The organism is Glycomyces arizonensis DSM 44726 (genome assembly GCF_000482705.1).
GTDB lineage: Bacteria > Actinomycetota > Actinomycetes > Mycobacteriales > Micromonosporaceae > Glycomyces > Glycomyces arizonensis.
This window is the reverse complement of record NZ_AXWO01000001.1, coordinates 510,661-566,275: the sequence shown is the minus strand read 5'-3', so window position 1 is coordinate 566,275 and position 55,615 is coordinate 510,661. Positions and strand designations below refer to the sequence as shown.

The window sequence follows — 55,615 nt, the reverse complement described above, 5'->3', positions numbered from 1 at the left end:
AGCGGCTTGTTTCCGTTTCGGCGTGTCGATGTCATCGGGCTGCTGACCCTCTACGGAGTTGAGGACGAGCGCACCCGCAACAGTCTTCAGCAAGTCTGCGATGAAGCGTGGCAACGCAACTGGTGGGACGACCACCAGAATGATCTGGGAGCCGACTTCATCAATGTTCCCTGGTTGGAAAGCAGGGCGGAGCGCATCTGCACCTACCAGCACCTCCTGGTGTACGGGCTGTTCCAGACACGCGGTTACGCCGAAGCGGTGATCAACCGGCTCGAACGAAGCAAGGCGTCTGCGGCGCAGATCGAGCGTTGGGTCGACCTGCGCATCGAGAGGCAGCAGATCCTGGCCGCTGATCGGGTACCGTGCATCGATGCCGTGCTGGAGCAATCGGTACTCGATCGCACCACTGGATCAGAGCCCGTCATGCGTGAGCAGCTTCAGCACCTGCTTGAGATCGGAAGGCGAAGCGGCATCACGATCCGAATCATCCCGACCGAGGCGGGACCCCACGCAGGTCTCAACGGCAGCTTCAACCTCTATGAGATGCCGGAACCATACCCGGCCATCGCATATGTCGAGACGACTGCGGGCGCCCTGTACGTCGAGGAACCGAAGGTGAGTAGTTTTGAAAGCGTATGGCAAGACCTCGACCGATCGGCGTTGACTGCGAAGGAGTCCGCCGCTCTGATCGCCAAGCGCTTGAAGGAGATCGAATGAGCACCGAGCAGCGGCTCTCTTCCGACGAGCTGGCTGGAATCCGTTGGCGCATCAGTTCCCGCAGTGACAGCGGAGGCGGCCAGTGCGTCGAGGCCGGTCCGCTCTCCGACGGCTCGGGGCGGGTCGCCGTCCGGCACTCTCACCACCCCGAGGGCTCGCTCATCGTCTACACCCGCGCCGAGTGGGACGCCTTCCTCGCCGGAGCCAAAGACGGCGAGTTCGACTTCTCTTGATCGAAGGGATACCGATGAGCACCGAACAGCAGCTTTCCTCCGAAGAACTGGCTGGGATCCGCTGGAGGACCAGCACCCGCAGCTCCAGCAACGGTGGCCAGTGCGTCGAGGCCGGTCCGCTCTCCGACGGCTCGGGGCGGGTCGCCGTCCGTCACTCCCACCACCCCGAGGGCTCGGTCATCGTCTACCCCCGTGCCGAGTGGGACGCCTTCCTCGCCGGAGCCAAAGACGGCGAGTTCGACTTCTAGCCCTGCGATTTCTCGCCCTCCAGCGCCGCGACCATGGCTCTGACCAGACCCCTCGTCTGCTCGAACGAGGCCCTTGACAGCTCCGGCGAGCCGATCACCGACCGCATGAGCCCCATGCCGATCAGCAGCGCCCCCACCAGCTCGGCGCGCAGTTCGGCGTCATCGCCCCCCAACCGCTCGGCGAAGTCGGCCAGATAGCCCTCGCACACCTCCTCGCGCAGCCGCGCGCGGACCTCGGGCCGTCCCGCCGAGCGGAGCATGACCAGCAGCGGATGCTCACCGCCGTGCTCGGGCCGGTCAGCGAAAACGACCTCGCGCACCAGCGCCTCGGCCAGCGCCTCGGGCGATGCGGCCTGTTCATCGCCCACCTGCCGCCCGAGGCCCTCCGGCACTTCAACGCGGACGGCCGCCTCGAACAGCGCCTGCTTGGAGCCGAAATACCGGAAGATCAGCGTCGCGTCGACCCCGGCGTCGGCGGCGATGTCGCGCACGCCGGTGCCGTCGAATCCATGCTCGGCGAAGCGGCGGCGGGCCGCCTCCAGCAGGGCCGCTCGGGTCGCCGCCTTGTCGCGGCGTTTGGGTTCGCTCATGAAGTCAGCATAAGTCATCACTTGTTGACTTATCGAGCGCCTTCGGCTAACCTTTGTCATCGATCGATGACTTATGTGGAAAGGCACGAACCCTCATGCGCACCTACCTGATCACCGGCGGCACCGACGGCATCGGCAAAGGACTGGGCCTGCACTTCCTGGCCCGCGGCGACCGTCTCATCGCCGTCGGCACCAACCCCGCCAAAGGCAAGGCGCTCCTGGCCGAAGCCGAGCGGCTCGGCGCGGCCGATCGCGCCCACTTCCTACGGGCTGACCTGAGCACCCTCGACGGCATGCGCTCCGTCATCGCCGAAACCGAGGCCACGGTCGAGCGCCTCGACGGGCTCGTCTTCGCCACCCAGCGCTTCCGCCCCCACCGCGAGGAGACCCCCGACGGCTTCGAGTACACCTTCGCCCTGTCCTACCTCAGCCGCTTCGTCATCGGCCACGCCCTGACCGGTCTGCTCGACCGGTCCGAGACCCCGGTCGTCTTCAACCTGGCCGGTCCCGGCGGCCTGCCCGGCCAGATCTACTGGGACGACCCGCAACTCCACCACGGCTACACCGGCAAGAACGCCTCCATGCAGGCCTCGCGCTGCAACGACCTGCTCGGCGTCGACTTTCCGCGGCGCCACTCGGGCACGCGGATCCGCTATGTCCTGTACAACCCGATGTTCGTCAAGACCGGCATGGCCGATCCGCTGCCGCAACCGCAGCGGGCGCTGACCAAGACCCTGGCCTGGCTCCTGGCCCAGCGAGTCGACAAGGCGGTCGTGCCGATGGTCGACCGCATCGACCACCCGCCGACCGAGCCGGTCGCCGCCTTCCGCCGCCGCACGCCTATACCGCTGACCGGCAAGGACTTCGACCTCGAATCGGCCGACCGGCTCCACGGACTCACCCGCGAACTCCTCGACGGCCGGTGACCACGGGTCGAAGCGGCATCGAGCCACCGGTGAATGAGCGGGGGACCGGCGCCCCGTTCATGAGCGGAATTCGACGAGCTCGCGCTTGACCCGCTCGATGCGGGCCTCGTCCCATTCGATCTCCGGGTCCGCTTCGAGGAACGTCAGGATCACCGCGCCCGCCGCCAGCCCCGGGAGCGACCACTCGGCTTCTGCACCACCGAATGCGGCACTGCGCACCCGCTCCTTCTCGATCATCGGGATCGTCGGCTCCATCAGCGCCATCCCGCGCAGTGCCGCACTCGCCATCGCCGCCAGCTGCTCGAAGGTGACGCCGCTTCCGGCTCGGATCCGGTAGCCGAACAGCCCGGTCAACTCCCGGTAGCTCTCCGAGATCCGCTCGACGAACCCCGCCTCCGACTCCTCCAGGATCGCCCCCACGTCCTCGCGCAGCGGCCCCTCCTCCAAGCTCAAAAACGTCGCGTGCAGCGCCAGATAAGTCCGCCACGCACTCGAACGCCGCAGCGTCTCGAAGTCCCGTGCCCCGCGGATGAGCTCGGCGATCAGCCGCTCTCGCCCCTCCGGCGTCTCGACCCAATCGGCATGCTCGGCGACGGCTTGCGCTATGCCGCGCTTCGACTCCAGCTCGCCGATGGTCGCCGCGTCGGCTCCCCGCGCGAGTTCGCGCAGCAGATCGGCGAAGAACAGGTCCTTGTACGGCCACCGCCTGTACACCGCGCTCCGGGCGACTCCGGCGGCGCGGATGACGTCCTCAAGCCGCAGGTGCTCCAAACTGACGGTCAACCCCGTCTCGTTGATCATCTCGACGGCCGTGGCCAGCATTCGTTCCTCGGTCTCGGTGTCCGAAATGCGCCGCCTGCGGCGGCCGAGGCCGGTTTCCTGCGGTTGCTGTGGCACGGCTCATCCTTTCAATATGAAACATCATGTCTCAAGTTTGGTACCTTGGGTCCAATACTGGCACCCCCACGAGGCTACCAGCGCACCACCGCCAGACACCCTTATGAAGGAGACCCACATGGCACGCCGACCGCACCGCCCGCACCGCGCCCTCGCCATCACCGGCGAGTCCCTCCTGCTGCTGCTCGCGCTGATCGTCCTGTCGGTCGCCGTCACCGTGCAGGCCATGACCGACGACCAAGGCCGCCTCCAAATCGACGGCGCCGACTACGCAACCGACGCCTACGCCGTGGTCGGCGACTCCTGGGACGGATCCGACTACACCGACCTCGGGTTCGCCGATGCCGTCTACATCGAGGTCACCTCGGAGAAGGACCAGTTCGTCGGCTTCGCGAACCCCGAGGACGCGGCCGCGTTCCTCGACGGCGTCGAGCACACCGCCATCCACCGCGCCACCGGCACCGAAGGCCCCACCGAAGAGCACATCGACGGCGGCGCACCGCAGACGCCCGGCGCCGAAGCCGACATCTGGGCGTTCACGCTCGAAGGCGACGGCACCCGGACCTATGAATGGGACGCCGAAAGTTCCGGCGAACTCACGCCGATTGCCATGAACGCCGACGGCTCGGCGAACGTCGAAGGCCGCCTCGACATCGCCTACGACGTGCCCGGCCTCGGCGGCATCGTCGCCGGGCTCTACATCGTCGGCGTCCTCCTGGCGGTGCTGGCAGTGTGGCTCATGGTCCGCACGATCAGAAAGCCCCACAAGGCCGCCCAGTCGGCCGCATAGCGAGACCGGGGGCGGGCGCCTGGGCGTACGGACCCGGCGTCCGCGCATGCTCCAGATGCGACACAATCGAACATGTGGACCAACAATCGATACGGGTGCGGTATTCGATGTGGCGGCTCGTCGTGGGAAACGCGGGTGCCTTCGTGTTCCCCGTCTTCGGGACCGTCGGCGGCTTCCTCACCGGCCATGCGGTGATCTGGTACGTCGTGATGGGCGCTGTGAGCCTGTACCTGGGGGTCCATGCCTGGCGGGCGTGGACCGGCCGCGCGCATTACTACATCCTGGTCGCCCCTCGGTATATGACCTACCGAGGCGGTATCGGCAACGGCGAGCAGGAGGTGCGCCTGAATCCGGCCGACCGGCTCGTGGCCTCCGGCGACACGCTGACGGTATGGCGGCGCGACGGCACCCACGAATCCCTTCCCGTACATCCGAGCATCGCGAACCGTGCGGACTGGGAGCAGATGCGGGCGTGGATCGGGGCCAGGTGGCCGACCCCGTAACGAGCCGCTCAGCGCCACCACCAGCGGGCTCGGCATTCTGAAGGAGAGGTTCTCGTCGCTGACGGGGGCCGCTACCACTTCGCAGCGGCGCAATAGGGGAGCCAGTTCGGACACCACTACCTCCGCTTCCATTCTCGACAGCTGGCTGCCCAGACACCTGTGCGCCCCCGCGCCGAAGGCCAGGTGGCGCCTTGAGCCTCGTTGACCTGGTTTCATTCGGTGCGGGCACTCGGCCACGCCCTCGTCCGCTCCCGCCGCCGCCAACCACACCAGGATCGACTCGTCCTTGTTCACCGGCATCCCGCCGATCTCGGTGTCTCTGGCGGCCAATCGTCGCCACGACACCAGCGGCGGCAGCAGCCGCAGTCCCTCCTCGACCACCGCCGCCGCGGGCGCGTCCAGCAGCTTGGGCTCCTCGATCAGCTTGTGGAGCAGCAGCGTCAGGAACTGCGACGTCGTCTCCTGGCCTGCTACGAGGAGGAAGAACAGCGCCGCCGTCGCCGCGTCCTCGCCGTGCTCCTTCAGCACCTGCCGCGTCGCGCCGGTTGATTTCGCCGCCCATCCGCGCAGTACCGCGTGGTAGGGGCCCACAATCTTCGCCAATTCCAGTTGGCGGTCCAGATCCGGCCTGCCCCAGAACAGTTCCAGTGCCGCCCTGGAGAAGCGTTTCACCTCCGCCGCCTCGTCCACGTCCAGTTCGAGCAGCCTTGCCAGCGCTGCCAGCGGGACCTCCGAAGACACCGCCTTGTCCAGGTCCACCGCCTTGCCTTCGCGCAGTCGCAGCGCCACCTTCAGCGCCGCCCTGCGCGTCAGGCCCCTCAGCCACGGCCTCAGCGCCTCCACTCGATGCGGCGCGAACGTCTCCGCGAACGCTGATCTGATAGAGGAGTGCGTCCCGGTGTCGTTGTTCGCCAACGTCGCCGGAAGCCGGAACCGGTGCCTCGCCAGCTCCCGCAGCACCGCCGCGGGCAGCGGCGTGACCGCGTCCAGCGCGTTCGCCGGGGAGAACCGCCCCCCGTCGAGGAGCACCTCCCTCGCCAACCGGTGCGAGGACACTACGACCTGCCCTTCCCCACGGAACACGCCGGCCCCGTCCGGGGAATGTTTCCACAGCTCGAACAGCACGCGCGCAGCCTACCTCCCCCGAACGTATGAACCCCGCTCACGGTAATCTGCTTGCAGTCTCCCGGCGCCTCCGCCGTATGCGAAGGGGCGCCGAGCCGGTCCCATCAGTCGCCCCCAGCAGAAGGAGCAAGCCCCTTGCAGGAGTACTCCTCCCAAGCCGCCTACGACCGTGGCGAGGCCGTCTGCGTCATCGGAGCCGGAGCCGCCGGCCTGATCGCGGTCAAGAACCTCCGCGAGAACGGCTTCGAAGTGGACTGCTACGAACGCGACACCGTGCTCGGCGGCCTGTGGAACCCAGAGAACCAGCACAGCCCCCTCTACCCCCACACCCATCTCGTCACCTCGCGCTCGCAGACCGAGATCCCCGACTTCCCCATGCCCGACGACTGGCCCGACTACCCCTCGGCCGCGCAGATGCTCGACTACCTCAAGCGCTACGCCGCCCACTTCGGCCTCGCCGAGCACATCTGGTACGGCTCCGAGATCTCCCACATCGAACCCGTCGAGGGCTCCCGCTTCGAGATCGTCGTCAAGCCCGCCGCCGGGTCGGCCGCCCGCCGCCTGCGCTACGGCGCCGTCATCATCGCCACCGGCCACCACTGGGTCCCCAACCTGCCCTCGTATCCGGGCCAAGACGGATTCCGCGGCACCATCCTGCACTCCTCGCAGCTCAAGGACGGCTCCCGCCTGCGCGGCAAGACCGTCCTCGTCGTCGGCGGCGGCAACTCCGGCATCGACATCGCCTGCGAAGCCGCCGTCAACGCCGCCGAATGCGTCCACTCTGTGCGCCGCGGCTACTGGTACCTGCCGAAATACCTCGGCGGCGAACCGGCCGACTACGCCCTCGCCCGGCTCCAGCGCCGCCCGCGCTGGCTCCGCGGCTTCCTGACCGACCGCCTCCTCAAGGGCCACCGCGAGCTCTCGGCCCGCATGGGCATGGAGGCCCCCGACCACAAGCACACCGACGAGGAGCCCATCCGCAACGGCCGCTACCTCGAACACGTCGGCGACGGCTCCATCCAGCACCGAGGCGAAGTCACCCGCTTCGACGGCGGCGAGGTGGCCTTCACCGACGGCACCACCGTCCGCCCCGACGTCGTCGTCCTCGCCACCGGCTACAAGCCCAAGATCGGCTGCTGCCCACCCGGGCTCCTCGGCGTCGACGGCGACTCGCCGTACCCCAAGCTCCTGGCCCGCATGTTCTCCCCGCGCGTCGAGACGCTCGCGGTGGCGGGCCTCGTCGAACCTGGCGTCGGCGCGCTGCCCATCTTCCACTGGCAGACCCACGCGATCGCCCACTGGCTCCACATCCGCAAGGGCGACCCCGAGCGGGCCGCGAACTTCCGCCAGCAGGTCGTCAGCGAATCCGCCCAGTACGCCGTCGACTCGACCGGGGTCTCCCCGCGCCACCACCTGGCCGTCGATGCCGAGGAGTACCTCGCCGGGCTGGGCCGCATCATCGACACACTCGAACAGGAGCCCGCGAAGTGAGTCTGCAAGTCTGGGTCCGGCGCACCCGCACCCCCGAGCCCGCCTCCGTCAAGCGCGAGATCGCCGTCATCGAGCCCTCGGACCTGCTTGAGATCGAAGCCAGGGACGATCCCGACGCCTCGCCGGTCCTGTGCTGCACCGGTGAGAGCGCGGGCGCCGCGGCCTTCGGCGGCCTGTGGCTCAAGCGCATCGCCGGGGCGGGCCGCTACGCCGCCGCCGTCAGCGTCCGGGGCCAGGGCAGCACGCCAGCCGCTCCGGGCGGCCTTGAGGCCTGCGCTCACGACGTCGTCCAGGCCGCTATCGGCCTCCCGCGCCAGGCCGTCCTGGTCGGCCACGGCTCCGGTGCGGCCTGGGCCGCGCTGGCCGCGGGCCGCTATCCGGCCGCCGCGCTCGTCCTGGTGTCGCCGCAGAAGATGCCGAAGCAGCCGCCGAGACCGGTCGGGGAGCCGAAGGTGCTCCTGGCCGTCGGCGAGGCCGAGGCCCAGTCGAAAGAGGCGCAGGCGACCGCCGAGGCCTACGGCGTCGCGCCGCTGACGTTCGCGGGCAACTCGGGGGACGTCTTCACCGGGGCAGGCGCCGAAGGGCTGCTCGACGCGGTCCTCTCCTGGCTGGGCAGCAAGGACTGAGTCAGACTACGGCGCCGTCGTCCTTGTCGTCGTCCGAGGAGTCGTCGCGCAGCCGGTTGACCAGCAGCCACACGCCCAGCACGAACACCAGGAACCCGACCACGCGGCCCGGGTTCGTGCCCAGCGGCGCGATGCTCGGCCGCACCAGGAGCAACAGGCCGCCGAGGACGCACAGGACGCCGCCGATCGCGGGCAGGCTCGGCCACGGCATCGGCGGCGGGTCGGGCGGGACGTAGTCGTCCTCCTCGTCGTCGGGCAGCTCCGTGTCCCACAGCTCCAGGAGCGTCGGCTCCTCGTCCTCGGGAGGCGGGGGCGGCGTCGGCGGGGTCGGTGGCGCGGGCGGCTCGGCGGAGTGGTCGACGTCGACGTCGAGGTCGCGGATGAGCTCGTTGAACCGCCGGTCGACGTCCTCGGGGCGCAGCTCGCCGCCTGGCTCCGGTTCCTCTTCGCGGTCAGTCATGGGCACCTCGCGTCTTGGCCAACTGCCTGGTCATGAACTCGACGGTTCCGGAGAAGATCGTCTCCGCGTCGTAGTCGAGGGTCGCCACATGGTAGCTGCGCGGCAGGACGGTCGACTCGACGTCCTTCGAACGCACCCCCGCCTTGACGACGGCGCTGTTGCGCGGATGGACGACGTGGTCGACGGCGCTGGTGAAGATGCGGACCGGGACGGTGACGCGGGGCAGCTCGGCGCGGGTGACCTTCCACAGCCGCCGCACCGACGCGAACGCCGCCAGCGGCGTCCGGTCGCTGGCCTTCTCGCGCACGTCGGGTCTGGCCACGTCGGAGCCGATCGCGCCGACGCTGGGCATGACATAGCGCAGCACCGGCGCCAGGAAACCGTGCGGCTTGTCGTCGTAGATGGCCGGGTTGACCAGCACCAGGCCGCTGAGCTCGCCGCCGCGGTGCTCGGCGAGGCGCAGCGCCAGCGTCCCGCCCATCGACAGGCCCCCGGCGAAGACGGGCCGCCCGAAACCGCGCGCCGCGTCCAGGCCCCGCTCGATCGCGCCGTACCACTCGGGCCAGCGCGTCTTGGCCAGCTCGCGCCAGGGGAGCGCGTGCCCCGGGAGCAGCGGGCAGACGACGTTGAACCCCGCGTCGCGCAGGTGTTCGCCCCACGGGCGCAGGCTCGACGGGTCCCCGGTGAAGCCGTGGCACAGCAGCATCGTGGCCTCGGCGCTCGGGCCCGCGTCGAACGTGAACGCCTCGGATTCGGTTGACACGCCGCCGCCTCCAGGAGAATCAGATGCTTCATGCCGCCCGCCCATTCTCGCACGGACCGGACAGAAGCGGCCACTGCGCAGGTGCGCGCCCCGGCGGCGCGGACGCGGGGCGGCCTTCGATTGATCGGTACCTATACGCTTGGGTCCGTGATCTACCGGGTGTTGAAGGCGCTGCTGGGGCCGATCCTATGGGCGATATGGCGTCCGCAGACCGAAGGGCTCCACCATGTGCCCGAATCGGGGGCCGCCATCCTGGCGAGCAACCATCTGGCGGTGTTCGACTCCGTCTTCCTGCCGTTGGTGGTCAAACGGCACATCACGTTCATCGCGAAGTCGGACTACTTCACCGGCCGCGGGGTCGGCGGCCTGCTCACCCGTACGTTCATGCGGGCGGTGGGCGCGATCCCGGTGGACCGCGCGGGCGGCGACGCCGCCCAGGCCTCGCTCGGCACGGGGAAGCGGGTGCTGTCGGAGGGGCAGCTGTTCGGGATCTACCCCGAGGGGACGCGCTCGCCGGACGGGCGCCTGTACCGCGGGAAGACCGGGGTGGCGCGGCTGGCGCTGGAGACCGGGGCATGCGTGGTGCCGGTGGCGATGATGAACACCGGTGAGCTGCAACCGATCGGGAGGCGGCTGCCGCGCTTCGGACGGGCGCGCCTCAAGATCGGGCCGCCGCTGGACTTCAGCCGCTATTCGGGTCTGGTGGGCGACCGGACCGTCGAGCGGGCGGTGACCGACGAGGTCATGGACGCGCTGCGGGAGCTGTCGGGCCAGGACTACGTCGATGAGTACGCCGCGAACGTCAAGAAGAAGGACAAGGGCGCCTGAGCTCGGGCCCGCTACGACCCTTCTGATTTGCCCTCCATCCACGCCCCCGTGTTCCTTCTACGGTGCTTCGCCTTTCCGCTCCGCCGCCGCGCTCTGCCCTTTACTTTCACCGTGGCGCAGCACGCTTCGGCTCTGCCTTTGCGCTCCGCCCTTCGGTTCCGGCTCTGTGCTTGACTCTTCGGTTCCGCCTCTGTGCTTCACTGTTCGGTTCCGGCTCTGTGCTTGACTCTTCGGTTCCGCCTCTGTGCTTCACCCTTCGCCGCCGCCGCTCTGCTTCATCCTTCGGCTCCTCCGAAGCCAGCCCTGCGCCGCAGCGCCGGGAGGTCCACGACGACGATCTTGCGGCCCTCCGTCCGCAACCAGCCTCGGTTGGCGAAGATCCCGATCGCCTGGTTGACGCTCTGCCGCGAACCGCCGGCCATCTCGGCCAGCTGGGTCTGGTTCAACTCGATGGTCGTCATGGGGGAGGAGTGCTGCTCGGCCAGGCGCACCAGCGTCTTCGCCACTCGCCCGGGGAGGTCGAGGAACACGTGGTCGGAAGACTGCTCGGTGAGGCGGCGGACGATCATTCCCATCGACCGCAGCACCGCGTCCAGCATCTTGGGGCTGCCGTGGACCAGTTCGAGGAACGACGAGCGGGCCAGCGCCAGCGCCGCGGTGTCCTCCAGCGCCTCCGCCGAGGCGGAGCGGGGCGACCCGTCCAGCAGCGACACCTCGCCGAGGACTTCGGGGGCGCGGGCGACGTGCAGCATGGCGCGCTCACCCGTTGCGGCGGTGCGGAAGACGCTCACCGCCCCGGACCGGATCATGATCAAAGACTCGCCTGCCTCACCTTCGAAGAACAGCAGACGCCCTCGGCGATAGTGGCGGGGTACCGCCACATCGGCGATCTTGCGCCGGGCCTGCGGGTCGAGGCCGGCGAACATGGCGACGCCTGCTAGCGGGTCTTCAGATGGGCTGACACCCATAGTTCTTCCCCCTTCGGTGGGACCGGTCCGCGGGTTCCCTCCGATGATCGCTGTCTTTTCCGTAGTTGTACAGGGCCTAGTGTCTGAAACTTCACGCTCCGTTGGGTCGTGTGTTCAGGCGGCGCAGTTGTCGCTCGGCCGAATGTACGATCAACTCTACGTATTTTAGCGTCTAATGTCCGGTATCCGGGTTCTCACATGCGGATTGCGAGGTCAGATACCGGTCACCAGATCGTATGGCGTAGCGTCGACGCCAGTCCGGCGACATACGGGCGGGGGCCGGGAGGTCCGCGGATGCCGCCCGAGAGCGTATGAAAGGCCGATGTGTGGCGTACCGATACTTCTACGACTGCGAATTCATCGAGGACGGTCGCACCATCGAACTGGTCTCCATCGGAGTCGTGGATGAACTCGGTCGCGAGTATTACGCCGTCTCAACGGAATTCGATCCATCTAGGGCAATAGAGTGGGTGCGGCGCAACGTGCTCGACAAGCTGCCCGGACCGGCGAGCTCGCTGTGGAAGGACCGCGCGACGATCCGCGACGAGCTGTACGAATTCCTGGTCTCGCCGGTGCGCAAGAAGACCGGTTCGCATCCGGGGGAGCGCATCGAGCTGTGGGCCTGGTACGGCGCTTACGATCATGTGGTGTTCGCGCAGCTGTGGGGCGCCATGCCGGAGCTGCCGCGGGCGCTGCCGCGGATGACCAAGGACCTGCGCCAGCGCTGGGACGACCTGGGGCGCCCGGAACTGCCGGTCGCGCCCGACTCCGAACTCCACGACGCGCTGACGGACGCCAAACTCAACCTCGACCGCTGGGCCGCTTTGGAGGCGGCCCGCAAGGGTCGCTCCGAGGATTCTTATAGCCTGTAATCTACATCGGGTGAGGTTATATGTTATAAGATATAACCTTTGTATGCTCGGGTGTGATACTTCGGGTGAGTCCGGCGGAAGGCACGGCGCACCCGACCGGACTTACGGAGTGAACAGTGCGGGGCGAGGGGCGGAGTCAAGCGCGGCGTCGCCGTTTCGCCCGGGCGCCGGGCCGTGCGTTCGCCCGCCCGGGGCGGGCTCGAGTTCATCGAGTTCACGCTCTTCGGCTACCGCTCGCCCGCGCGCGGGGCCGGGCGGGGCCGGGCGGTGCCGGGCGGTTGCGAGCTCGACTGAGACGGCACCGCTCGCCCGCGCGCGGGGGCCGGGCGCGACGTCTCCGTGCCGCTTGAGGGCCGGGTCGTGTGGCCGACCGGGTTTGCGGCCCCGGGCCGGGGCCGCGAAGTGCCGAGATAGGCTGAGCGGAGTTTTCGGCAATGAAGCCGCCCAGTTGACAGAATCTCACTCTAGGGAGTACGACGCATGCGCATTGGCGTGCTCACCGGCGGCGGTGACTGCCCCGGTCTCAACGCGGTCATCCGTGCCGCGGTCCGCAAAGGCACCAAGGAATACGGCCACGAGTTCGTGGGCTTCCGCTACGGCTGGAAGGGCCCGATCGAAGGCATCACGCAGCCTCTGGACTGGGACACCGTCGAGAACATCCTCGACCAGGGCGGCACGATCCTGCACTCCTCCCGCACCAACCCCTACAAGATCGAGGGGGGCGTCGAGGCGATCAAGAAGAACATGGCCGCGCTCGACGTCGACGCGCTGATCGCCATCGGCGGCGAGGACACGCTGGGCGTCGCCACGAAGCTGACCGCCGACGGCGTCAACTGCGTCGGCGTCCCGAAGACCATCGACAACGACCTCTCGGGCACCGACTACACCTTCGGCTTCGACACCGCCGTCAACATCGCCACCGAGGCGATCGACCGGCTGTGGACCACCGCCGAGTCGCACGACCGCTGCATCGTCGTCGAGGTCATGGGCCGCCACGCCGGCTGGATGACCCTGCACGCGGGCATCGCGGGCGGCGCCAACGCCGTGCTCATCCCCGAGGTCGAGTTCGACATGCAGCAGGTGGCCGACTTCGTCAAGGAACGCATGGACGCCGGCAAGGCCACCATCGTCGCCGTCTCCGAAGGCGCCACGGCCAAGGGCGGCGAGATGCAGCTCAAGGACGCCGAGGTCGACGCCTTCGGGCACGTCAAGCTCGGCGGCGTGGGCGACTGGGTCGCCGGTGAGATCAAGAAGCGCACCGGCTCCGAGACTCGCGCGATCATCCTCGGCCACCTCCAGCGCGGCGGCACCCCGACCGCGTTCGACCGGGTCCTGGCGACCCGCCTCGGCCTGGAGGCCGCCGCCGCGGTCAACGACGGCGACTTCGGCAAGATGATGGCGCTCCAGGGCACGAACATCGTCCGCATCCCGATCCACGAGGGCACCGACGTCCTCAAGACCGTTCCGGTCGAGCGTTACAAGGACGCCGAGGTCTTCTTCGGCGCCTAGGGCCGAGGTCTGTTGCGGTTCCGCAGGGCGCGGGCCCGCACTGATATCCCCGTGCGAAGCACAACCACTGGCACGTCCGGTTCGTTAGACCGGGCGTGCCAGTGGCTTTCTCAGGGGATACCGGCGAGCTCCCGCAGCTCACCGATTTCACGTTTCACAAGACCCTGCTCGACGTCGACTTCGAGGGCGTCCCGATCACGGGACTCGACGCCGACTTCTACCGCCGTCCGGTCGCGGGCCGCCTGCTCAGCGTCGGCGTGTACCGGTTCGCCGGAGCAGAGACCCACCGGGCCTGGGGATGGGTCGGCGAGGAGCACTGCTCCTGGCACGCCTACCGCAGTGCCGACGGCTTCGACGGCCCCTTCCGCGGCTGCCCCGACCTGCGCGTGCTCTCGGCCCGGGGACGGGCGTTCGGGTTCGAGCTAGGTTCCGGCGGCCTGTGCCGCCGCTTTCTTCTCGGCGCGCGCCGCGCGCCTGGTGTAGACGATCGCGGCGATCGTGATCGCCAGGCCGATCCCGAGGCCGGCGCCCTGGAGAGCGTGTGACACCGCGGGCACGAACGCCAGGACCGCCACCGGCACCTGCACGATGAGGACGATCCCCGCCAGGAGCCACCTGCTGCGCCCGGCGCCCCACAGCAGCGCCGTCCAGATCGGAGCGATGACGATCGCGAGGCTCGCGATGTCGAGGAATCCGTGGAGCCACGGGTTGTGCACCCGGTCGTGTTGGAAGGCCATCGCGGGACTCGCGACGGCGACGAGCATGCCGGCGACGGTCGCCACGAAGGCAAGACGACGTGTCATACCAGACCTCCTACGTGTAACGAATCCTTGACGTTACGCGCGGTAGTCTCCCATGTCTGTCGGGAATCTTCCACTTTGCGCAGCTCGGGCCTTTCGTCTTCGCTGCGAGGCCGGTTCACGGCCTCGCGGAGCGAGCGAACGGACCGCTTCCCGCAGCCGGACCCGTCGGCCAGGCCCACACGGCCTCGCGAGCGAGCGGACTCGGGTGTCGCCCCCGAGCCCTCAGCGGTGCGGATGCCGCGGATCCGGATCTCCGGTGCGGCCTTGTGCCGTCCCCGAGCCCTCAGCGGTGCGTCTTCGCCAGCTCGGCCGCCTCGACCGTGTGGCGCAGCAGCAGCATCGTCGTCACCGGGCCGACGCCACCGGGCACCGGCGTGATCGCGCTTGCCAGCGGCGCGACCGCCTTGTAGTCCACATCGCCGACCAGACCCCCGTCCGGCGTCGGGTTCGTGCCGACGTCGATCACGACCGCGCCGGGCTTGACGAACTCCGCGCCGATCATCTGCGCGCGGCCCACCGCCGCCACCAGCACGTCCGCCTCCCGGCACACCGCCGCGAGGTCCTTGGTCCGCGAGTGGCACACGGTCACCGTCGCCGACTCGTTCACCAGCAGCAGCGCCGCGGGCTTGCCGACCACCGTCGAGCGCCCCACCACGACCGCCCGCGTGCCCTCAAGCTCCACGCCCTCGTGCTTCAGCAGCTCCAGCACGGCCGCGCTCGTCGCCGGGGCGAACGTGCGCCGCCCCTGCGCCAGGCGGCCCAGGCTCTCCGAGTTCGCGCCGTCGACATCCTTGAACGGGCTGATGTGCCAGCCCACCTCCGCGAGGGTCACGCCCTCGGGCAGCGGCGTCTGGCAGATGACGCCGTGCACGGCCGGGTCGGCCGAGAGCTCCTGGAGCTTCGCCACGATCTCGTCGCGGCCGGGGTTCTCCAACTGCTCGATCCGGCAGTCCAGTCCGACCTTCCCGGCGGTCTTCGCGATCGACCGCACGTACCAGGCCGTGCCCTCGTCGTCGGTCGGCACGACCACCGCCAGCGTCGGCACGACGCCCTCGCCGCGCAGCCGCTCGGCCGCCGCGGTCACTTCCTCGCGCAGCGCCTTCGCGACCGCGCGCCCGTCGATGTCCTTCACGCCCTGATCCTCTTCGCCACGGCCTGCATGATCGCCTCGGCCTGCACCTTCGCCTGGAGTGACTCGTTGAGCGCGCTTGCCAGCCGCTCGCGCACCTCGGCGTCCTTGATCGACACCAGGTTGATGTCGACGTTCAGCGCCGCCGACTCCAGCGCCGACTTCGCGCTCGACGCGGCCACGGCCACGTCCGAGAGCACGTTCGGGTTCGAGCCGTCCAGGATCCGTCCCGAGAGGCGGATGACCTGCGCCGACACCTTCGCCACGGCGAGCGGCACCTCGGCGGCCTCGGCCAGCCCGGCCTGGATCGCCGCGGTGCGGGCCGCCTTCTCCTCGTCGGTGCCCTTCGGCAGCTTGTAGGCCGCCACCACGCCCGAGAAGGCCTCGGCGTCGTCCTCGGCGAGCTGGAGGGCCTCGGCGCGGAGCCGCTCGGCCTCGGCCAGCGCCTCGCGCATGACCTCCTCATGCTCGGCGAACTTCGGCTTCCCGATCGTCAGGTTGCACACCATCGACACCAGGGCCGCTCCGGTCGCCGCGTTCATGCCCGCCGCCGCGCCGCCGCCGGGCGCGGGCAGCTCCGACGCCAGGTCGGTCAGCCAGTCTTCAATCGTCGTCTTGCGCACCAGGCCAGCGTAGACGCGTTCCGAGAGGTGGGATGTCTGCGATCGACCGAATGTGGCGTGTCGGCGTGTCAGTGCCGGAGGCGATGAGCGCTCGCGTGTGCCGGTTCACCCACTGGGAAGGCCGAAACGGCTTTGTACCCGGCCGAAACACCCAAGTACGATTGCCGCGTGAACCGCCAATGGCATGATCTGCGAAACCCTGGTCTCGTCCCCGTCGTAGCCGACGCGGAGGAAGCCGAGCGCTATCAGCTCGACGCCTGGCGGAGCTTGCCCAGGGAGCAGACTCCGCCGTGGCCTGACTACGCCGAGGTCGAGGACGTGGCCGGGGTGCTCGCGGGCGTCCCGCCGATCGTCGCCCCCTATGAGGTCGACCACCTGCGCAACCAGCTCGCCGAGGTCTGCGAGGGACGCGCCTTCCTCCTCCAGGGCGGCGACTGCGCCGAGACGTTCCTGGACAACACCGAGCACCACGTGCTCGCGAACATGCGCACGCTCCTGCAGATGGCGGTCGTGCTCACCTACGGGGCGTCGCTGCCGGTCATCAAGGTCGGCCGCGTCGCCGGCCAGTACTCCAAGCCGCGCTCCAAGGCCACCGACGCGCTCGGCCTGCCGGTCTACCGCGGCGACATGTTCAACTCGCTCGAGGCCAACGCCGAGGCGCGCGTGTGCGACCCGCAGCGGATGATCCGCGCCTACGCCAACGCCGCCGCCGCGATGAACATGCTCCGCGCCTACCTCAAGGGCGGCCTCGCCGACCTCCAGGCCGTCCACGACTGGAACAAGGACTTCGTCCGCAACTCGGCCGCGGGCGAGCGCTACGAGGCGATCGGCCGCGAGATCGACCGCGCCGTCGCCTTCATGGCCGCCTGCGGCGTCGAGGACGACGCCCTCCACACCGCCGACGTGTACGCCTCCCACGAGATGCTCGCCATCGAGTACGACCGGGCCCTGACCCGCATCTTCGACGGCAAGGCCTACGGCCTGTCGGGGCACATGCTGTGGAACGGCGAGCGCACCCGCCAGCTGGGCGGCGCCCACATCGACTTCCTGTCGCGCGTGGCCAACCCCGTCGGCTGCAAGATCGGCCCGACCGCCACGCCCGAGCAGGTCGTGGAGATGTGCCAGAAGCTCAATCCGGACAACGTCCCGGGCAAGCTCGTGATCATCACGCGCATGGGCCACAAGAACGTCCGCACGGTCCTGCCCCCGATCGTCGAGAAGGTCGAGGCGGCGGGCTGCAAGGTCGTGTGGCAGTGCGACCCGATGCACGGCAACACCTACGAGGCCGCCTCCGGCTACAAGACCCGCGCGTTCGACCAGGTCGTCGACGAGGTCCTCGGCTTCTTCGAGGTGCACCGCCAGGTGGGCAGCCACCCCGGCGGCATCCACATCGAGCTGACCGGCGAGGACGTCACCGAATGCGTCGGCGGCGCCCAGGAGATCCGCGACGACCAGCTGTCCTCCCGCTACGAGACGGCCTGCGACCCGCGCCTGAACACGCAGCAGTCGCTGGAGCTGGCGTTCCTCGTGGCCGAGATGCTGCGCCACTGACAAGTACCGCGTGGCAGGGGCGTCCCCGCCCGGGGACGCCCCTGCCACGTCTCAGTCGCCCGACCGCAGCCGCTCCGCCAGCTCCCCGTACGTCGGGCCCAGCTCCCGCAGCGCCGCCGCGGCTCGCTCGGCCCGCCCGGTGGTCACCTCGTACTGGAGACTCCCGACGAGCTCGGACTGCCGCGAGACGAGCGCGGCCGCCGAGCGCCTGTCGATCCCCGAGAGGCACACCGCGGCGTCGGCGAGCCGCCGCGCCCCGACGTGGATGGCGAAGTGCGTCAGGTGGCCATGCGTCTCCTCCGGCAGCCCCTCCTCGATCAGCGCCGCCAGGCGCTCGGCGGCCTCCCCGTTGCGCAGCGTCCCGGGCGGCACCGGGTGCCCGTGCTCGCCGGTGAGCCACGCGACCGCGGCGCCGATCGTGCGCTCGACCGCGTCGGCGACCTCGACCTCCCGCGCCTTCGCGAAGCCGGTCCTCGCCGTGTACGACTCGCCGTAGCCGAGGGTGTCGGTGCGCCAGGCGTCCAGGAACCGCTCGACGGGCAGGGTCGCGAACGGGTGCCCCGCGGGGTCGTGGAAGCGGACCATGCCGCCGGTGACGCCGAGTGCCACGACGCAGTGGTCGGCGCCGATCGGCTCGCCGAGCCCCGGCCGGTGGTCGTGCAGGCCCATCTCGACCGGCCCGACCAGGACCGGATCGGCCGTCTCCGCCTCGCGCAGCAGCCGCTCGGCCTCCTCGCGGTCGCCGGAGGTCCGGCGGCACTCCCAGCCGAGCGCGGCCAAGGCCGCGTCGATCCCGATGTCGCCGTCCCACCCGGCCGGGTCGAAGAACGGCGTGGTCCCGCCGAGCAGCTGCATGCCGAACGGCGAGCCGGTCAGCACCTCGATCACGGCCGGACCGGGCGAGGCGTCCCCCAGGCACATGTCGAGCGCATTCGCGTAGCAGTAGGAGCCGGAACCGGTGTAGGGAAAGAACATCGTGCCTCCATTGGCGCTTGTCCGCGACGGTCCGGTATGGAACCGTTGAGGATCACCGGGCATCGCGACGACGATCCCGGATCTGGACAGACGGTACAATTTTGAATTTTCCCCCGCAAGTTCGATGGAGCACCCGTGATCGCACACGACCTGTTCCTGCTCGGAGGCGTCTTCCCCGGCACCACCCCCGCCGAGACCCTGCGGCACCTGGTCGGCCACGCACAGGCCGCCGAGGCCGCGGGCCTGGCCGGGGCCTGGGTCGCCGAGCACCACTTCATCGAGTACGGCGCGAACCCCTCGGCCACGCTCATGGCCGCGCACCTGCTCGCCGCCACCGAGCGGATCCAGATCGGGACCGCCGTGGCGGTCCTGTCGAACCGCCACCCGGTCGCCCTCGGGGAAGAGGCCGCGACCCTCGACGCGCTGGCCCCCGGCCGGTTCCGCCTCGGCGTCGGCCGCGGCGGCCCGTGGATCGACCTCGACGTCTTCGGCACCGGCCTCGACCGGTTCGAGCACGGCTTCGAGGAGGGCCTGCGGCTGCTGGCGCGCTGGCTGTCCGGAGAAGAGGAGATCGCCCACGCCGGGGAGTTCTTCGACGTGCTGCCGGTGCGGGCCATGCCTCCCGGAAGCGGCGGGCCGCTGTGGGTGGCGGCGACGAGCGAGCGCACCGCCCGCCTCGCCGCCAGGCTCGGGCTGCCGCTGCTGCTCGGCATGCACGCCGCCGACGAGGACCACGCGGTCCTCATCGGCGCGTGGCGGCGCGAGGCCGAGGCGCACGGGTTCGACCCCGAGAAGGCCGAGCACGTCTCGACGCACCTGGCGCAGGTCGGCGGCGCGGCGGAGACCGAACGGCTGCGGCGCTCGCTCACCGAGCTGCTGGAGCGCGGCGTCGGCCAGTACGTGAGCCTCAGACCGGGCCGCACCGCGCGCGACCACGCGTCTTATGTGGACTGGATGATCGAGCGGCACGCGGTCGGCTCCGCCGGGCACGTCGCCGAGCGGCTGGCCGCCTCCGCCGAGAAGACCGGCGTGTCGCGGCAGCTCCTGCTCGCCGAGGGGCTCGGCGAGACCGCGGCCGTGCGCGACAACATCGCCGCGCTCGGCGAGGCCCTCAGCGGTACGGCGGCGCCATCGGCGGATACACCGGCTGGTACCGCGGCCACGCGTCCCGCCCGCCCTGCCTGAACCACTGGTTCGCCGAGCCGGTGCACAGGCACAGCAGCGTCACGATCGGCAGCGCCAGCGCCAGCAGCGTCCCCACCACCTCGGAGCCGTCCACGGGCGTGCCCGCGTAGTCCTCCACCTCGAACTGCGTGTAGAGGCCGACGAAGCCGAACACGATGATCCCGAGCATGACGACGACCGTCATGACCTGCGCCGAACGGCGTCCGGCGCCGAGCTTCGCGGCGAGCACTCCGAACAGGATCGCGGCGGCCACGACGCCCGCGAACACGGCCGCCGTCAGGACCACGAGGTTCTCGGCGCCTTCGAGCACGTCCTCGTCGATGCCGAGCTCGTTGACGATGCCGGTCATGAACAAGACCGCGAACGTCCCTCCGAAACCGCAGCAGACGAGGAACGAGAACTGGATCCACATGAGCACCTGCGCCGCGGTGATGGTGCCGGGCTTGCGGTACAGCACTTCGAGCGAGTCGTTCGGCGGCGGTGTCACGGGCGCTCCCTCCGAGGCAGGGACGGTTTTCGAGTCTACGGCTCTTCCGCCAACTGGTCCTCGACGCGATACCGGAACCACGCGTTCGCCTCCGGTGAGCACAGGCAGGCCAATGTCACGGCCTGCAATCCCAAGAACGGCGCCGTGGTGATGAACGTGGCCGAGGGAGCGTACGAGACCAGGACTGCGGCGACGGTGCCCGCCGCGAGCAGTGCGGTGGAGACGAGGGCCGCGATCCGCGCCCGGCGGTCCGCGTCGTTGATGCGCCGGTTGAGCGCGGAGGTGTAGGCGGCCGCGACCGGAATGCAGAGGAGCAGCAGCCAGAACTGCCAGTCGGCGTAAGAGGGGCTGACGGCGTCCAAGAGCACCACGGCGAAGGCGGGCCACCAGAAGACGGCCGGGGCGATGCCTCCGCAGAAGAAGTAGACGACCTGGAGCCAGAGCGCGACCTGCGCGGCGGTGACCGTCCCCGGCTTGTCGGGGCCGGGGTCGATATCGGAGAGGTCCATGCGCCAAGTCTGCCCTGCGCGGCAGGTGGAGACGGTCCTCAGCGGCCGAGCGACCACTCCAGAGCGTCCAGGACGGTCCGGTCGCGGTACTCGAAGCCCTTGGACTCCAAGACGGCCGGGATGATCTTGGTGCTGCGCAGCATCTCGGTCGCGGCCTCGCCCGCGACCAGTTTCACCGCCCAGCCGGGGATGACCCACGGCGCGGGCCGGTGCGTGACCGCCGCGAGCGCCTGGACGAAGCCGCGGTTCGTCACCGGCGTCGGACCGACCATGTTGACCGGTCCGTCCACGTCGCTGTCCAGCAGGAACTCCACGGCGCTCACCCAGTCGCGCCGCGAGATCCACGGCATGTACTGGCGGCCGCCGCCGAACCTGCCGCCGAGGAACCACCGGTAGGTGGGCAGCATCCGCTTCAGCACCTCGTTGCGCCGGTCAAGGACGTGGCCGCTGCGCAGCCGGACCACCCGCGTCCCCGCCTCCTGCGCCGGGACCGTGGCCCGCTCCCACGCCAGGGCCGTCTTGCCGAGGAAGTCGGCCGACGCCGGAGTCCGCTCGTCGACCGGCACGTCGGCCCTGTCGCCGTACCAGCCCGCCGCCGAGGCGTTGACCAGGACCGGCACCTCGGCGCGCGCCACGGCTTCGGAGAGGACCTTCGTGGGGATGACGCGGCTGGCGCGCAGGTGCCGCTTGTAGGCCGCGTTCCAGCGCCGCCCGCCGACCGGGGCGCCGCACAGGTTCACCACCGCGTCGACGCCGTCCAGGACGGCGGTGTCCAACTCGTTCCGATAGGGGTCCCACTGGATCTCGTCGTCGTCGCGAGGCGTCCGGCGCACCAGACGGACGATGTCGTTGCCTTCCAGCGCGCCTCGTAGCGCGGTGCCGAGGGAGCCGCTCGATCCGGCCATGACGATCCGCATGGGACCACCTTATGGCGTGTGCGCCGGGTAGTGCTCGGCATACCAGTCTTGCACCTGCCTGCGCAGGTAGGGGGCCTGGAGTTCCGCGTCGGTCTGGACGGAGGCCAGCGTCCGCGCGGCGAGGGCGCGGCGCCACTCCAGTTCGGCGGCGCGCATCGCGGCGTCGATGGCGCACGGCGCGCGGAAGGCCGACTCCGGCAGGTCGGCCCAGACACCGTTCTGGCGGATCTCGTCGCACCGGAAGGCCTCCTCGGGGCCTTCGATGGCGGTGAGGACGTCCATGAGCGTGATGTCCTCCAGGCTCCGGGCGAGCCGGAAGCCGCCGCGCTTGCCGGGCGTGGAGGTGAGGATGCCGGCGCGGACGAGCGGCTGCAGCTGCTTGTTGAGGTAGGCGGGCGGCAGGCCGTACCCGGCGGCGAGGCGGGCGGTGGAGACCGGTTCGTCGACGCCCATCCAGTCCAGCAGCAGGCAGCAGTGCGCGGCCCATTCGACGCCTTCGCTGATACGCATAACCAGAGATTACACATCCGGGTTCGATGCTCACCGGGGTTGTGTGACGTGGCTCAAGGCGCTTGTGAAATGATTCCTGGACATATAATATCTAGATAAGAAACATCCAGGAACGACAGGAGCGATCCGAATGAACACGCCCACCGCCGCCCAGCCGCTCGTCACCCGCGCCGCCGCCGCCGAGCGGCTCGACCACGCCCAGCGGTCGGTCATGACGCTGCTGGCCGACTCCTCGCAGACCGCCGGGGCACTGTCCGTCACCCGCTCGACCTTCCCGGCGGGAGGCGACGGCGCGCCGCCCCACTTCCACGGCGACGCGAGCGAGTCGCTGTTCGTCATCGACGGCGCGCTCCAGGTCCTCGCGGGCGAGGAGATCGTCGTCCTCGAAGCGGGCGACTTCATCAGCCTGCCGCCGGGCCTGCCGCACGCCTTCGGCGCGGCTCCGGGCGCCGACGCCGACGTGCTGGCGGTCTTCACCCCGGCCGCCGACCGGTTCGACTACTACCGCCTCCTCGCGCGAGTGGCGGCGGGCGAGGCCGATCCGGCCGAGATCGCCGCCTCGGGCGAGCGCTTCGACAACCACTACGTCGACAGCCCCGCCTGGCAGACGGCCAGGTCCTAATCGAGAGCCGGGCTCACAGGCCGAGGCGCTTCCGGTTCAGACCGCCGAGGCGGGTCTGGTAGCCGACGCCCGCCTTGAGCCCGGCCATCACCGACTTCTGGAGGGTGTTCTCGGTCGGCAGCTCCTCCATCGGCGTGTCCGGCGTCCTGGCGAACACGAAACGCCAGATGTCGTCGTGCCCGCCCGCGTTCGCGTACGTCTCGGGGCCCACCAGGTCGAACAGCGCCCCGAACTTGAGGATGTTCGACCGCTCGGGCAGCCAGTCGCGCAGCTGCGGGTCGAGCAGCCACGACGAGCACATGAACGTCATCGGCCGCTCCGGTCCGAACAGCTCGGGGAACTTCGCAGGGAAGAACTCGAGCGCCCGCTCCACCGAGTCCCGGACCGACTCCGGACCGAGCGGGCCGCCCTCGCCGCGGATGTGCAGCCCCATGCGCGGCGCCGCCTTCGTCCCCTCCATGCAGAACTGGAGCCGCCCGAGCTGGTAGATCGTGCCGCGCACGTGCGCGGTGAACCAGAACGCCACGTCGAGCCCGGGGCGGCCGTACATCTGGCGGTTGAGCCGCAGCTTCTCGCCGATGTCCTGGAGCACGAGCCGGGACTCGGCCTCGTCCACACCGATGCCGCGGTGGAAGTCGATCATGAGCGGCACGGCCTCCAGCAGCGGATAGAGGCCGACGAAGCGCTCGGCGTCGCCCGCGTCGGCCGGGGGCTTCGGCCAGCGCAGCCACATCCGCCCGCCCATGTCGTCGGCGATCGAGCGGTACATCCGGCCCGCCAGGTCGAGCAGGCCGTCGTCGAGGCCGCGGGCGGCCTCGGCCGCGGCGAGGGCGTCTTCTGGGTCGGCCCCGCACCATTCGAGCAGCAGTTCCCGCACCCGGTCGGGGTCGGGCTTCGGCAGCGGAGGGACGGTTCCTGACGGCGGTAGGTCATCGGTCACCGGCCTATGTCACCACGGGCCGCCCCCGCGCGGCAACTCCGGGTCGGCCCCCATAGTCTGGCCGGGTGCGACGGTTGTTGACGCCCCCATGGCTCGTCCTGCACTTCTTCGCCGTGGTGCTGACGACCGGATTCGGCGTGCTCGGCTGGTGGCAGCTGACCCGCGCCCAGCACGGGAACGCCATCAGCTGGGGCTACGCGTTCGAGTGGCCGCTGTTCGCGCTGTTCACCGTCGCGCTGTGGGTGCGGCAGATGCGCGTGGAGCTGAGCAAGGACCGCCCCGCGGCGCCGCGGCGCCGCGAGGAGCCGCCCCCGATGACCTCGCCGTTCGAGGGAGGCATCCTGGAGGCTCGCCTGGATGACGCCGAGTTCAGCATGAACGCCCGACGCAGTGATGCCGAGCTCAGCCTGCACGCCCGGCAGTCCGAATTCGACCCGAACCGGGGGAGTACCGCATGAACGCCGCTCTGAAGCGATTCCGCATCGTCGCCTGGATCGTCGGCACGTTCCTCATCGCGCTCATGTTCGTGGCCATGCCGATGAAGTACTTCGCGGACAACGACGTGCTCGTGACGGCCATCAGCCCGATCCACGGCCTGTGCTACATGATCTACCTGGTGCTCGGCTTCCACCTGGCCCAGCAGGCCGGATGGAAGCTCTGGCCGCACACCATAGGGCTGCTGCTGGGCGGCACCGTCCCGATCGGCTCGTTCTTCGTCGAGCGCTGGGCGCACAACCGGATCCTCGAGGAGCACCCGCAGGCCGCCGACCCGAAGGTCCGCGAGCCCGCCGCTTAGCCGTCCTCGCCGGTGCCCTGCTCGAGGTAGGAGCCGCCCACGACGGTCTCCCAGTCGAGGTCCCACGTGGTGAACCCATCGCCCTGCGGCAGCGTGCGCCCCGTGTTGAGCACCACGACCGGGTCGCCCCAGCGCACGAAGTTGTAGATCCACTCGCCCATCTCGTTGGTGACGTTGATGCAGCCGTGGGAGATGTTCTCCTTGCCGAGCGCGTCCGCCGCCCACGGCGCGCCGTGGATGAACTGGCCGCTGAACGTCAGCCGCATCGCCCATTTGACCGGGGTCTCGTAGTCGTAGAGGTCGGAGACGAACGTCGACTCCTCCTCGCGGCTCATGATGGTCATGTGGCCTTCGAACGAGCGCGTGTCGTTGCCGTCGGTCTCGTCGGCGCCCAGCGCGATCGGGATCGTCTGGACGATCACACCGTCCTGGTAGGCGCGCAGCTGCTTGGTGTCGTTGTCGGCTTCGAGCTTGCGGGCCTCGGAGTCGATGTCGAAGACCGTCTCGGCGTCGTACTCGCCGTACTTGTCGTTGCCGATCGGCAGGCCGCCGATCGCGAGCCGCACCGTGACCTGCGTGTTCGGCTGCCAGTACTCCTTGGGCCGGTATTCGAGCGCGCGGCCGGTGATCCAGTGCCACGAGCCCTCCTGCGCGGGCTCGGAGCTGACGAACAGGCGCCGCTCGACCCCCTTGCGCAGGTCCTCGGGGATCTCGTAGTCGATGAAGCGGAAGGCCAGGATCGCGGCCTGGCCGACGGTGGAGTCCTGGGCCGGCAGGTAGTTCTCGATCGAGACGCGGTTGCCCGGCGAGGCGATGGTGGTGAACGTCGAGGTCGCCGTGACGGCGATCCCGGCGTCGTCCTCGGCACTGACCGAGGCGGTGTAGGTGGTCTCCCACTCCAGCGGGGCGGCCGGGATCCACGTGGCCCCGTCGGGGTGCATGTCGCCTTCGACGGCGTTCCCGGCGGCGTCGGTCAGCTTGAACTCGGTGAAGGTGCCCTTCTCGACGGTCCAGGCGATCTCGGCGGCGGCCGTGGCGTCGGTGGCGCCGTCGGCGGGGGTGATGGTGACGGTTGCGGCGCTGACGGGCTCCTCAGGTTCCTCGTCGTCCGAGCCGCTGATGGTGCCGGTCTCGTCAGAGCAGGCGGTCAGGGTGACGGCGGCGACGCCGGCGGTGAGGGCGCCGCGCCTGGTGATAGAGGAGCGTCCGATCGTCATGCCCCCACAGTACACATTGTGAACGAGGCTCATTCAGGGTCGATCGCCGAACGTGATCTCAGCGGATGCTCAGGTGGACGTGGTTGGTGTGGTCCGAGGACGGGTCCCCGTTCCCGCCGTTGTAGGACCGCCACCCCGAGGAGGGGAACCAGATCTGGCGGTACCAGATGACGTACTGCACACCCAGTTCGTGAGCGTTCTCGGTGAACCACGCGGCGAGGTTCTGGCCGTAGTCGTAGTCGTCGCCGCCCGCGTCGCCGCCGAAGCCGCCGGGCTGGGCGGAGAAGTCGCAGGCGCGGCCCTTCGGGTGCTCGCCCGAGCCGCTGGGCCGGTAGCAGCTGACGTACCTGGTGAAGCCCGCGATCTGGGCCTGCTCCAAGGCGTGGAGCGTGCGCGGGGTCACGCAGCCGTCGGCCGGGGTCGGGTCGTCCTCGGTGCAGCCCTGGTAGGGCAGCGTCCCGTCGGCGTTGCGCGGCGCGGGCTCGGCCGCGGGGGCGTCGCTGGCGCTGGGGCCGTCCGACGCGTCGCCGCCGGAGGCGGCCAGCTCGCGGGCGGCCTCGTCCCGGGCGTCCTCCATCTCGTCGGTGACGTCCTCCTGCTCGGCGATGGTGTCGGCGAGGGTCTGCTGCGTCGCCTCGATCTCGGACAGGCGCGTGGTGAGCTGGTGCAGGCGGTCGGCGCGCGATTCGCCGAGGAACTCGAGCATGGTCATCGCGTTGAGCGCCTGCGTCGGGTCGCCCGAGGCCATGATCGCCGACATCGACTGCATGTCCGAGGTGGTGTACGCGATGTAGGCGTACTCGTCGAGCTCGGCGGTGAGCTCCTCGACCTCGGTCCGGGAGTCCGCCAGCTCCGCTTCGAGGTCCTCCTGCTGCTGTTCGAGCGAGGCCAGCTCGTCCTGGGCGTTGAGGTAGTCCTCGATGGCCTGGCTGAGGCCCGAGGAGGCCCCTTCCTCCTGCGCGGAGGACTGGGAGGCGGGTGCGACCAGGAGGACGACGGCGACGACGGCGACGATCGGGAAGGAGAGGAGGCGCCGCGCCGCGGACGTGGCGGCGGGGCGTGCGTCGGTACCGTTCAAAGCGGGAGGGTCCTTCGGGTGCTTGAGGCCGAGTGGACGTGTCGCCGTACAGCGTAGAACGCGAATACGGCTCGGCGTATACCGGGTCGCGGGCGCGACCGGGCGACTCAGGGCCTGGTCTGTCCACCGGGCCGGGTGGTATCCGGCCCACCGGTCCCCGCCCGCTCCGCATGAAGGCCGCGTTGCCGGGCGCCCCGATGCGACACCGGTTCACGGCGCTGCCCCTTGCACTATGGCCTCGGTAACTCGGTCCCCTGTGAACGCCCCACCAAAGGGTAGGATGGTTCGAAATTGAACCGGTGAGGGCCAGGGAAGGGAGGCCGGTGATGAGCGCGGGAGACTTCGAGAGCCGCTGGCTCGCCCCCGAGGTGAACGCCGTCTGGACCCAGTTCCTGACCGTCACCCACCGGCTGGAGCAACAGATCGAGCGGCGCCTCCAGGACTACCACGGCATCTCCCACACCCAGTACGAGGTCTTGGTGCGCCTCGCCGACGCCGACGGTGCCCGCCTGCGCATGAGCGAGCTCGCCGAGCGCATCGTCACCGCCAAGAGCGCCGCCACCTACCAGGTCAAACGCCTCGCCGACATGGGCCTGGCCGAGACCTTCAAATGCGAGGAGGACAACCGGGCCACCTGGGTCGTCCTCACCGACGCCGGACGCGAGCGCCTGGAGGAGACCGCGCCGTGCATCCTCTCGCTCGTGCGCGAGCTGTTCCTCGACTCCCTCGACTGCCACCAGGCCGCCGAGCTCACCGAACTCCTCACCACATGGTCGGCCAACCTCGACGACACCGAACGGCCCGTCAAGACGCAGTGATCATTTCCCGGCCGCCCCATCGGTGTAGGGTCAGGCCGTGTCAACCTTTCCGCGACCCGAGGTCACGGCGCCCTACCGGGTCGCCGGCCTCGCCGACCTGGTCCCCGCAGCGAAGGACTCCGAGCTCACCGTCACCGGCGTGAGCCTCGCCGCCGCCCTCGTCGAACCGGGGGACCTCTTCGCGGCGCTGCCCGGCGCCAGGCGCCACGGCGCCGAGTTCGCCGAGCAGGCCGCCGAGCGCGGCGCCTCCTGCGTCCTCACCGACGCCCGCGGCGCCGAACTCGTCGCCGGGCGCCTGCCCGTCCTGGTCGCGGACGAGCCCCGCTCGCTCACCGGCGCCGTCGCCGCCCGCGTCTGGGGCGAGCCGTCGCACCACCTCAACCTCATCGGCATCACCGGCACCAACGGCAAGACCTCCACGGCCTACCTCGTCGAGGCCGGGCTCGCCCGCGCCGGGCGCACCACCGGCATCATCGGCACCGTCGAGACCCGCATCGCCGACCAGGTCATCCGCTCCGAGCGCACCACCCCCGAGGCCCCCGAGCTCCAGGCGCTCCTGGCCGTCGCACTCGAACGCGGCGTCACCGACGTGGTCATGGAGGTCTCCAGCCACGCCCTCGCCCTCGGCAGGGTCGCCGGATGCCGCTTCGCCGCCGCCGGGTTCACCATGTTCGGCACCGACCACCTCGACTTCCACGCCGACCTCGACGACTACTTCAACGCCAAGGCGAAGCTGTTCGACGGCCGCGCCGAGACGGCGATCCTCAACGCCGACGACGCGCGCGTCGCCACCCTCGCCGACGAGAAGACCCTCCTGTTCTCCCTGGAAGACCCGCGCGCCGACTACTACGCCTCGGACATCGCCGCCGACGGCTTCACCCAGACCTTCACGCTGCGCAGTCCCCGCGGCAAGGCCGAAGGCCGCGTCAACATGCCCGGGCGCCACAACGTCGCCAACGCCGCGCTCGCCGCGGCCCTCCTCGAAGCCGTCGGCGTCGACCTCGCCGAAGGACTCGACGGCATCGCCTCCTGCCGCGGCGTGCCCGGCCGCATGGAACTCGTCTCCGGGACGGCCCCCGTCCGCGGCGTGGTCGACTACGCCCACAAGCCGGAGGCCATCACCGCCGTCCTCGGCTCGCTGCGCGAGTCGACCCCCGGCAAGGTCATCGCCATCCTCGGCGCCGGAGGCGACCGCGACCGCTCCAAGCGGCCACTCATGGGCGCCGCGGCCGCCACGGGCGCCGACGCCGTCATCGTCACCGACGACAATCCGCGCACTGAGGACCCCGCGCGCATACGCGACGAGGTGGCCGCCGCCGTGCGAGGCGTGCCCTGTCGTAATATTCCGGGGCGGGAGCTCGCCGTCCGGGAGGCCGTGGGCCTGGCCGCCCCGGGCGACACCATCGCCCTGCTCGGCAAGGGCCACGAGACGGTCATCGAGACCGCCGAGGGCCCGGTGGAAAGCGACGACCGCGAGCTGCTCGCCAGAGCGCTGCTCGAAGTCGGCTGGGTCGAGTCACCCGCATAAGAGCACTCACCAATCGAACAGGAGGAGCCGCCGCGTGATCCCCATGAGCCTGGCCGACATCGCCACCGCCGTCGAAGGCAGACTGAACGAGACGGCAGACCCCGAGGCGATCGTCACCGGGGGGATCGAGCACGACTCCCGCAAGGTCGGCCCCGGCGGGCTGTTCCTGGCGATCCCCGGCGCCAAGGTCGACGGGCACGACTTCGCGCCGAAAGCCGCCGCCGAAGGCGCGGCGGCCACCATCGCGAGCCGCCCGATCGACTCGCCGGCGGTCTACGTCGACGACACCCTCCGCGCCCTTGCCGCCCTCGCCCGCGAAGTGGCCCGCCGCAGCGAGGCCACCGTCGTGGGCGTCACCGGCTCCAACGGCAAGACCTCCACCAAGGACCTCATGGGGCAGCTGTGCGCGAGCCTCGGCCCCACCGTCGCCACCCAGGGCAACTTCAACAACGAGCTGGGCCACCCCTACACCGTCTGCCGCGTCGAACCCGAGACGCGCTACCTCGTGCTCGAACTCGCCGCCCGCGGCGTCGGGCACATCACCGACCTGTGCGAGATCGCCCCGCCGGACATCGGGGCCGTCCTCAACGTCGGCATCTCCCACCTCGACGGCTTCGGCGACATCGAGACCACCGCGCGGGCCAAGAGCGAACTGCCGCGCTTCCTCGCGCCAGAAGGCACCGCCGTCCTCAACGCCGACGACCCGCGCGTCGCGGCCATGGCCGCGAAGACCCGCGCCCAGGTGCTCACCTTCGGCGTCACCGAATCCGCCGACATCGCCGCGATCGGCCTCGATCCCGGCGACGGCCGCCACCGCTTCACCCTCCGCACCCCCGACGGCGACGCCCCCGTCCAACTGCGGCTGTGGGGCGGCCACCACGTCTACAACGCGCTCGCCGCCGCCGGGGTCGCCTGGCGGCTCGGCGCGAGCCCCGACCACATCGCCGACCAGCTCTCCCGCGCCGGACGCCAGTCCGAGCGCCGGATGGACGTCTTCACCCTCCCCGACGGCACCACCGTCATCGACGACTCATACAACGCCAATCCCGCCTCGATGGGCGCCGCCATCCGCGCCCTCGGCCAGGTCCCCACGGCCGGACGCCGCATCGCGGTCCTCGGCCTCATGGCCGACCTCGAGGAACTCAGCGACCAATGCCACCGCCGCGCGGGCGAGCAGGCCGCCGAAGCCGGCGTCGACGAACTCATCGCGGTCGGCGACGGCACCGAACCCATCATCGACGGCGCCGACGGAGTCGCCGCCGCAACCCACGTACCCGACCAGACCGCGGCCATCGAACTGCTGCGGAACCGGCTGCGCCCCGGCGACACCGTCCTGGTGAAAGGCTCCCGCTACCGCACCTGGGAAGTCGCCGACCACTTGCGCGCCAAGGAGGACAACGACAAGTGAGAGCAGTAATCATCGCCGCGTTCGTGGCGTTCGCGCTCACCATGGCGCTCACCCCCGTCGCGGCCAACGCCTTCCGCAGGCTCAAGGCCGGGCAGCCCATCCGCACCGACGGACCCCAGACCCACCTCGCGAAGGCCGGCACCCCCACCATGGGCGGCGTCGTCTTCATCGTCACCACCGTCGTCGCCTACATCGTCGGCCACCTCGTCCTCATGGCCCTCCCCGAGGCCGAGACCCACCAGTTCTCCCGGCCGACCAACTTCACCGCCACCGGCATCGTCCTCATCGGCCTGTTCGTGGCCTGCGGCTTCGTCGGCTTCATCGACGACTGGCTCAAGATCCGCAAGAAGCACTCGGGCGGCATCTCCGGCAGGATGAAGATGCTCGGCCTCACCATCGCCGCCGCCGTCTTCGGCATCATCGCCCTCTACTACACCGGCTCGGTCGACGACCCCGACATCTCCGACACCGTCGCCACCCCGTACCTCTCCTTCACCCAGGACATCGACTGGCTGCCGCTGACCAAGATCGGCGCCGTCATCGTCTTCGTCTTCATCGTCAACGCCACCGCCAACGGCGTCAACCTCACCGACGGCCTCGACGGCCTCGCCACCGGCGCGTCCATGATGGCCTTCGCCGCCTACCTCATCATCGGCTTCTGGCAGTACCGCCACTGGTGCGGCGGCGCGGGCGGGAGCCTCTCTCCGAACTACTGCTACGACGTCCGCGACCCCCTCGAGATCGCGCTCATCGCCGGAGCCGCCGCCGGAGCCATGTTCGGCTTCCTGTGGTGGAACACCTCGCCCGCGAAGATCTTCATGGGCGACTCGGGTGCCCTGGGCCTCGGCGGCCTCATCGGCGGACTCGCGCTCGCCTCCAAGACGATCCTGCTGCTGCCGATCATCGGCGGCCTGTTCGTCATCATCACCTTCTCGGTGATCATCCAGACGATCTCCTACAAGACCACCCGCCGCCGCGTCTTCCGCATGGCGCCGCTCCAGCACCACTTCGAACTCGCCGGATGGTCCGAGGTCAACATCGTCGTCCGCTTCTGGATCATCGCCGGCATCGGCATGGGGATCGGCCTCGGCTTCTTCTTCGCCGACTTCCTCAGAGTCGCCGGGTAGATAGAGTATGGACATGGCCGACCGCTTCCTCGTCGCCGGCGCACGGGTCGCCGGAGCCGCGTGCGCCGAGGCGCTGCTGATGCGCGGCAAGACCGTCACCGTCTACGACCGCGACGACTCCGAGCGGATCGCCGCGCTCGCCGCCCTCGGCGCCCGCACCGTCGTCGCCGACGGCTTCGACACCGCACTGCTCGATGACGTCGAGGAGGTCGTCCTCTCGCCGGGCTTCCCGCCCCACCACCCGATCGCCGTCGCCGCCCGCGAACGCGGGCTCGACACCTACTCCGAGCCCGAGCTCGCCTGGCGCCTGCGCGGCCCCGGCGCCCCGCCCTGGCTCGCCGTCACCGGCACCAACGGCAAGACCACCACGGTCACCATGCTCGCCGCCATGCTCCGGGCGGGCGGCCTGCGCAGCGCCGCCCTCGGCAACATCGGCGAACCGCTCGTCCACGCCGCGAACGGTCCCTACGACGTGCTCGCCGTCGAGCTGTCCAGCTACCAGCTGCACTGGTCGGCCGAACTCACGCCCGCCGCCGGGGCGATCATCAACCTCGCCCCCGACCACCTCGACTGGCACGGCGGCTTCGACGCCTACGCCGAGGCCAAGACCGCCGTCTGGCGCGGGGGAGCGGCCGTGGTCAACCTCGACGACACTGCCGTGACCGCCCTCGCCAAGAACACGAACGCCGAGACCACCGGCTTCACGCTCGACGAGCCCGCCCCAGGCCAGTTCGGCGTCGCCCTCGGCTTCCTCGTCGACTACACCGGCGGCGAACCCGTCCGGATCTGCTCGGCCGACGAGGTGCACCCGCCCGGCGCCCACAACGTCGCCAACGCGCTCGCCGCCGCCGCCCTCGCCCGCGGCGTCGGCGTCTCCTGCGAGGACATCGGCCGGGCCCTGCGCGAGTACACCCCCGAGCCGCACCGCAACGCCACCGTCGCCGAGACCGGCGGCATCCGCTGGGTCGACGACTCCAAGGCCACCAACCCGCACGCCGCCGCCGCCGCGCTCGCCGCCTACGACCCGATCGTGTGGATCGCCGGAGGCCAGCTCAAAGGCGTCGACGTCGGCGACCTCGTCGCCCGCTTCGCGCCGCGCATGCGGGGGGCGGTCCTCCTCGGACAGGACCGGGCCCTCATCGCCGACGCGCTGGCGCGACACGCCCCGGACCTCCCCGTCACCGTGCTCGACGGCGACGACGATGCGGTCATGACCGATGTCGTCGCCCACGCCGCCGCCTACGCCAGCCCCGGTGACACCGTCCTGCTCTCGCCCGCCGCGGGCTCCTACGACATGTTCCAGAACTACGCCCACCGCGGGGACGCCTTCGCCGCCGCCGTCGAACGCCATCCGTCCGCGGCGGCCCCGTCGGAAGAGCCGAGCGAGACGTCGTGAGGTCCGGGCTCGCCGAGATGCTCCGGGGCCTGCTCGACCGACCGCTGGCCTCGTACTACCTGCTGCTGTCCTCCAGCGCGCTCCTGCTCACCATCGGCCTGGTCATGGTCTTCTCCGCCACCATGGTCGAGTCCTACTCCGAGAACGGCGACGCCTTCGCCATCGTCGTCAGGCAGGCCATGTGGGCGCTCATCGGCCTGATCGGCTTCTGGATCGCCCAGCGGCTCCCCTCCCGCACCTACCGCGGCGTCGCCCGGCCGCTGTTGATCCTGTCGGTGGTCCTCGGCCTGGTCCTCCTCGCCCCGAACTTCGGGAACGACGCCTTCGGCACCGACGACCTGTGGATCCACCTCGGCCCCGTGCAGTTCCAGCCCGCCGAGCTCGCCAAGTTCGCGCTGCTGCTGTGGGTCGCCGACTCGCTCGTGCGCCTCGGCCCGCGCATCGCCTCCTGGCGGGACCTCGCCATCCCGCTGTTCCCCATCGCGGGCCTGTCGATGCTCGTCATCGGCTACTCCGACCTGGGCACCATGCTCATCATCGTCGCCATGTTCATCGGCCTGCTGTGGTCCTCGGGCGTCCCGATGCGCGTCCTCGGCGTCCTGTGCGCCGTCGCCCTCGCCGGTTCGGCGCTCCTGGTCGCCTTCGAGGGCTACCGCATGGAGCGCATCCTCTCGTTCAACCGGCCCGAGGACTTCGCCGACTCGTGGGGCTACCAGGCCATCCAGGGCTACTACGCGATCGCCGACGGCGGCTGGTTCGGCGTCGGCCTCGGCGAGAGCCGCCAGAAATGGGAATGGCTCCCCAACGGGCACAACGACTTCATCTTCGCGCTCATCGCCGAGGAACTCGGCGTCGTCGGCTGCCTGGTGATCCTGGCGCTGTTCGGCGTCCTCGTCTACACCGGCTTCCGCATCGCCCGCCGCTCGGCGGACCCGTTCCGCAAGCTGGTGGCGGCCGGCGTCACGATCTGGCTGGCCGGCCAGGCGTTCATCAACATCGGCGGCGTCCTCGGACTCATCCCCATCACCGGGGTGCCGCTGCCGTTCATCTCCGACGGCGGCACGGCGCTGGTCGTGGTGCTCGCCGCGGTCGGCATGCTCGCCGGATTCGCGCGTGCCGAACCCGACGCCGCCACCGCGCTGCGGGCGCGCAACCCGTCCCGCCTCGTACGATTCCTGTGGGCACCCCTGCCTCCGGCGCCCGCCGGCGCCCCGCCGCAGACCAGCGAGAGCAAGACGCCCTCCACCTGACGGAGCGAACCCCGAAGTCCGACACCCGTCCCTTCGAACCAGAAAGCCTTGAAGTTGCCTCAGCTACGATCGGCCGTCCTCGCCGGAGGCGGCACCGGCGGCCACATCTACCCGCTCCTGGCGTACGCCGACTGCCTGCGCCGCCACGACCCCGGCATCCGCATCACCTGCCTCGGCACCGAGAAGGGCCTGGAGAACGAGCTCATCCCGAAGGCCGGATACGACCTGCGCAACGTCCCCGCGCACCAGCTGCCGCGCAAGGTCAACCTCGACCTCCTCCTGACCGCGCCGCGCATGCTCAAGGCCATGAAGGCGACCCGCGCGGTCCTCGACGAGGTGCAGGCCGACGTCGTGGTCGGCTTCGGCGGCTACGTCGCCGTCCCCGCCTACCTCGCCGCCTGGCGCCGCAAGACCCCCATGGTCATCTTCGAGTTCAACGACCCGCCGGGGGTCGCCAACAAGATGGCCCTGAAGTTCAGCGACAACCTCGCGCTCGGCTTCCCCCACCTGCCGCAGACGTCGCCGCTGCTGGCCGACGGCACCATCACCGGCGTGCCGCTGCGCCCGGCGATCTCGCAGCTCGACCGGTTCGCGCGCCGCGCCGAGGCCTGCGCCCGCTTCGGCCTCGACCCGAACCGGCCCGTCCTGTTCGTGTACGGCGGCTCCCAGGGCGCCAACTCCATCAACCAGGCCGTCTCGGGGGCCGCCCAGGTGCTCACCCACCGCGGCATCCAGGTCCTCCACATCATCGGCGCCCGCCGCGACGAGCCCGTCCACGTGCCCGACGGCCTGCCCGTCGCCTACCGGACGCTGCCCTACCTCAACGAGATGGAGCTCGGCTACGCCGCCGCCGACATGGTCATGGGCCGCGGCGGCTCCATGACCGTCGCCGAGGTGACGGCGCTGGGGCTGCCGACCGTGTTCGTGCCCATGCCGTGGGGCAACAAGGAGCAGTACCGCACCGCCGGGCCCGTCGTGGCCGCCGGAGGGGCGATCTTCTGCGACGACGAGAACCTCAATCCGTCCTGGATCGAGGCCAACCTGGTCCCGCTCATCAGCGATCGTGCGAAACTGGCGGCTATGGCCCAGGCCTCGGCGGGCTTCGGACGCCGCGACGGCGACGAGGCGCTGCGGCAGTTCACGCTGAAAGCCGTGAATTCATGAAATACAGCATTGTGAAGGCGGTTGAGCGATGACGAAGGACCCGAACGACCTGACGTCCCCGATCGACGAGGGCATCCGCGCCGAGGATCTCGGACACACGCTGTTCATAGGCGTCGGCGGCGTCGGCATGAACGGCCTGACCCGCCTGTACGCCACCCGCGGCCTGGAGGTGTCCGGCTCCGAGCTCAAGGACTGGCCGAACCTGCCCGAGCTCGAACGGCTCGGCGTCACGCTGCACCGCGAGCACGCCGAGTCGAACCTCGACGGCGTCGACACCGTCGTCCGCTCCACCGCGCACAACGACGAGCACCTCGAAGTCGCCGAGGCCCGCCGCCGCGGCATCCGCGTCTACCACCGCTCCGAGGCGCTCGCCGCGGCGATGACCGGGCTCCAGTCCGTGGTCGTCACCGGCACCCACGGCAAGACCACCACCACCGCGATCATCGTCCAGATGCTCGAGCACGCCGGGAAGGCCCCGTCGTACGTCAACGGCGGCGAGATCATCGGCGCGTTCAACGGCGCCCACGGCGCGGGCGAGCTCTTCGTGGCCGAGGCCGACGAGTCCGACCGCTCGTTCCTGCGCTACCGGCCCGAGATCGGCGTGGTCACCAACATCGACCTCGACCACCTGAACACCTATGGCGACATGGACTCGCTGACCGAGGCGTTCGAGCGGTTCTGCGCCAACACGAGCAAGGACGGCCTGCTGGTGCTGTGCGCCGACGACGAGCGCACCGCCGCTCTGGCCGAGCGGTTCCGCGCCGAGGGCCGCACCGTCGCCACCTACGGCTTCGCGGACGAAGCCGACATCCAGATCGGCGAGGTCGAGTCCCACAAGGACGGCGTGGACTACACGGTCCTGCTCCACGGCCAGGAACTCGGCCGCTTCCACCTGCCGATGCCGGGCTCGCACATCGCGCTGAACTCGGCCGCGGCGATCGCCGTCGGCCTGCACGTCGGCCTCGACGCCGACGAGATCGCCAAGGGACTCGCCGCGTTCGGCGGCGTCAGGCGCCGCTTCGAGAAGCGCGGCGAGGTGGACGGCTACGCGGTCTTCGACGAGTACGCCTACCACCCGACGGCGATGACCGCGGCGATCAGGACCCTCAAGGAGGTGGCCGCGCCCGGCCGCCTGATCGTGGTGTTCATGCCGCTGCGGGTCTACCGCACCATCGAGCTGCGGGCCGAGCTCGCCGAGGCCCTGTCGCTGGCCGACAAGGCGGTCGTCATGGAGATCTTCGCCCCCGGCGAGCCGATCCCCGAAGGCGAGGGCGGCGAGAGGCTCGCCGAGGCGATCGACCTGCCCGAGGGGGACAAGGTCTTCGTCGCCGAATGGGACGACGTCCCGGCCGCGGTGAAGGCCCTCGCCGCCGAAGGCGACGTGGTGGTGACGATGGGCGCCCCGCCGATCTCCCTGATGCCGGACGACCTCCTCCGCTGAGACGCAACGGGCCCGCGCCGGACGCGCGGGCCCGATCGTCGCATGAGCACGGCAGGTGCGTGCCGGTCGCAACTCGCCTATAGTTGGCATAGGTCAACATGGTGATCACGACTCGAACCAGCCGAGGAGGCGACGATGGTCATGAACCTCCAGAAACGGGACAATGAGGCACTCTCCTATGATGAACGGAGCGAAGGCTTCGGTTACATGGTGGAGACTGCCAGTGAGCTGGACCTTCCAGATGGACTCAACGCCGAGGTCTTCGGAAGGAACATTGTCGTGTCACCATGGTCTAAGGCCTATTACGGCACGGGCATGATGTCATTGCTGGATCAGTTGAATGCTCATGCGCCTGATGGCCATAAAGCTCGTGAGGCTCCCTTCCTGTTCGTGTTTCCCGAATGGGGCGCTCTCGGGCCGGATGTCTACGTGCTCGAGACCGACATGATGAACATCGACTCCAACCAGATCCCAGGCGAGGCGCTGTCGCTCGTCGCGGAGCTGACGTCGACTGCGACCCGTGACAATGACAGGAACCAGAAGAAGGACATCTATGGTCGATCGGGTGTTCCGGTCTACCTGCTCTTCGACATGAAGGAGCGAGCGCTGACGGTCTACTCTGACCCGTCACGCAAACGGGGCTACCAGGCTCAGGTCACGGTGGATTTCGGTAAATCCGCGTATGTACCGGAGCCCTTCGACTTCGAGCTCGATACCTCGGCGTTCAAGTCGCAACCTTAGTCGGCGTCCTTGCCCAGGCGCCAGTAGCCCATGAAGGCGCCGCACTCCTTCGGGAGTCCGAGGTCCTGGCGGATGGTGCGGCGCAGGGCCTTCACCACGCCGGCCTCGGCGGCGATCCACACGTACGACTCGCACGCCCCGGTCTGCTCGGGCGCGTCCCACAGGGTCTCGGTGTCGACGTCGACGTCTTCGACCTCGTCGAGCGTCGCCCGGATCTTCAGTCCCGCGGCGGCCTCGGTGACGGCCGGGACGAGCCGCTCGCCCCATCCGGCGCCGTCGCGCGGCAGCCAGTGCACCTCGACCTCCGGCGGCGCGTCCAGCTCCAGTGCGTCGGCGGCCTCGGGCACCTCGATGAAGACGTCGCCGTGGGCGGTGATCGGCAGGCGCTCCAGGATCGAGGCGATCGCCGGTGCGGCCGTCTCGTCGCCGCCCAGAAGCAGTTTCGCGTTCTCCGGCGGGCGAAAGTCGATGCCGCCGTGGGGGCCGTCGTAGCGCGCGTCCGGGCCGAGCAGCACGAGCTCGCTGCCGACCTCGGCGTGCAGCGCCCAGTGCAGGGCCGGGGCCTCGCGGCCGCCGTGCGGCGCGTGGACGACCATGTCGACGTCGACCTCGCCGGCCTCGCCGCGCACCGCGCGGACGGTGTAGGTCCGCACCCGGCACTGCTCCTCGTCCGGCAGCGCCCGCAGGTCGGAGTACCACCGGTCGCTGTCGGGGAACTTCGCGAAGCCGCACGCCGGGGCGGGGAAGATGAGCTTGAAGCGCTGGTCGTAGCCGTTGTCGGCGAAGTGCCGCAGCTCCTCTGACGCGAAGGTGACGCGCAGGAACGACGGGCTGAGCCGCCGCAGCGCCTTGACGTGGCAGGTGAAGGGCCTCCACGGCCGGACGGTGTTGAGGGTGAGGCCCACGGTCTGCGTCGTCACGCGCTGCTCCTCCTAGCGAATAAGGTTTGCCTTACCTTATACGAGCGCCCGGGCATGTCGCCACCCCGTCCGGGCGCCGACATGGCATCATCGAGCGATGCGCGGTCCACGCGAAGACCCAGGCCCGTGGCGGCTCGTCCACGTCGTGCGGCGCCGCCTGCCGGGACGACGCCTGTGGCCTTGGAGCGTCGCCGTGGTGGCCGTGGCGGTACTCGCTTTTGTACTGCTCTGGGCCACACCGCTGTTGGCCGTCAAGGACGTCCGCGTCGCCGGTACCAGCGTCCTCGACCCCGCCGAAGTGGCCTCCGCCGCAGACGATTACCTCGATCAGTCGATCCTCCGCGCCGACCTCGACGCGATCGCCGCCGAAGTCGCCTCGTTGCCCCCGGTGAAATCCGTCGAGGTATCGCGCTCGTGGCCCACTGCGATCCGCATCGAGGTGACCGAGCGCGAGCCATATCTCGCCGTGCCGTCGGGCGGGGAGACTTTTCTCATGGTCGATTCCGAAGGCGTCGTCTTCGACGAAGTCGCCGAAATCCCCGCGTCCACTTGGAACGCCGAACTCGACTCACCGGGCCCCGAGGACTTGGCCACCGCCGAGACCATCGCAGTCCTGCAAGCACTCCCGTCCGACCTCGCTGACGAGGTCGAACACGTCGCGACGCCCTCCCCGGCGGCGGTGACCCTGTACCTCGAAGATGGACGGACGCTCACGTGGGGCGACGGTTCGAAGAACGACGAGAAAGCGCTCGTGGCGCTTCGATTGCTGGAGAGCGGGTACGAACATGTCGATGTCAGCGCACCAGATGCACCCTCTGTGAGTTAGCGTTAGGGGGAACAGGCGGGTTCGCACCTCCCGTTTGTCGCACATGGGGCCGGTCAGGGAAGGAAGGCAGCAGCGATGACACCACCGCACAACTACCTCGCCGTCATCAAAGTCGTTGGAGTCGGAGGCGGCGGCGTCAATGCTGTCAATCGGATGATCGAGGCGGGGCTCAAGGGCGTCGAGTTCATCGCGATCAACACCGACGCGCAGGCGCTCTTGATGAGCGACGCCGACGTCAAGCTCGACGTGGGCCGCGAGCTCACCCGCGGCCTCGGCGCCGGGGCCAACCCGGAGGTCGGCGCGAAGGCCTGCGAAGACCACCGCGACGAGATCGAAGAGGTCCTCAAGGGCGCCGACATGGTGTTCGTCACCTGCGGCGAGGGCGGCGGCACCGGCACCGGCGGCGCGCCCGTCATCGCCAACATCGCCCGCAAGCTCGGGGCCCTGACCATCGGCGTGGTCACCCGCCCGTTCGCCTTCGAAGGCAAGCGGCGCCAGACTCAGGCGGTCTCGGGAATAGAGGATCTCCGCAACGAGTGCGACACGCTCATCGTCATCCCCAATGACCGGCTGCTCCACCTCGGCGACCGCACCATCTCCATGATGGACGCCTTCCGCCTGGCCGACCAGGTGCTGCTCTCCGGTGTCCAGGGCATCACCGACCTGATCACCACGCCGGGCCTGATCAACCTCGACTTCGCCGACGTCAAGAGCGTCATGAGCGGCGCCGGATCGGCCCTGATGGGCATCGGCTCGGCGCGCGGCGAGAACCGGGCCGTCGAGGCCGCCCGCGCCGCGATCGAATCGCCATTGCTGGAGCAGAGCATGGAGGGGGCGCGCGGGGTGCTCCTGTCCATCGCCGGCGGCTCCGACCTCGGCCTGTTCGAGATCAACGACGCCGCCGAGCTCGTCTCCGACTGCGCGCACACCGACGCCAACATCATCTTCGGCGCGGTGATCGACGACGCCCTCGGCGAGGAGGCCCGCGTGACGGTCATAGCCGCCGGGTTCGACACCAACGAGGCCGAGTTCGAGCTGGCCCAGCCCAGCCGGATCACCAGCAGCGTCCCCGAGCCCGAGCACCGGCCCGAGCCGGCGGCCGAACCCGAGCCGCCGCGCGAGAGCTCGGTCCCCGAGCCGCGCAAGGTCCTGTTCGACGACGTGGACGTCCCGGACTTCCTCAAGAATGGCTCCTGACGCCCGGCGCCGAGAGCAGCTGCGGGACAACCTGGCCCGCGCCCGCGACGCCGTGGCGTCGGCGTGCCGCGAGGCCGGGCGCGAGCCGGAGACGGTGCGGCTCATCGTGGTCACCAAGCACTTCCCCGCCGATGACGCCGCGGCGCTCGTCGAACTCGGCCAGTCCGACCTGGGGGAGAACCGCGACCAGGAGGCCGCGCCGAAGGCCGCCGAGCTCGCCGGGCGCGGGCTCGAACCGGCCTGGCACTTCGTGGGCCAGTTGCAGCGCAACAAGGCCCGCTCGGTCGCGGGGTACGCCGACTGGGTGCATTCGGTCGACCGCGTCCGGCTCGTCGAGGCACTCGACAGGGCCGCGGCCGCCGAGCGTCCGATCAACGCGCTGCTCCAGGTCAGCCTCGACGGTGACACCTCGCGCGGCGGCGCCGCGATCGGCGACCTCCCGGCCCTCGCCGACAAGGTCGCCGAGGCGTCCTCCCTGCGGCTGCGCGGCGTCATGGCCGTCGCCCCGCTCGGATGGGCGCCGTCCAAGGCCTTTGACCTGCTTGCGAAGTGCTCCGAGAGGGTGCGGACGGTGGAGCCGGCCGCCACCGAGATCTCGGCGGGCATGAGCGGCGACTTCGCCGCCGCCGTCGCCGCTGGGGCCACAATGGTCAGACTGGGCAGAAACGTCCTCGGCGAACGTGAGCCGATGGCGTAATGTATGTGGCAATCGATGCCGGTGATCTCGCCGCCGTCGAGGCAGGGGATCTTTTGCCGCCTCCGGCGGTCGGCTGGATCAAAAACACATCCGTGTAAGGAGTCGGCGCTAGGATGAGACCGCGTACCTGACTCAAGCAGGGGCGGCCCGAGGAGGGAGCACGATCGATGGGCGCGATGCGGAAGGCAGGCGTGTGGCTCGGCCTCATCGAAGACGAGGAGGACCGCGGCTACAACGCGTACGACGACAACGACGAGTTCGCTGAGGAACCCGCGGCGCGCACCGGCCGCCGCACCCAGCACACCACCGCCCGGCTCGGTCGGAGCGGCGACGACCGCGGCACCGTCCGGCAGCTCAATCGCAGCTCCGGCTCGGTCACCCCGCTGACTCGCGACAACCTCGCGCTGGCCGACCCCGCGCCGGTGCGCCCCGTCCCCGCCGAGGAGGAGTCCCGCACGAACTACCGGATCACCACGCTCCACCCCACCACGTACAACGAGGCGCGCACCATCGGCGAGCGCTACCGGGACGGCACCCCGGTCATCATGAACCTCTCGGAGATGGAGGAGGCGGACGCCAAGCGGCTCGTCGACTTCGCCGCCGGGCTGATCTTCGGCACCAGGGGCTCGTTCGAACGGGTCACCAACCGAGTGTTCTTGCTCTCGCCTCCGCAGGTGCAGGTGACCGCCGAAGACAAGGCGAAGATCGCCGAGGGCGGCTTCTTCAACCAGTCGTGATTGAGAGATACTGGCGACCGTGTGGAATATCGTGCTGCAGCTGATCTATCTGGCGCTCTTCGCCTTCTATCTGTTCCTACTGGCACGTTTGGTCGGCGGCGTAGTGATCCGTTTCTCACGCAGATGGGAGCCGGGGCCCAAGGCCGCGGCGCTGCTGGAGACCGTGTTCAGCGTGACCGACCCTCCCCTGAAAGGGTTGAGGAGAGTCATCCCGCCCCTCAGGCTTGGTACTGTATCGATTGATCTGGCGTTCCTGGCGCTGCTCTTGATCGTGTGGATCCTGATGGACTTCGTCGTCGGGAACGCGATCGCGTAGCAGTGGCGGGGGTGTGGTGCGAGACCCGGTTATGGTGTCGAGTGGCCCTGGCCGCCAGGCGAATAGCTGAGAAGGAGTTTCGAATGCCGCTGACCCCAGCAGACGTTCACAACGTCACGTTCAAGAAACCCATGCTCGGAAAGCGCGGATACGACGAGGACGAGGTCGACGGTTTCCTCGACGAGGTGGAGCGTGAACTCGCCCGCCTCAGCGATGAGAACGGCGAACTTCGCGCCCAGATCGAGAGCCTCCGCGCCGGTGCTCCCCCCGGGGCCGCCGACCACGCCGAGATGGCCGCCGCACTCGACCGAGTGCAGCGGGAGAAGCACGCCGCCGAGCAGCAGATGCAAGAGCTCGAGGCCGAGATGCACGAGACCCACCAGCAGATGGTGGCCTCGCAGCAGCAGATCCAGCAGCTCCAGCAGCAGTTGCAGCAACAGCAGCAGCGCGCCCCACAGGGCGGCGGCGAAGGAGGCCCCGGCCAGGGCGGCGAGCAGGAGGCCCTGCGGCTGCTCATGGTCGCGCAGCGCACCGCCGACGAGCACCTGGAGGACTCCCGCAAGGAGGCCGACAACATGGTGAGCGAGGCGCAGCGCGAGGCCAGCGCGATGATGACCGAGGCCCAGCGCGAGTCCCAGACGATGGTCACCAAGGCCCAGCGCGAATCGAAGACCATGGTCGTCGAGGCGCAGCGCGAGTCCGAGACGATGGTCACCGAGGCCCGGGCGCAAGCCGAGGACCTGGTGGGGCAGGCCCGCGACAAGGCCGAGCGACTCGAGATCGAGGCCGAGCAGGAGCGCCAGAAGGTCATGGGCGCCCTGGAGAACAAGCGCTCCTCGCTGCTCAAGCACATCGAAGAGCTCAAGACCTTCGAGCGCGAGTACCGCACCCGCCTGAAGCTCTACCTCGAGAGCCAGCTGCGCGACCTCAACGGCCAGCAGGCCGCCCCCGAGGACGAGGCCTTCGAGCAGGCCGCCGCGGAAGCGGTCGAGAACGAGCGGACCGGCAGCAAGGGCGCCGCCGCCCGGAACGGCGGTTTCGCCAGCAGCCTCCCCGGCCCGCGCGGATAACCCCGCGGCCCGGGAAGTCCGCCAGTGCGGGCAGCGGGCCTGTCCGGCCCGCGCGGACGATCCACCCCTCGCATGGTCCGCCCTCAGGCCATAACCTGAACGGGCATCGCCTCGTTAGACATGAGTGAGCAGGTGAGGGCGCCAGGACGGCTCCCGGCCGCGCCGAAGGCGCCCTCACCGCCACGCATGCGTTCACTGGTCGCGGCCGTCGGGCCGCGAGGGACCGCGCGGGGGTGGAGACCTCTCGCGCCTGGGAGGCGACTCGTCGTGATCGTCAGCAGCCTGCTGATCCTCGTCACTGCGGCGGTCTTGTTGACCATCGGTTTGATCACCGGCAACGACCCCCTGCTCATCTCGTCGATCGCGACGAGCCTGGCGGCGGGCGTCGCCCTCTACATCGGGGCCCGCGGTCGCGCACCGCGCCCGGACACCCCGCGCCGCCCCGCGGCCGACGACACCCAGGAGCTCACCCGCATCGGGCTCGACGACACCCCCACCACCGAGCTCCCCGTCGTCGCCGGGCGCGTCTTCGAATCCACGGACTACGCGGTCGACCGCGAGCCCGAGATCAGGTTCGAGACCCCGCCGCGGCGCCGCGGCGGCGGCGGCCGCGCCGCGCACGCCGCCGAAGAACCCCTCGACCTGGCCGACGAGCCCGCCGAGCAGCGCATGAGCAGCGTCGACGCGGCCGCGCTCATGCGCTTGGACGCCGAGGTCGCCGTCGTCGACGGCCGCCCCCGCTTCCACCACGCCACCTGCGTCCACCTGGTGGGCCGCGACCACGAGCCGCTCGCCATCGCCGAGGCCCTCGAACTGGGATTCTCCCCCTGCTCGCTGTGCGAGCCGGCCTCCCGCCTGCTCATGGCCCCGATGGCGGGGCGCTGACCCGCACGCACAGTCCGGACACAAGTTCCCGAAGTAATTGACCTAGTTGCAGGTCTTGCGTATCCTGTGTGCTTAATTGCGCGGCGTGCGCCCACTCCAAGGGTCCCACCGCGCATTGTCCTCGTCTTGACGAGGTGTCATGAGGTACACGAACTGGGAGCCATGATGCCGAACGCCGCCACCCTGAACCCGTCCGGGGAGGGCCCGCGTCCGTACGCGTGGACCGCCCGGTGCCGACCGGAACCGACTCCGACACACCCCTCCAGAGGCCCGTCATGAGTGCAGCCAAGAAGACCGAACCCAAGGCCGCGAAGAAGGCGGCCAAGAAAGCGGCGAAGAAGACCGCCAAGAAGGCCACCGAGCACCTCCCCGCCAAGAAAGCGGTGAAGAAGACCGTGAAGCAGACGACCCCGCCTTCCGCTCCGGCCGCCAAGGCCGGTGACCAGCCCGTCCGCACCGAGGCCGAGCAGGCCGAACTGCGCGCCGCCCTCCAGGAGCGCCTCGACGAGCTCCTTGAGGAGCAGCAGCGCTTCGTCAGCTCCATCGCCGTCGCGCAGCGCGAGCGCCTCTCCGACACCGCGGGCGACGACCAGATCGACTCCGGCTCCAAGACCGTCGAGCACGAGCACGAGGTGGCGGTCGCGGGCGCCATCTCCGAGCGCATCCGGCAGGTCAGCCACGCCCTCGACCGCGTCGACGCCGGCGACTACGGCATCTGTGAGAAGTGCGGTAAACCCATCCCGGCGGCTCGCCTCGCCGCCTTCCCGTCGGCTACCCTCTGCGTCAGTTGCAAACAGCTGGAGGAACGACGCTGAGCGAGGACACGCAGCCCGACACCGCCATGGCCGGCAAACCGGAGCGAGACGACGACACCCCCGAGCGCGCCTCCAGGCGCCGACCGGGCCTGATGCTGGCCTGCTACCTGATCGCGGCCGCCGCCATCGGTCTCGACCAGCTCACGAAGGCCCTCATCCTCGACGGCGTCGAGCCCGGCGAGCCGGTCCGCGTCCTCGGCGGCCTGGCGTACCTGAGCCTGACGTTCAACTCGGGCGCGGCGTTCAGCATGTTCACCGACTACACGTGGGTCCTGGCGATCGTGGCCACCTGCGTCGTGGTCTTCCTGGTCTACCTGGCCCGCAGGATCGTCTACCCCGCCTGGGCGATCGCGCTGGGCCTGGTCCTCGGCGGCGCCGCCGGGAACCTCGTGGACCGGTACCTCCGCGCCCCGTCGCACCCCGGCGACCCGCTCGACGGCAACTTCGCCCAAGGCCACGTCGTCGACTTCATCAGCGTGTTCGAGCCCCGCGGCGAGGTCTTCGCGATCTTCAACCTCGCCGACTCCGCCCTCGTGTGCGGCGTGATCCTCATCGTGCTGCTCGAACTGACCGGACGCGGCTTCTCGCCGCAGTCCCGGCGCCCCAAGGGCGAGCCGGAGCCCGAGCGGTGAGCGCCGCTTCCACGATGCGCCAGACGCGCTCGCTCCCGGTCCCCGAAGGCTTCGAAGGCCAGCGGGTCGACCAGGCCGTCTCCCGCCTGCTCGGGCTCTCGCGCACCGTCGCGGCCGAGCTGGTGGCCTCCGGCGACGTCACCGTCGACGGTCGCGCCTGCGCGACCAAGTCCGAGCGCCTCAGCGCCGGAGCCTGGCTCGAAGTGCTCCTGCCGCCCCCGCCGGAAGACGTCCGCGCCGCCGCGGCCGAGCCGGTCGAGGGGCTCGACGTCATCCATTCCGACGACGACATCGTCGTGGTGAACAAGCCCGTCGGCGTCGCCGCCCACCCCAGCCCCGGCTGGAGCGGCCCGACCGTCACCGGCGGCCTCGCCGCCGCCGGGTACCGCCTCTCCAGCCACGGCCCCGAGGAGCGCCAGGGCATCGTGCACCGCCTCGACGTCGGCACCTCCGGCCTGATGGTCGTCGCCAAGAGCGAACGGGCCTACTCCGAGCTCAAACGGGCCTTCAAGGAGCGCCGCGTCTCCAAGCGCTACCGCGCCATCGCCCAAGGCCACCCCGACCCGCTCTCGGGCACCGTCGACGCGCCGATCGGGCGCCACCCGAGGCACGACTACAAGTGGGCGGTCGTCGCCGGAGGCAAGCCCAGCGTCACCCACTACGACACCATCGAGGTCTTCCCCGGCGCCTCGCTGACGGACATCGTCCTGGAGACCGGCCGCACCCACCAGATCCGCGTCCACTTCTCCGCCCTCGGCCACCCGCTCGTCGGCGACGCCACCTACGGCGCCGACCCCACCATGACCGAGCGACTCGGCCTGACCAGGCAATGGCTGCACGCCTACCGGCTCGAGTTCACCCACCCCGGGAGCGGACAAACCGTCACCTTCGAGAGTGAATACCCCGAGGATCTCGAGACCGCCCTGGCGCGGTTGCGGGCCGAGCAATGAGGAGCCACTAGACTGGCCACTACCGACCGCCCGGCGCAACGCCGCACTGGGCGGCGGCGGGTGTCACGGGGCCGAAGCGGCCCCCGCTGCCGCCCGCCGCACCGGCGAAGGAGTAACGAACGTCTCCCCGAGCCGGGCCGCGCGCCCGCGATTCACGAGCGGCCTTGAGGAATCGTTGTGTTCTAATAGTCGCGGGTGGTAGTCGTCAGGCTGGGAAGACACGGCATTTCAGCTTGGCCGAGAGGAGGTTGCGCGTGGGTTCACCCGAAGCTTGGAGCGAACGCCCCGATTCGGGGTCGAAGTGGCGGAACTTGCTGGGACGGGGGCGCGGCCGCAGTGGCGCGCAGCAGACGCCCACACCGCCGCCCCGCGAGACCTACGCCTCCCCGCCGGTGGCGCCTCCGGCGCCGCCCCCGCAGCGGCAGCATTCCGTGCCCTCGGCAGGGCGACGGCCCGTGCCGCAGCAGCTCCCGCCCCAGACCCCGCCGCAGATGCCCCGCGGCCTCCCGCCCGCCTCCGTCAGGCACCAGCCGCCCCCCGCCGCCGGACCGAGCCCCGCGACGATGGAGCGGCTGCGCCGCGACCTCGGCCGCAGCCAGGTCATCGCGTTCATCAACCCCAAGGGCGGCGTCCACAAGACCACCGCCACCGTGCTCTCGGCGGCCGCGATCGGCACCGCCCGCGACGGCGGCGTGATCGCCTGGGACGACAACGAACTGCGCGGCACGCTGGGCCTGCGAGCCGGTTCGGCCCGGCACGGGCGCACCATCCGCCACCTCGTCGAGCACCTGAACGACGTCGAAGCGGCCGGGGTGCACCTGCCCGAGCATCTCGACGAGTTCCTCCGCCACTCCGCGGACGGCTCCTTCGACGTCCTCGCGGGCGACGAGGACCCCAAGCTCCAGCGCCAGCTCGACCCGACCACGGTCCTGCGGGTGCTCGACATCCTCACCCGCACCCACCAGGTCGTCTGCATCGACACCGGGAACAACGTCGAGTCCGCGAACTGGCGCACCGTCGTCTCCTCGGTCGACCGCCTCGTCGTCACCACCGTCCCCCGCGAGGACGCCGCGTTCTCCGCGGACTGGATGCTCGACCTGCTCGCGGAGAACGGCTACGGCCACCTCGTCGAGAACGCCGTGACGCTCCTGTCGATGCCCACGCCGAACTCCGGGCCGCTGCTGGACGACCTGCGCCAGCACTTCTCGTCGCGCACCCGCGCCGTCGCCGTCGTGCCCTACGACCCCGCGCTGGAGCCCGGCGCCAAGATCGAGTTCTCCGCGCTGCGCCCCGCCACCCGCACCGCCTGGTTCGAGGCCGCCGCGACCATCGTCGACGGGCTCTAGTGCTCGCCCGAGGCCCCCGAGCAGGGGCCTGGGACTTCGGCGGGCGGTAGCACCGCTGTGGCAGGATCGTCGGCGTGACAGACGACGCCGAGCGCACCGCCGAACTCCGTCCCGCCGAGGCCCTCCCCGACGACGTCCAGAACGCCGACGCCGGCCTGCCGGGGGCCGCCGTGGCCGGAACGTCCCCGGACGACGGGCCCGCCGAGCGGCGCGGCCGCCGCTCGGGCCGGACCCTCGGGCGCGACCTGCTGGCCTCCGGGGCGCTCGCCGTGATCCTCACCGCCCTCGGCTTCCCCTTCGCGATGCTGTGGCAGGTCATCACCCCCAGAGTCGAATTCGTCACCGTCGAAGGCGGCTGGTACGCCGTCGACACCTACTCCGACGGCTACGTCCGCGCCGACCTGTACTTCGCGGGCATGGGCCTGGCGCTCGGCATCCTCGCCGCGATCGTCGCCTGGTACGCCATGCGCGGGCGGCGCGGCCCGATCGTCCTGCTCGGCCTCGTCATCGGCTCCATCGCCTGCCAGGTCGTCGCCTGGCGCATCGGCCGCGCCGAATGGGAGGCGTTCTGGGACGCCGCCAGGGCCGCCGCGCCCGGCATGCACATGTGGCGCCCGCCCTCGGTCCTGTTCGTCTCGCTCGACCCCGGCACCGCCTGGGACGAGCTCAAGGTCGGGCATGTCACAGCCGCGCTCGACTCGTTCCAGCTCGGCGCGCTCGGCGTCATGGCCCTGGCCGCGGTCTTCACTTACACCGTCTGCGCAGGTTGGTCACGATGGCCCAGTCTTCGGCCCAGCCTTCGGGCGCGCGTTCCCGAATAGCGGTATGCCTTTCCCTCGCCGATTCGCGCCAACTACCCTTGTAGCGTGCTCAGACGCATCGACCTTTCAGGAGAAGTAGCCGCCCAGTCGGCCCGCGCCCTGCGCGGCCTGCTGCCGCGCGCCGCCTTCGACGTGAACGCGGCCCTGCGGCAGATCCAGCCGCTCCTCGACGACATCGCCGACCGCGGCAAGCCCGCCGTCGTCGAGACCGTCGAGCGCTTCGACGGCGTGCATCTGGAGCACCTGCGCGTCCCCGAGGCCGCGATCAAGGACGCCGCGGGCGGCCTCGACGCCGACCTGCGCCGCGCCTACCTGACCTCCATCGACCGCGTCCGCGCCGCCCACCGGGCCCAGCGCCTCCCCGAGGTCGTCACCGAGGTCGCCCCCGGCGGCACCGTCACCGAACGCTACGTCCCGGTCGGCCGCGTCGGCCTGTACGCGCCCGGCGGGCTCGCCGTGCTCGCCTCCAGCGTCATCATGAACGCCGTCCCCGCGCAGATCGCGGGCGTCGAGTCCATCGCGCTGGCCTCCCCGGCCCAGAAGTCGAACGGCGGCCTGCCCGACGCGGGCATCCTCGCCGTCGCCGGACTGCTCGGCATCGACGAGGTGTACGCCGTCGGCGGCCCCGCCGCCATCGGCATGTTCGCCTACGGCGCCGGAGAGTGCGAACCGGTGGACATGATCACCGGCCCGGGCAACATCTACGTCACCGCCGCCAAGCGGGCCGTCAAGGGCCTGGTCGGCATCGACGCCGAGGCCGGGACCACCGAGATCGCCGTCATCGCCGACGCCGGGGCCGACCCGGCCCACGTCGCGGTCGACCTCATCAGCCAGGCCGAGCACGACCCGGCCGCCGCCTCGGTCCTCATCACCACCTCGCCCGAGCTGGCGGACGCCGTCGACGCCGAGCTCGCCGCCCGCGTCCCCGCCACGCGCCACTCAGGGCGCATCGCCACCGCGCTGGCGGGGGAGCAGTCCGGGACGATCCTCGTCGCCGACATCGACGAGGCCGTCGCGGTCGCCGACGCCTACGCCGCCGAGCACCTCGAGATCCAGTGCGCCGACGCCCGCGCCGTCGCGGGCCGCGTCCGCAACGCCGGGGCGATCTTCGTCGGCGCCCACTCGCCGGTCTCCCTCGGCGACTACTGCGCCGGATCGAACCACGTGCTCCCGACCGGCGGGTGCGCCCGCCACTCGGCGGGGCTGAGCGTCCACACCTTCCTGCGCGGCGTCCACATCGTCGACTACTCGCGCGAGGCCCTGGCGGCCGTCGCCGACGACGTGGTGGCGTTCGCGAACTCCGAAGACCTCCCGAGCCACGGCGAGGCCGTCACGGCGAGGTTCGCCCGATGACCGAGGAACTCGAGAACCTGCTGCGCCCCGACCTGCGCGGCCAGACGCCCTACGGCGCGCCGCAGCTCGACGTGCCGGTGCAGCTGAACACCAACGAGAACGCCTACGCGATCCCCGCCGACGTCGCCGCCGTCATCGAGGAGCACCTGTCGCGGGAGGTCCGCGGCCTCAACCGCTACCCCGACCGCGACGCCACCGCACTGCGCGCCGACTTCGCCGCCTACCTCGGCCACGGCCTGACCGCCGACCACGTGTGGGCCGCCAACGGCTCCAACGAGATCCTCCAGCAGCTGCTCCAGGCCTTCGGCGGCCCCGGCCGCACCGTCCTCGGCTTCATGCCGTCGTACTCGATGCACCCGCTGCTCGCGCGCGGCACCGGCACCGCCTTCATCGACGCCGGACGCGAAGACGACTACACGCTCAGTGCCGACCACGTGCGGCGCGCGATCACCGAGCACGACCCGGACCTGGTCTTCCTCGTCAGCCCGAACAACCCGACCGGGACCGCGCTCGATGCCGACGTCATCGAGGCCGCCTACGAGGCCGCCCGCGGCATCGTCATCGTCGACGAGGCGTACGTCGAGTTCGCCCGCGACCCGAACTCGACCGCCCTGAACCGCCTGGAGGGCCGCAGGCGCCTCGTGGTCAGCCGCACCATGAGCAAGGCCTTCGCGTTCGCCGGAGCCCGCGTCGGCTACCTCGCGGCCGACCCCGAGCTCGTCGAGAAGCTGCTCCTGGTGCGCCTGCCGTACCACCTGTCGAGCCTGACGCAGGCCGCCGCCCGCGGCGCTCTGGCCTGCGCCGCCCAGCTCCAGGCCGAGGTGGACGAGCTCAAGCACCAACGCGACCGCATCGTCAAGAACCTGCGCGCCAAGGGCCTGCCCGTGGCCGATTCCGACGCCAACTTCGTGCTCTTCGGCGGCCTCGCCGACGCCGCCGCGGTCTGGCGGGCCGTCCTCGACCAGGGTGTCCTCATCCGCGACGTCGGCCTGCCGGGGTGCCTGCGCATCACCGCGGGCACCGAGGAGGAGACCACCGCCTTCCTCGACGCCGTCGAGACCGTCATGGCGCGACGACCCGAACTGTTCAGCACCGATTCATGACCCGCAAGCCTCGCCGAGAAGGGCCGATCCGCGGCCCGCGAGCTTCGCCCGAGAAGGAGAACCAGCAGTGAGCCGCACCGCGCACATCACGCGCACGACCGGTGAGACCGGCGTCGACGTCTACGTCGACCTGGACGGCACCGAGAAGACCGTGGAGATCGCCACCGGCGTCGGCTTCTACGACCACATGCTCCACCAGCTCGGCAAGCACGGCGGCTTCGACCTCAAGATCAACGTCAAGGGCGACCTCCACATCGACGCCCACCACACCATGGAGGACACCGCGATCGCCCTCGGCCAGGCCTTCGCCGAGGCTCTCGGCGACAAGGCCGGCGTGGTCCGCTTCGCCGACGCGTCCGTGCCGCTCGACGAGGTCCTCGCCCGCGCCGTCGTCGACCTGTCCGGGCGGCCCTACATGGTCCACGAGGAGCCGGTCGACATCGCGCCGATGATCAACACCGACTACCCGACCTCGATGACCCGCCACATCCTCGAGTCCTTCGCCTACCACGCGAGGATCTGCCTGCACGTCACCGTGCTGCGCGCGTCGAACCCGGGCCAGAAGCCCGACGCGCACCACGTCATCGAGGCCCAGTTCAAGGCCCTCGCCCGCGCGCTCAAGGCCGCGACGCGCATCGACGGGGACGACATCCCCTCCACCAAGGGCGTCCTGTGAACGAGTACGCCGGCCCGCTGCTGCTCATGGCGCTCGCCGGGATCCTCCTCGGCGGCGCCCAGAGCCTGCGCACCGGCGGCAGGCGCGCCGCCGCGATCGTCTGCCTCGTCATCGCCGTCCTCGCGTTCGCGGGCGGCGTCTACCTCATCTACGGCTAGGAGGCACGCGGTGCCGAAACCGACAGTGGCCCTGTTCGACTACGGCTCGGGCAACCTCCGCTCCGCGCACCGCGCGCTGGAGCGGGCCGGGGCCGACGTCGAGCTCACCAGCGACCTCGACGCCGCCCGCCGCGCCGACGGCCTCGTCGTGCCCGGCGTGGGCGCCTTCGCCGCCTGCATGGCCGGGGTCGCCGAGCACGGCCTCGACGCGGTCGTCCGCGAGCGGGCCGAAGCCGAGGCGCCCATTCTCGGCATCTGCGTCGGTGAGCAGATCCTCTTCGCCGAAGGCGTCGAGCACGGCATCGAGACCGCGGGGCTCGGCGTCTTCGAGGGCCGCGTGGACCGCATCGAGGCCGACCGCGTCCCGCACATGGGCTGGAACACCGTCGACGCGCCCGCCGGGATGCGCCTGTTCGCCGGGATCGACCCCGGCGAGCGCTTCTACTTCGTCCACTCCTACGCCGCCAAGGCCGCCCCGCCCGGCGCGCTCACGGCCACCGCCGTCCACGGCGAGCCGTTCGTCGCCGCCGTCGAGCGAGGCTCGGTCTCGGCCACCCAGTTCCACCCGGAGAAGTCCGGCGACGCGGGCGCCGCCCTCCTCGCCAACTGGATCAAAGGATTGCAGTAATGAGCACGCTTGAACTTCTGCCCGCCGTCGACGTCACCGGCGGCAAGGCCGTCCAGCTCGTCCAGGGGATCGCCGGTTCCGGCAAGCAGTACGGCGACCCGCTGGAGGCCGCCCTCGAATGGCAGCGCCAAGGCTCGGACTGGCTCCACCTGGTCGACCTCGACGCCGCCTTCGGGCGCGGCACCAACCACGAGCTGCTCGCCCAGGTCGTCTCCCAGGTCGACATGCAGGTCGAGATCTCCGGCGGCATCAGGGACGACGAGACGCTGAAGCGGGCCCTGGACTCGGGGGCCCGGCGCGTCAACATCGGCACCGCGGCGCTGGAGCACGCCGAGTGGTGCGACCGGATCTGCGGCGAGTACGGCGACCGCGTCGCCATCGGCCTCGACGTCAAGGGCGGGCGCCTGGCCGCGCGCGGCTGGACCCGCGAGGGCGGCGAGCTGTTCGCGACCCTGGAGCGCCTGGAGCGGGCCGGGTGCGCCCGCTACGTCGTCACCGACGTCAAGAGCGACGGCATGCTCTCAGGACCGAACCTGGACCTGCTGCGCAGCGTCTGCGAGGCCACCGACAAGCCGGTCATCGCCTCCGGCGGCGTCTCGTCGCTGGACGACCTGCGCGCGCTGGCGACCCTCACGGACGTCGGCGTGGAGGGCGCGATCGTCGGAACGGCGCTGTACGAGCGTAACTTCACGGTCGCTGAGGCGTTGAACCTCCTGAAGGAGCTCTAGCCGACTGGGAGGCACGCATGGCTCTGGTGAAGCGCGTCGAGGAATCAGGGCCGTGGGCGCAGCTGTACGGGTATTCGCGCGCCGTGGCGGTGGGGCCGCTGGTGGTGACCAGCGCCTGCACCGCCGACGTCGAGGGCCGTCCGAGCCTGCTCGACGACCCCGGCGCCCAGGCGAAGGAGGCGTTCCGCACCGCGCTCGACGCGCTCGTCCACGCGGGCGCGAGCGTGGCCGACGTCGTGCGCTCGCGGCTGTACGTGACCGACCCGGCCCACGCCGACCCGGTGGGCCGCGTCCACGGCGAGTTCTTCGGCGTCGTGAAGCCGACGGCCACGGTCGTGACCGTCGCGCAGCTCCTCCACCCCGGCCAACTGGTCGCGGTCGAACTCGAGGCGTTTCGAGCGTGGCCAGATTTACGGCTCGCAAGCTTCGCCGCGAGTGAGGGACATCGACTGGCGGAACCGACCTGAACGAGCGTTCAGTTGCCTCGTAGTATTGGGCAGGACGGAAGGCGCGGCCCACAAGGCCGACCATGACGGGAAGGTGTCGACGTGGACCCTGAGGAGATCGCCGAAGCCCGCGAACGCTGGGCGAAGCGCTACGCATCCGCCCCCAAGCGCGATGCCGACTTCACGACGCTGTCGGGCATGGAGGTCGATCCGGTCTACGGCCCGCCCGAAGGAACCGCCGATCCCCGCATGGAGCGCATCGGTTGGCCCGGCGAGTACCCCTACACGCGCGGGCTCTACCCGACCGGCTACCGCGGCCGCGCGTGGACGATCCGGCAGTTTTCCGGCTTCGGCAACGCCGAGCAGACCAACGAGCGCTACAAGATGCTCCTCGGCGCCGGAGGAGGCGGCCTCAGCGTCGCCTTCGACATGCCCACGCTCATGGGCCGCGACTCCGACGAGCCCGCCGCCGTGGGCGAGGTCGGCCACTGCGGCGTCGCCGTCGACTCCACCGCCGACATGGAGACCCTCTTCGACGGCATCGACCTCGGCTCGACCACCACGTCGATGACGATCTCGGGCCCGGCGGTCCCGATCTTCTGCATGTACCTGGCCGCCGCCGAACGCCAGGGCGTCGACCTGTCGACCCTCGACGGCACGCTCCAGACCGACATCCACAAGGAGTACATCGCCCAGAAGGAGTGGCTGTTCCCGCCCGAGCCGCACCTGCGGCTCATCGGCGACCTCATGGCCTACTGCGAGGCCAACATCCCCCGCTACAAGCCCCTGTCGGTCTCGGGCTACCACATCCGCGAGGCCGGGTCGACCGCCGCGCAGGAGCTCGCCTTCACGCTCGCCGACGGGTTCTCGTACGTCGAGCTGGGGCTCTCGCGCGGGCTCGACGTCGACCGCTTCGCGCCGGGCCTGTCGTTCTTCTTCGACGCCCACGTCGACTTCTTCGAGGAGATCGCGAAGTTCCGCGCCGCCCGCCGCATCTGGGCCAAGTGGATGCGCACCGTCTACGGAGCGCGGACCGAGCGCGCGCAGTGGCTCCGCTTCCACACCCAGACCGCGGGGGTCTCCCTGACGGCCCAGCAGCCGTACAACAACGTGGTGCGCACCGCCGTCGAGGCGCTCGCCGCCGTCCTGGGCGGCACGAACTCCCTGCACACCAACGCCCTCGACGAGACGCTGGCGCTGCCGACCGACCAGGCCGCCGAGATCGCGCTGCGCACCCAGGCCGTGCTGCGCGACGAGACCGGCGTGACGAGCGTGGCCGACCCGCTCGGCGGGTCCTGGTACGTCGAGGCGCTCACCGACAAGATCGAGGCGGCCGCCGAGGAGCTGTTCGTCCAGATCCTCGCCCTCGGCGGCGAGTCCGGGGACGACCCGGCGGCGACCGCGAGGGATGCGGCAGAACGCCATGAGATCGGCCCCGTGACGAGCGGGATCCTGCGCGGCATCGAGGAGGGCTGGTTCAACGCCCAGATCGCCGAGGCCGCCTTCGCCTATCAGCAGCAGCTCGAGGCGGGCGACAAGCACGTCGTGGG

Annotated in this window: 61 protein-coding genes and 2 pseudogenes (2 of these 63 running past the window's edge); 44 read left to right on the top strand and 19 right to left on the bottom strand. The window is 70.3% G+C overall.

Going from position 1 to position 55,615, the window contains the following annotated elements; translation table 11 throughout:
• The 3 genes in view from H613_RS0102665 to H613_RS0102655 are tightly spaced (at most 14 nt apart) and all read left to right on the top strand, a layout consistent with a single transcriptional unit that may run on beyond the window.
• On the top strand, positions 1–717 hold the 3' portion of the coding sequence (locus tag H613_RS0102665) for a helix-turn-helix domain-containing protein (RefSeq protein WP_026922585.1). It extends 144 nt beyond the left edge of the window; 717 of the gene's 861 nt are visible here — the last part of the coding sequence; its start codon lies beyond the left edge, outside the window; the stop codon is at positions 715–717.
• Positions 714–950, top strand: a complete 237-nt coding sequence (locus H613_RS0102660; RefSeq protein WP_026922584.1) for a DUF397 domain-containing protein — start codon at positions 714–716, stop codon at positions 948–950. The genes H613_RS0102665 and H613_RS0102660 overlap by 4 nt, the downstream gene beginning before the upstream one ends.
• A 14-nt stretch (positions 951–964) precedes the next feature.
• Positions 965–1,198 (top strand): DUF397 domain-containing protein, encoded by a 234-nt coding sequence (locus H613_RS0102655; protein ID WP_035735570.1) that lies wholly within the window; start codon positions 965–967, stop codon positions 1,196–1,198.
• Here the strand turns inward: H613_RS0102655 and H613_RS23955 are convergent.
• Positions 1,195–1,788, bottom strand: a complete 594-nt coding sequence (locus H613_RS23955) for a TetR/AcrR family transcriptional regulator (protein ID WP_035735568.1) — start codon at positions 1,786–1,788, stop codon at positions 1,195–1,197. The two genes, H613_RS0102655 and H613_RS23955, sit on opposite strands and share 4 nt — an antisense overlap.
• A 95-nt stretch (positions 1,789–1,883) precedes the next feature.
• On the opposite strand from H613_RS23955, the gene H613_RS0102645 reads away from it, so the two are divergent.
• A complete protein-coding gene (locus H613_RS0102645) occupies positions 1,884–2,714 on the top strand; it encodes an SDR family NAD(P)-dependent oxidoreductase (RefSeq protein WP_026922582.1) in 831 nt (276 codons plus the stop codon).
• Between the two features lie 57 nt (positions 2,715–2,771).
• On the opposite strand, the gene H613_RS0102640 is transcribed toward H613_RS0102645, so the two are convergent.
• Positions 2,772–3,611: a TetR/AcrR family transcriptional regulator gene (locus H613_RS0102640; protein WP_026922581.1), complete on the bottom strand. Its 840-nt coding sequence runs from the start codon at positions 3,609–3,611 to the stop codon at positions 2,772–2,774.
• A gap of 118 nt (positions 3,612–3,729) precedes the next feature.
• On the opposite strand from H613_RS0102640, the gene H613_RS0102635 reads away from it, so the two are divergent.
• Positions 3,730–4,401 (top strand): hypothetical protein, encoded by a 672-nt coding sequence (locus H613_RS0102635; RefSeq protein WP_156925779.1) that lies wholly within the window; start codon positions 3,730–3,732, stop codon positions 4,399–4,401.
• Positions 4,402–4,913: 512 nt separating this feature from the next.
• Here the strand turns inward: H613_RS0102635 and H613_RS32850 are convergent.
• Positions 4,914–6,029 (bottom strand): annotated as a pseudogene (locus H613_RS32850) (cytochrome P450); the annotation flags it as partial.
• Positions 6,030–6,164: 135 nt separating this feature from the next.
• Here H613_RS32850 and H613_RS0102620 point away from each other — a divergent pair.
• The gene (locus H613_RS0102620) at positions 6,165–7,520 is read left to right on the top strand and encodes a flavin-containing monooxygenase (protein ID WP_026922577.1); all 1,356 of its coding nucleotides are present in this window, start codon (positions 6,165–6,167) and stop codon (positions 7,518–7,520) included.
• Positions 7,517–8,146, top strand: coding sequence for an alpha/beta fold hydrolase (locus H613_RS23950; RefSeq protein WP_051392845.1), 630 nt, complete (start codon positions 7,517–7,519; stop codon positions 8,144–8,146). Before H613_RS0102620 ends, H613_RS23950 begins: the two co-directional genes overlap by 4 nt.
• Before the next feature lies 1 nt (position 8,147).
• On the opposite strand, the gene H613_RS28830 is transcribed toward H613_RS23950, so the two are convergent.
• Both H613_RS28830 and H613_RS0102605 read right to left on the bottom strand, forming a co-directional pair.
• Positions 8,148–8,606 carry a hypothetical protein gene (locus H613_RS28830; RefSeq protein WP_051392844.1) on the bottom strand — a complete coding sequence of 153 codons (459 nt, stop codon included), beginning with the start codon at positions 8,604–8,606 and terminating at the stop codon, positions 8,148–8,150.
• On the bottom strand, positions 8,599–9,369 hold the full coding sequence (locus tag H613_RS0102605) for an alpha/beta hydrolase (RefSeq protein ID WP_026922576.1): 771 nt from the start codon (positions 9,367–9,369) through the stop codon (positions 8,599–8,601). The genes H613_RS28830 and H613_RS0102605 overlap by 8 nt, the downstream gene beginning before the upstream one ends.
• A gap of 147 nt (positions 9,370–9,516) precedes the next feature.
• On the opposite strand from H613_RS0102605, the gene H613_RS0102600 reads away from it, so the two are divergent.
• The gene (locus H613_RS0102600) at positions 9,517–10,197 is read left to right on the top strand and encodes a lysophospholipid acyltransferase family protein (RefSeq protein ID WP_026922575.1); all 681 of its coding nucleotides are present in this window, start codon (positions 9,517–9,519) and stop codon (positions 10,195–10,197) included.
• 275 nt (positions 10,198–10,472) lie between these two features.
• On the opposite strand, the gene H613_RS0102595 is transcribed toward H613_RS0102600, so the two are convergent.
• Positions 10,473–11,165: a Crp/Fnr family transcriptional regulator gene (locus H613_RS0102595; RefSeq protein WP_026922574.1), complete on the bottom strand. Its 693-nt coding sequence runs from the start codon at positions 11,163–11,165 to the stop codon at positions 10,473–10,475.
• Positions 11,166–11,491: 326 nt separating this feature from the next.
• Here H613_RS0102595 and H613_RS0102590 point away from each other — a divergent pair, with 326 nt between their 5' ends.
• Both H613_RS0102590 and H613_RS0102580 read left to right on the top strand, forming a co-directional pair.
• Positions 11,492–12,037, top strand: a complete 546-nt coding sequence (locus H613_RS0102590) for a polyadenylate-specific 3'-exoribonuclease AS (RefSeq protein ID WP_026922573.1) — start codon at positions 11,492–11,494, stop codon at positions 12,035–12,037.
• A 480-nt stretch (positions 12,038–12,517) separates the two neighbouring features.
• Entirely contained in the window at positions 12,518–13,546 is a 1,029-nt protein-coding gene (locus H613_RS0102580; RefSeq protein ID WP_026922572.1) for a 6-phosphofructokinase, read from the top strand.
• Positions 13,547–13,656: 110 nt separating this feature from the next.
• Here H613_RS0102580 and H613_RS30595 read toward each other — a convergent pair whose 3' ends face one another.
• The 4 genes from H613_RS30595 to H613_RS0102560 form a co-directional block, all read right to left on the bottom strand.
• The gene (locus H613_RS30595) at positions 13,657–13,863 is read right to left on the bottom strand and encodes a hypothetical protein (RefSeq protein WP_156925776.1); all 207 of its coding nucleotides are present in this window, start codon (positions 13,861–13,863) and stop codon (positions 13,657–13,659) included.
• Positions 13,864–13,968: 105 nt separating this feature from the next.
• Positions 13,969–14,349 (bottom strand): hypothetical protein, encoded by a 381-nt coding sequence (locus tag H613_RS0102570; protein ID WP_035735565.1) that lies wholly within the window; start codon positions 14,347–14,349, stop codon positions 13,969–13,971.
• A gap of 283 nt (positions 14,350–14,632) precedes the next feature.
• A complete protein-coding gene (locus H613_RS0102565) occupies positions 14,633–15,481 on the bottom strand; it encodes a bifunctional 5,10-methylenetetrahydrofolate dehydrogenase/5,10-methenyltetrahydrofolate cyclohydrolase (RefSeq protein WP_026922570.1) in 849 nt (282 codons plus the stop codon).
• A complete protein-coding gene (locus H613_RS0102560) occupies positions 15,478–16,101 on the bottom strand; it encodes a cyclodeaminase/cyclohydrolase family protein (protein ID WP_026922569.1) in 624 nt (207 codons plus the stop codon). Before H613_RS0102560 ends, H613_RS0102565 begins: the two co-directional genes overlap by 4 nt.
• Positions 16,102–16,290: 189 nt before the next feature.
• On the opposite strand from H613_RS0102560, the gene H613_RS0102555 reads away from it, so the two are divergent.
• Positions 16,291–17,652: a class II 3-deoxy-7-phosphoheptulonate synthase gene (locus H613_RS0102555; protein ID WP_026922568.1), complete on the top strand. Its 1,362-nt coding sequence runs from the start codon at positions 16,291–16,293 to the stop codon at positions 17,650–17,652.
• Between the two features lie 51 nt (positions 17,653–17,703).
• Here the strand turns inward: H613_RS0102555 and H613_RS0102550 are convergent, their stop codons facing one another.
• Positions 17,704–18,627, bottom strand: coding sequence for a YobF C-terminal domain-containing protein (locus tag H613_RS0102550; protein ID WP_026922567.1), 924 nt, complete (start codon positions 18,625–18,627; stop codon positions 17,704–17,706).
• A 135-nt stretch (positions 18,628–18,762) separates the two neighbouring features.
• Here H613_RS0102550 and H613_RS0102545 point away from each other — a divergent pair, with 135 nt between their 5' ends.
• Positions 18,763–19,812: an LLM class flavin-dependent oxidoreductase gene (locus H613_RS0102545; protein WP_026922566.1), complete on the top strand. Its 1,050-nt coding sequence runs from the start codon at positions 18,763–18,765 to the stop codon at positions 19,810–19,812.
• Here the strand turns inward: H613_RS0102545 and H613_RS0102540 are convergent.
• The 4 genes from H613_RS0102540 to H613_RS0102525 are packed head-to-tail and all read right to left on the bottom strand — an operon-like array spanning position 19,739 to position 22,235.
• Positions 19,739–20,299 (bottom strand): hypothetical protein, encoded by a 561-nt coding sequence (locus H613_RS0102540; RefSeq protein WP_026922565.1) that lies wholly within the window; start codon positions 20,297–20,299, stop codon positions 19,739–19,741. The two genes, H613_RS0102545 and H613_RS0102540, sit on opposite strands and share 74 nt — an antisense overlap.
• Before the next feature lie 35 nt (positions 20,300–20,334).
• The gene (locus H613_RS0102535; protein WP_026922564.1) at positions 20,335–20,808 is read right to left on the bottom strand and encodes a hypothetical protein; all 474 of its coding nucleotides are present in this window, start codon (positions 20,806–20,808) and stop codon (positions 20,335–20,337) included.
• 38 nt (positions 20,809–20,846) lie between these two features.
• Positions 20,847–21,725 carry a TIGR01777 family oxidoreductase gene (locus H613_RS0102530; protein ID WP_026922563.1) on the bottom strand — a complete coding sequence of 293 codons (879 nt, stop codon included), beginning with the start codon at positions 21,723–21,725 and terminating at the stop codon, positions 20,847–20,849.
• A gap of 9 nt (positions 21,726–21,734) precedes the next feature.
• Positions 21,735–22,235, bottom strand: coding sequence for an RrF2 family transcriptional regulator (locus tag H613_RS0102525; RefSeq protein ID WP_026922562.1), 501 nt, complete (start codon positions 22,233–22,235; stop codon positions 21,735–21,737).
• 130 nt (positions 22,236–22,365) lie between these two features.
• On the opposite strand from H613_RS0102525, the gene H613_RS0102520 reads away from it, so the two are divergent.
• Positions 22,366–22,857 (top strand): cupin domain-containing protein, encoded by a 492-nt coding sequence (locus H613_RS0102520; protein WP_035735562.1) that lies wholly within the window; start codon positions 22,366–22,368, stop codon positions 22,855–22,857.
• A gap of 13 nt (positions 22,858–22,870) precedes the next feature.
• On the opposite strand, the gene H613_RS23940 is transcribed toward H613_RS0102520, so the two are convergent.
• Positions 22,871–23,797, bottom strand: coding sequence for an acyltransferase domain-containing protein (locus tag H613_RS23940; protein WP_156925774.1), 927 nt, complete (start codon positions 23,795–23,797; stop codon positions 22,871–22,873).
• A 65-nt stretch (positions 23,798–23,862) separates the two neighbouring features.
• On the opposite strand from H613_RS23940, the gene H613_RS28825 reads away from it, so the two are divergent.
• Complete coding sequence (locus H613_RS28825; protein ID WP_156925773.1) at positions 23,863–24,255, top strand: SURF1 family protein; 393 nt, start codon at positions 23,863–23,865, stop codon at positions 24,253–24,255.
• The gene (locus H613_RS0102505) at positions 24,252–24,593 is read left to right on the top strand and encodes a DUF3817 domain-containing protein (protein ID WP_026922560.1); all 342 of its coding nucleotides are present in this window, start codon (positions 24,252–24,254) and stop codon (positions 24,591–24,593) included. The genes H613_RS28825 and H613_RS0102505 overlap by 4 nt, the downstream gene beginning before the upstream one ends.
• Here the strand turns inward: H613_RS0102505 and H613_RS0102500 are convergent.
• On the bottom strand, positions 24,590–25,810 hold the full coding sequence (locus H613_RS0102500; RefSeq protein WP_051392839.1) for a L,D-transpeptidase: 1,221 nt from the start codon (positions 25,808–25,810) through the stop codon (positions 24,590–24,592). The genes H613_RS0102505 and H613_RS0102500 overlap by 4 nt on opposite strands.
• Before the next feature lie 58 nt (positions 25,811–25,868).
• Positions 25,869–26,888, bottom strand: a complete 1,020-nt coding sequence (locus H613_RS0102495) for a VldE C-terminal domain-containing protein (RefSeq protein ID WP_051392838.1) — start codon at positions 26,886–26,888, stop codon at positions 25,869–25,871.
• 326 nt (positions 26,889–27,214) lie between these two features.
• Here H613_RS0102495 and H613_RS0102490 point away from each other — a divergent pair, with 326 nt between their 5' ends.
• The 9 genes from H613_RS0102490 to H613_RS0102450 all read left to right on the top strand — a co-directional run bounded on the left by H613_RS0102490 (position 27,215) and on the right by H613_RS0102450 (position 37,761).
• Entirely contained in the window at positions 27,215–27,706 is a 492-nt protein-coding gene (locus H613_RS0102490; RefSeq protein WP_035735559.1) for a MarR family winged helix-turn-helix transcriptional regulator, read from the top strand.
• Between the two features lie 37 nt (positions 27,707–27,743).
• Positions 27,744–29,234: a UDP-N-acetylmuramoyl-L-alanyl-D-glutamate--2,6-diaminopimelate ligase gene (locus tag H613_RS0102485; protein WP_026922556.1), complete on the top strand. Its 1,491-nt coding sequence runs from the start codon at positions 27,744–27,746 to the stop codon at positions 29,232–29,234.
• A gap of 34 nt (positions 29,235–29,268) precedes the next feature.
• On the top strand, positions 29,269–30,642 hold the full coding sequence (locus H613_RS0102480) for a UDP-N-acetylmuramoyl-tripeptide--D-alanyl-D-alanine ligase (protein ID WP_026922555.1): 1,374 nt from the start codon (positions 29,269–29,271) through the stop codon (positions 30,640–30,642).
• Complete coding sequence (mraY, locus tag H613_RS0102475) at positions 30,639–31,769, top strand: phospho-N-acetylmuramoyl-pentapeptide-transferase (protein ID WP_026922554.1); 1,131 nt, start codon at positions 30,639–30,641, stop codon at positions 31,767–31,769. The genes H613_RS0102480 and mraY overlap by 4 nt, the downstream gene beginning before the upstream one ends.
• Positions 31,770–31,782: 13 nt before the next feature.
• Positions 31,783–33,165, top strand: a complete 1,383-nt coding sequence (gene murD / locus H613_RS23930) for a UDP-N-acetylmuramoyl-L-alanine--D-glutamate ligase (RefSeq protein ID WP_245598440.1) — start codon at positions 31,783–31,785, stop codon at positions 33,163–33,165.
• Between the two features lie 17 nt (positions 33,166–33,182).
• The gene (gene ftsW / locus H613_RS23925; protein ID WP_051392860.1) at positions 33,183–34,415 is read left to right on the top strand and encodes a putative lipid II flippase FtsW; all 1,233 of its coding nucleotides are present in this window, start codon (positions 33,183–33,185) and stop codon (positions 34,413–34,415) included.
• Between the two features lie 54 nt (positions 34,416–34,469).
• The gene (locus H613_RS0102460; RefSeq protein ID WP_026922590.1) at positions 34,470–35,579 is read left to right on the top strand and encodes a UDP-N-acetylglucosamine--N-acetylmuramyl-(pentapeptide) pyrophosphoryl-undecaprenol N-acetylglucosamine transferase; all 1,110 of its coding nucleotides are present in this window, start codon (positions 34,470–34,472) and stop codon (positions 35,577–35,579) included.
• Between the two features lie 28 nt (positions 35,580–35,607).
• Positions 35,608–37,020, top strand: a complete 1,413-nt coding sequence (gene murC / locus H613_RS0102455; protein WP_026922553.1) for a UDP-N-acetylmuramate--L-alanine ligase — start codon at positions 35,608–35,610, stop codon at positions 37,018–37,020.
• A 135-nt stretch (positions 37,021–37,155) separates the two neighbouring features.
• Positions 37,156–37,761 carry a Uma2 family endonuclease gene (locus H613_RS0102450; RefSeq protein WP_051392836.1) on the top strand — a complete coding sequence of 202 codons (606 nt, stop codon included), beginning with the start codon at positions 37,156–37,158 and terminating at the stop codon, positions 37,759–37,761.
• On the opposite strand, the gene H613_RS0102445 is transcribed toward H613_RS0102450, so the two are convergent.
• Complete coding sequence (locus tag H613_RS0102445) at positions 37,758–38,681, bottom strand: siderophore-interacting protein (protein ID WP_035735556.1); 924 nt, start codon at positions 38,679–38,681, stop codon at positions 37,758–37,760. The genes H613_RS0102450 and H613_RS0102445 overlap by 4 nt on opposite strands.
• Positions 38,682–38,874: 193 nt before the next feature.
• On the opposite strand from H613_RS0102445, the gene H613_RS23920 reads away from it, so the two are divergent.
• The 20 genes and pseudogenes from H613_RS23920 to icmA all read left to right on the top strand — a co-directional run.
• On the top strand, positions 38,875–39,507 hold the full coding sequence (locus H613_RS23920) for a cell division protein FtsQ/DivIB (protein ID WP_051392835.1): 633 nt from the start codon (positions 38,875–38,877) through the stop codon (positions 39,505–39,507).
• A 75-nt stretch (positions 39,508–39,582) separates the two neighbouring features.
• Positions 39,583–40,525 (top strand): annotated as a pseudogene (ftsZ, locus tag H613_RS0102435) (cell division protein FtsZ); the annotation flags it as partial.
• Between the two features lie 168 nt (positions 40,526–40,693).
• The gene (locus H613_RS0102430) at positions 40,694–41,401 is read left to right on the top strand and encodes a YggS family pyridoxal phosphate-dependent enzyme (protein ID WP_026922549.1); all 708 of its coding nucleotides are present in this window, start codon (positions 40,694–40,696) and stop codon (positions 41,399–41,401) included.
• Between the two features lie 167 nt (positions 41,402–41,568).
• A complete protein-coding gene (locus tag H613_RS32330; RefSeq protein WP_026922548.1) occupies positions 41,569–42,138 on the top strand; it encodes a cell division protein SepF in 570 nt (189 codons plus the stop codon).
• A 19-nt stretch (positions 42,139–42,157) separates the two neighbouring features.
• Positions 42,158–42,454, top strand: a complete 297-nt coding sequence (locus tag H613_RS0102420) for a YggT family protein (RefSeq protein WP_026922547.1) — start codon at positions 42,158–42,160, stop codon at positions 42,452–42,454.
• An 83-nt stretch (positions 42,455–42,537) separates the two neighbouring features.
• Positions 42,538–43,524: a DivIVA domain-containing protein gene (locus H613_RS32325; RefSeq protein WP_051392834.1), complete on the top strand. Its 987-nt coding sequence runs from the start codon at positions 42,538–42,540 to the stop codon at positions 43,522–43,524.
• Between the two features lie 267 nt (positions 43,525–43,791).
• Positions 43,792–44,409, top strand: coding sequence for a hypothetical protein (locus H613_RS0102410; protein ID WP_026922546.1), 618 nt, complete (start codon positions 43,792–43,794; stop codon positions 44,407–44,409).
• 383 nt (positions 44,410–44,792) lie between these two features.
• A complete protein-coding gene (locus H613_RS0102405; RefSeq protein WP_051392859.1) occupies positions 44,793–45,224 on the top strand; it encodes a TraR/DksA family transcriptional regulator in 432 nt (143 codons plus the stop codon).
• The gene (gene lspA / locus H613_RS0102400; RefSeq protein ID WP_211234666.1) at positions 45,197–45,856 is read left to right on the top strand and encodes a signal peptidase II; all 660 of its coding nucleotides are present in this window, start codon (positions 45,197–45,199) and stop codon (positions 45,854–45,856) included. The genes H613_RS0102405 and lspA overlap by 28 nt, the downstream gene beginning before the upstream one ends.
• 14 nt (positions 45,857–45,870) lie before the next feature.
• Complete coding sequence (locus H613_RS0102395; protein ID WP_035735554.1) at positions 45,871–46,806, top strand: RluA family pseudouridine synthase; 936 nt, start codon at positions 45,871–45,873, stop codon at positions 46,804–46,806.
• A 455-nt stretch (positions 46,807–47,261) separates the two neighbouring features.
• The gene (locus tag H613_RS23910) at positions 47,262–48,152 is read left to right on the top strand and encodes a MinD/ParA family ATP-binding protein (protein ID WP_245598436.1); all 891 of its coding nucleotides are present in this window, start codon (positions 47,262–47,264) and stop codon (positions 48,150–48,152) included.
• A gap of 74 nt (positions 48,153–48,226) precedes the next feature.
• Positions 48,227–48,973, top strand: coding sequence for a DUF2567 domain-containing protein (locus H613_RS0102385; protein WP_026922542.1), 747 nt, complete (start codon positions 48,227–48,229; stop codon positions 48,971–48,973).
• 45 nt (positions 48,974–49,018) lie between these two features.
• Positions 49,019–50,326 (top strand): histidinol dehydrogenase, encoded by a 1,308-nt coding sequence (gene hisD / locus H613_RS0102380; RefSeq protein ID WP_026922541.1) that lies wholly within the window; start codon positions 49,019–49,021, stop codon positions 50,324–50,326.
• On the top strand, positions 50,323–51,429 hold the full coding sequence (locus H613_RS0102375) for a histidinol-phosphate transaminase (RefSeq protein ID WP_026922540.1): 1,107 nt from the start codon (positions 50,323–50,325) through the stop codon (positions 51,427–51,429). The genes hisD and H613_RS0102375 overlap by 4 nt, the downstream gene beginning before the upstream one ends.
• Positions 51,430–51,496: 67 nt before the next feature.
• Positions 51,497–52,105, top strand: coding sequence for an imidazoleglycerol-phosphate dehydratase HisB (gene hisB / locus H613_RS0102370; RefSeq protein ID WP_026922539.1), 609 nt, complete (start codon positions 51,497–51,499; stop codon positions 52,103–52,105).
• Entirely contained in the window at positions 52,102–52,263 is a 162-nt protein-coding gene (locus H613_RS30590) for a CG2302 family histidine operon protein (RefSeq protein ID WP_156925772.1), read from the top strand. The genes hisB and H613_RS30590 overlap by 4 nt, the downstream gene beginning before the upstream one ends.
• Positions 52,264–52,273: 10 nt before the next feature.
• Entirely contained in the window at positions 52,274–52,891 is a 618-nt protein-coding gene (hisH, locus tag H613_RS0102360) for an imidazole glycerol phosphate synthase subunit HisH (protein ID WP_211234665.1), read from the top strand.
• Positions 52,891–53,619, top strand: a complete 729-nt coding sequence (priA, locus tag H613_RS0102355; protein ID WP_026922537.1) for a bifunctional 1-(5-phosphoribosyl)-5-((5-phosphoribosylamino)methylideneamino)imidazole-4-carboxamide isomerase/phosphoribosylanthranilate isomerase PriA — start codon at positions 52,891–52,893, stop codon at positions 53,617–53,619. The genes hisH and priA overlap by 1 nt, the downstream gene beginning before the upstream one ends.
• A 17-nt stretch (positions 53,620–53,636) precedes the next feature.
• Positions 53,637–54,086 (top strand): Rid family hydrolase, encoded by a 450-nt coding sequence (locus H613_RS23905; RefSeq protein ID WP_051392833.1) that lies wholly within the window; start codon positions 53,637–53,639, stop codon positions 54,084–54,086.
• Between the two features lie 81 nt (positions 54,087–54,167).
• On the top strand, positions 54,168–55,615 hold the 5' portion of the coding sequence (gene icmA, locus H613_RS0102345; protein WP_026922536.1) for a coenzyme B12-dependent isobutyryl-CoA mutase large subunit. Its footprint extends 280 nt past the window's final position; 1,448 of the gene's 1,728 nt are visible here — the first part of the coding sequence; it begins with the start codon at positions 54,168–54,170; its stop codon lies beyond the right edge, outside the window.

Coding starts and splice junctions, on each gene's coding strand:
- H613_RS0102660 (WP_026922584.1), top strand. CDS start 714: ATGAGCACCGAGCAGCGGCTCTCTTCCGACGAGCTGGCTGGAATCCGT.
- H613_RS0102655 (WP_035735570.1), top strand. CDS start 965: ATGAGCACCGAACAGCAGCTTTCCTCCGAAGAACTGGCTGGGATCCGC.
- H613_RS23955 (WP_035735568.1), bottom strand. CDS start 1,788: ATGAGCGAACCCAAACGCCGCGACAAGGCGGCGACCCGAGCGGCCCTG.
- H613_RS0102645 (WP_026922582.1), top strand. CDS start 1,884: ATGCGCACCTACCTGATCACCGGCGGCACCGACGGCATCGGCAAAGGA.
- H613_RS0102635 (WP_156925779.1), top strand. CDS start 3,730: ATGGCACGCCGACCGCACCGCCCGCACCGCGCCCTCGCCATCACCGGC.
- H613_RS28830 (WP_051392844.1), bottom strand. CDS start 8,606: ATGACTGACCGCGAAGAGGAACCGGAGCCAGGCGGCGAGCTGCGCCCC.
- H613_RS0102595 (WP_026922574.1), bottom strand. CDS start 11,165: ATGGGTGTCAGCCCATCTGAAGACCCGCTAGCAGGCGTCGCCATGTTC.
- H613_RS0102580 (WP_026922572.1), top strand. CDS start 12,518: ATGCGCATTGGCGTGCTCACCGGCGGCGGTGACTGCCCCGGTCTCAAC.
- H613_RS0102570 (WP_035735565.1), bottom strand. CDS start 14,349: ATGACACGTCGTCTTGCCTTCGTGGCGACCGTCGCCGGCATGCTCGTC.
- H613_RS0102550 (WP_026922567.1), bottom strand. CDS start 18,627: ATGTTCTTTCCCTACACCGGTTCCGGCTCCTACTGCTACGCGAATGCG.
- H613_RS0102535 (WP_026922564.1), bottom strand. CDS start 20,808: ATGGACCTCTCCGATATCGACCCCGGCCCCGACAAGCCGGGGACGGTC.
- H613_RS0102530 (WP_026922563.1), bottom strand. CDS start 21,725: ATGCGGATCGTCATGGCCGGATCGAGCGGCTCCCTCGGCACCGCGCTA.
- H613_RS0102525 (WP_026922562.1), bottom strand. CDS start 22,235: ATGCGTATCAGCGAAGGCGTCGAATGGGCCGCGCACTGCTGCCTGCTG.
- H613_RS0102520 (WP_035735562.1), top strand. CDS start 22,366: ATGAACACGCCCACCGCCGCCCAGCCGCTCGTCACCCGCGCCGCCGCC.
- H613_RS0102505 (WP_026922560.1), top strand. CDS start 24,252: ATGAACGCCGCTCTGAAGCGATTCCGCATCGTCGCCTGGATCGTCGGC.
- H613_RS0102500 (WP_051392839.1), bottom strand. CDS start 25,810: ATGACGATCGGACGCTCCTCTATCACCAGGCGCGGCGCCCTCACCGCC.
- H613_RS0102490 (WP_035735559.1), top strand. CDS start 27,215: ATGAGCGCGGGAGACTTCGAGAGCCGCTGGCTCGCCCCCGAGGTGAAC.
- murD (WP_245598440.1), top strand. CDS start 31,783: ATGGCCGACCGCTTCCTCGTCGCCGGCGCACGGGTCGCCGGAGCCGCG.
- ftsW (WP_051392860.1), top strand. CDS start 33,183: ATGCTCCGGGGCCTGCTCGACCGACCGCTGGCCTCGTACTACCTGCTG.
- murC (WP_026922553.1), top strand. CDS start 35,608: ATGACGAAGGACCCGAACGACCTGACGTCCCCGATCGACGAGGGCATC.
- H613_RS0102450 (WP_051392836.1), top strand. CDS start 37,156: ATGGTCATGAACCTCCAGAAACGGGACAATGAGGCACTCTCCTATGAT.
- H613_RS0102430 (WP_026922549.1), top strand. CDS start 40,694: ATGGCTCCTGACGCCCGGCGCCGAGAGCAGCTGCGGGACAACCTGGCC.
- H613_RS32330 (WP_026922548.1), top strand. CDS start 41,569: ATGGGCGCGATGCGGAAGGCAGGCGTGTGGCTCGGCCTCATCGAAGAC.
- H613_RS32325 (WP_051392834.1), top strand. CDS start 42,538: ATGCCGCTGACCCCAGCAGACGTTCACAACGTCACGTTCAAGAAACCC.
- H613_RS0102395 (WP_035735554.1), top strand. CDS start 45,871: ATGCGCCAGACGCGCTCGCTCCCGGTCCCCGAAGGCTTCGAAGGCCAG.
- H613_RS0102375 (WP_026922540.1), top strand. CDS start 50,323: ATGACCGAGGAACTCGAGAACCTGCTGCGCCCCGACCTGCGCGGCCAG.
- priA (WP_026922537.1), top strand. CDS start 52,891: ATGAGCACGCTTGAACTTCTGCCCGCCGTCGACGTCACCGGCGGCAAG.
- H613_RS23905 (WP_051392833.1), top strand. CDS start 53,637: ATGGCTCTGGTGAAGCGCGTCGAGGAATCAGGGCCGTGGGCGCAGCTG.